Here is a 57,671-nt window from a genome sequence, read left to right as displayed (position 1 = left end):
GAATTGTTCTTGGAAAATTTTGAATTCCCTACCGTCATATTGATTGAGTCCGTCCTGTGTGGCAAACCAAAGAAATCCGGTAGTGTCTTGGGCTATGCTAACCACACTGTTTTGGGAAAGACCATCGTTTACTGTAAGATCGTTAAATGAGAACCTATCTTGAATTATTGATGAATTTTGTGCATTACCCGATATATAATTCCCAATATAGAGAATCATGATTATTATCTTAAAAGGGACAGACAGGACATGATATTTATGGTCGCAAATAATATGCAATGCTCTTAACGATTAAGGTTTAGTCTTTACAATATACTCTTTTTTTGGACTTGCAACAAAAAACTGAACAATTAGTTGAATGACTATGTTGCTAGTTTGAGGTTATACATATCTAATTCAAATTCTCTTATAGTTCTATTCCCTAAAAAGGAATGTCATCTTTTATTGTTGTACCAAGTTTCTATACATCCAAAGATGGATAACTCCGTTTCAGATCTCAATTTATAATTGTGCCTATAAACCCATTCTACCTTTAATGATTTAAAGAAGGATTCTGCAATAGCATAATCCCAGCAATTACCTTTTACTCATTACATTTTATTTTTAATTAAGGTATTCGTGATGTGCTTCGAAGTTCTACTCATTGATTGGTTTACTAAACCATTGTAACTTTTAATTAAAGAGGTAAACTTATGGCTGGCATATTGTATGCCTCGATCGGAATGAAAAATTAAAGGCTGGGTTAAGGTTGTTTTCTTTATAGCCATATACCAAGCTTTAATAATAGTATCCTCTGTGCTCAGATTGTCACTTAGAGCCTATCCAACAACTTTGCGGTTAAACAAATCAATAATGACAGTAAGGTATAACCAGCCATATTTGGTTTTTATATAGGTAATATCACTTACCCAAACTTGATTCTGCCTGCTTACTTCAAAATTTTGGTTTAATAAATTAGTTGTTATTGGGTAATTATGCTTATTATCGGTGGTTGCTTTAAACTTACGTTTTCGTTTTGCAAACAAATAATTAGCACTCATAATACGAGCCACTCTAGGCTTTGATATTTTATAACCTAATGACTCCAGCTCTGTTTTTATTCTAGGTGAACCATAGCTTTGAAAACTATCTTTAAATATAGATTTAATAAGCGTAGTTATTTTTTGATTTTCTAACCATAATTTACTTGGTCCTGATTGTAACCAATGGTAGGTAATAACCGCTTTTGCTTACTTTTAATATTTGACACATCGTCTCGATAGGAAATCTCATAAGAGGTTGTTTTATAAACCTGTATTTTTCTTGTCGCTCGCAGAGAATATGCTGATTGCCTTTTTTAAGATGTCACGTTCTAACTCGGCTTCTTTTAAATCCTTTTTTAATCGAGCTATCTCTTTTTCTTCATCGGTCATTTTAGGATTACCACGGCCTGGAAAACTGTTCTTACCGTAATCTTTTAATTCTCAACGCCAACGGTAAAATACTGATGGAAATATGTCCAAGTCTTCACATACTTGTTTTACATTGCCTTTGGCATAACTAACTCGACTGCTTTTTGTTTAAATTCTAAAGTGTAATGTTTAGATTTTCTTCTCATAATTGCTAAGATAAAAACTAACTAACATATTCTCTCATCTTTATGTCCAGTCTAATATAGGAAGTCCAATCTTAAAATAATCTTTTTCAAAAGACAGATGATTAAGTTACTACAAGAGCTATTCCGAATATAGTAGTTGTCTATATAAATTTGTAGAGTAAAGTTAATTAAGGGTTATTGTACTAGAAATTATTTATAAATACAAATGCTAAACATCGCAATACTTACAATTATGAATAAAATTTTTAAAAAAACAATTCTTTGATTTATAGTATTTATTTGTTTTAAATAGTTGTTGAGCTTAATTTCTATTAAATTGTTTGAATATGCGCTATTTTTTAATTCCAAATTTCCAATTTACTTTGATTATTATTTTATAAATATAATTTGGGGTTTTCTAGGGGGTAATTTTCAGGTATTTAATCATTAAACTTTTTTGGGAACTTCATTTTTTGATCCATCTCTTTTTTTAAGTCCATTGCTTTAATGTATAGCGACATTTTACTTCGAATAAAATATAGAATGGCAATAATTATTGCTGCAATAGGTATAGTATAAATAAATTCTACAGTATCAACATACTGTATGCTATCATTAATAACCGCAATTAACTGAAATAAGTATACTGAAATTGGAATTAAAATTGCATGAACCCACCAATGCTTATTTGTAATGAACCAGATAAAAAGTAGTAGTAATGGTACAAATTTTGAAAAAAAGTAGTAGATGTAGTTTTGAGCCTTTACATAATGCCCTCCCTTAATTACACCTATAATTGTATTCCAGTCTTCAGGTTGATAAGGGTCATCTGGAAATAATACAGGGACAGATTGGTAAAAGTATAATAAGTAAGGTGTAATAACGATTAAAAATATTATAATGCTTCCAATAAATAGCGATGATCTTTTATTATTTTTAAACATGCCTTGTATAACTAATTTTGCCTAACAAATATAGTTAAATTATTAAAATCACAAAATGAAAAACACAAAAACCACAATAATGTGATACTATTGTGGTATTTTAGATGTTAAATCTAAATATTTAAATAAAGACTAGCCTCTTGTTGGTAAAAACATTTGACCAGACTTTTTAATAGCTTGGCTGTCTGAAGTTGAACTTAAAACAATTGTTGCAAAAAATCCTGCTACAAGTAGCAATCCGAAAATTAATTTTAATTTTTTCATTTTTAGTAAGAATTAAATGATTAGTAAGAACATCAAATATAACTAAAAACTTATGTATAAACAAAGGAATTCCTGCATTATTTTTGTAGTTTTTAAAAAATAACGAGGTTGAATAGTATTAAATTTCTATAATTTACAAGGCTTTAGCTTGATTTTATAAAAATTAAAATATTCTTAAAATTTTTAATAAAATTTCTATTTTGGAGATGTTTAAAAGCTCAAAAATCAATTTTTAATAGATAAAATTGGGTGATTTTATCTTAAAAACGATTGAATTACAAATCCTCTCCGTAAAAATTTGCAATATATAGGGACGCTCTTATAGAGCAAATGTAAAAAATAATATTGATATTTGCAAGTAAAATATTAAAAATAATACCATTTATTGATGAAATCACGTATTTTATATGATAAAATATGTTTTTTGTTAAATTTAGTTATTGGAATATATTGTAGCTTTTTTTCCTCTTGAGAATCCTATTAGGCAAATTCCAAATTCTTTTGCAAAATCAACTGCTAAGCTTGAGCAGGCTGAAACTGCAATTACGAAAGGAATTTTTGCAATAAATGCTTTTGAGATAATTTCGTACGAAACTCTACCACTTACTAACATACAATTTACTTTATCTAATGTTTTATTTTGTAATAGTTCTCCTATAACTTTGTCAACAGCATTATGTCGGCCAATATCTTCTTTAATACTTAAAATTTGATAGTTGCTATTAAATAAGGCAGCTGCATGTGATCCACCAGATATTTCGAAAGTGTCTTGTTGTTCTTTCATTTTAGAAAACATGTTTTCTATTCGGTTAAAATCAAAATCAAAATTATTATTTAGCTTAATTCCATTGACCGAGATATCATCTAATTTTTGTTTGCCACAAATCCCACATGAAGATACAGATAGTAGTGTTCTTTTATTTAAGTAACCTTTTCCTAACTTGGTTTTAGGAATAATTGTATTAATTATAGAAAAGCCATTTTCTCTCTTTTCAATCAATTCAAAATTTACGTTGTCTTTTTCTTTATAAATATCTTCAGCATATAATAATCCACGTATTAATTCTATATCATCACCAGGAGTTCTCATAACTACTGTATAGGGCTCGCTATTGATATTTATTTGAAGAGCTGCTTCAACAACAAGTGCATCTTTTACTTTTTTTAGTGTTCCTTTTTTTATTTGTAAACCTTCGTAGGTTAGTGTTTGCATAAATTAATAATTAAAGACGTTCAAAATCAACCGCTACAACTTTGTACTCTGGAGTTAAAGTTTCTTTATCTCCAACACTTCCTGTAATAATATTAATAAATACCTCAGGTTGATGAAAAGTAGTTCTTAAAACCCCTCTTTTTACGTTTTTAGAATATTTAATAGGAATAACAACGCTTCCTCTGTCAGAAATTACTCTAACGGTTTCATTATCATTGATTCCTTTGCTTATAGCATCTTTAGGGTGAACTTCTAATACATCTTCGGAAAGGATTGTTTGGTTATCAGTTCTTCTAGTCATGGTTCCAGAATTGTAATGTTCTAATTCTCTTCCTGTTGTTAAAATAAAAGGATATTTTTTGCCATGTGAAACAATCTCTGGAGATTCTTCGAAATCAAATGAATGAAAAGTTCCTATTCCTTTTTTAAAATTCCCATTAATATGTAACATAGGTGTATCGGTACCATCTTCAAGAATTGGCCATTGTAAGCCATTTTCTCCCAAGCGTTCCCAAGTTAGACCTTTCATAAAAGGAATAACATCAGCAATTTCTTTAATTACATCTTTAGCATCATAAGTTAAGCCTGTTGGCTGTTGATACCCTAAACGACTCATAAGGTCTATAATAATTTGTCCATCAGGTTTTGTATTTCCAATAGGTTCAATTACTTTATTAACACGTTGTATTCTTCTTTCTCCGTTGGTAAATGTTCCATTTTTTTCAAAATAAGAGGAAGCAGGTAATACTACATCTGCCATTTCGGAAGTAGCGGTCATAAATAATTCTTGGACAACAATTAATTCTAAATTTTCAAAGGCTTTAATACTATGGTTTGTGTTTGGGTCTGTCATTATGGTGTCTTCACCCATAATATATAAGGCTTTTAATTTTCCATTTATTGCAGCATTTAACATTTGAGGTATTTTTAAACCTTCATGTTCGGGCATTTTATCAACTCCATATTTTTCTGCATAATATTGTTGAATTTTAGGATCGTTAATATCTAAATACCCAGCACCTTGGTGAGGTTGTACCCCCATATCAGCAGCACCTTGTACATTATTTTGTCCTCGTAAAGGATTTAATCCAACTCCTTTTCTACCAATATTTCCAGTCATCATTGCTAAATTGGAAAGAAGCATTACAGTTTTACTTCCTTGAAAGTGTTCGGTAACCCCTAAACCGTGAAATTCCATAGCTCTTTCAGCTTTTGCGTAAGCTATTGCGGCTTTTTGTGCTAATTCTTTTGAAACACCTGTTAGTTTTTCTAACTCATTAATGTCTAAATTATCAACATGTTCTTTAAATTCTTCATATTTTTCAGTGTACGAATTGATAAAATGATGATTTACCAAGTCTTCTTTAATGATAAAATAGGCAAGCATATTTAAAATTGCAACATTGGTACCAGGTCTTATTTGCAAATGATAATCAGCTAATTCAGCCAAAGATGTTTTAATAGGGTCAACTACTATTGAAGTGACCCCTTTCATAAAAGCTTGTTTTATTTTGGCTCCAGTTACAGGATGTCCTTTTACAGGGTTGGCTCCAAACAAGAAAATAGCATCGGTTTGTTTTAAATCTTCAATGGAATTTGTTGCGGCACCTGTACCAAATGATTGCTGCATACCAAATGCTGTTGGTGCATGGCATACTCTAGCACAACCATCTATATTGTTTGTTCCAATAGCTACACGAATCATTTTTTGCATTAAATAGTTTTCTTCATTTGTGGCTCTAGATGAAGAAAATCCGCCTATTGCATCTGCTCCGTAGTTGTTTTTAATTTCTTTTAATTTTTTAGCAATAAAATCATAAGCTTCATCCCAAGTAACAACTTCAAATTTTCCGTTTTTTTTAATCATAGGCTCTTTTAACCTATCAGGATGATTGTAAAATTGAAACGCAAAGCGACCTTTTAAGCAGGTATGACCTTCGTTGACTTCGGCAGTTTCTGGAGCTTGAATTCCTTTAATTTCTCCATTAATTACTGAAACATCTAACTGACAACCAACTCCACAATACGTACATGTTGTTCTTACAGTTTTATCGGCTTTTAATGTTTTGGTTTCAAATTTATCAGTTAAAGCTTCTGTTGGGCAAGTTTGTACGCAAGCACCACAAGAAACACAAGCAGATAAATTAAAAGTAGTATCAAATCCTTTAATAATGTTAGTTGCAAAACCTCTGCCAGACATTCCTAAAATCATTTCTCCTTGAATTTCTTCACAGGCTCTTACACAACGAAAACAATTGATGCATTGAGATAAATCAGATTTTATATACGGATGCTCTCTGTCTGGTTGTATGTTTAAATGGTTTTTACCTTGTGGATATCGAACATTAGGAATGCCAATTTGTGCAATTGTTTTTTGGAACGGAGTAGCACTTTTGTTATCAGAAGGAAAAACTTTGTCTGAAGGGTAATCTGTTAACACAAGTTCAACAATATTTTTACGTAATTTTTGAATGCGTTCTGTGTGAGGATAAATGTACAATCCTTCAGAAATAGGAGTGTGGCAAGAAGCCATAGTTTTGGTTACACCATCTTTTTCACGAGCTACTTCAACCGAACAAACTCTACAAGAACCAAAATTTTCCAAGCGATTATCCTGACACATCGTAGGAATTGCATTTTTATCTTGTTCAATTCTTCTAATGAACTCTAAAATAGTTTCACCTTGGTTAAATTCATATGCAATATTATTGATATAAGCTGTCATAGTTGTTTATTTTGAAGTGAAATATTGGGATAATTCTTCAGAAAAATATTGAAGTGCATTTTTAACAGGTAAAGGAACTCCACCGCCTAATGCACATAAAGAACCAATTTCTAAGGTTTCTAATAAATCATCAAATAATTGACGGTTTATTCGATAGTTTTCGTTTTGAGCTTTTTGAAGCATTTCCATTCCTCTAAATGAACCAATTCTACAAGGGTAACATTTGCCACAAGATTCATCAGCAGTAAACTCCATTAAGTGCTCTAAAAATTTTATCATTGGAAATTCTGATGGAATAGAAACTACACTAGCATGCCCCAGTAAGAAGCCTTTTGTATTAAAACTCTCAAAATCGAGTGTTAATTCTCCTATTTTGTTCATTGGAACAATTCCGCCAAGTGGACCGCCAATTTGAAAAGCTTTAATAGTTTCTTTGAATCCATTTCCAAATTCATAAAAAATGGTATGCAAATCAGTCCCCATTTCAATTTCATACATTCCAGGGGTATTAAAAAAACTATCTAATGAAACTAATTTAGTGCCTGCTGATTGTTTAGTGCCAAGTTTTGAGTAACTGTCCCCTCCATTTTCTAAAATCCAATGAATATTTGCAAATGTTTCAACATTGCTTAAAACGGTTGGCTTGCCATATAAACCATATTGAGCAGGATATGGAGGGCGTACCCTAACTTCAGGTCTTAAGCCTTCAATGGAATTTAACAATGCAGTTTCTTCTCCACAAACGTAAGAACCTTGTCCTCTAATTATTTTAAATTTAAAATTGGTAATTAATTTTTTTTCGTTTAGTTCTTCAATTGCATATTGGATATTTCTAATAGAATCTGGATATTCACCTCTAATATATAAAACACCAGTATTAGCTCCTACAGTAAGTCCAGATACATACATTCCAAACAAAACTTTGTGAGGTTGATGCTCCATTAAATACATGTCTGAATACGCTCCAGGATCGCCTTCATCAGCATTACAAACAATATATTTTTGGTTGTTATCTTCTTTAATAACTGCATCTAATTTAAACCAAAAAGGGAAACCAGCTCCTCCGCGTCCTCTTAAATTTGAAATTTTTAATTCTTGAATAACTTGTTTAGGATTGTTTTTATACTTTTTTACTAAAGCATAAAATTTAACAATATCTTCAACTTTTGAAGTTAAAATAGGGGCGGTGTTACAATTAATATGGTAGTTGTTTGCTTGGTGATTGTTGTTAGAAATAATAGCTGATAACTCTTGTTTATTAGAAGTAGTATAGGTTTTGCCCTTATACATAAATGCACTGTTGGTATGGCAACGCCCAACACAAGCCGCATGTCCAATTTCTTCTTTTTTAAAATGTTGTTCAATATTTTTTTGAAGACCTACTTGTGTTTTTGCAACCATACAAGCTGTTCCACTGCAAACATGTATTTTTTTATTTCGGTTTTCTTCTTTTGTAAAATCGTAAAAAGAAGAAGTTCCAAAAATTACAGAGTCATCAACCATAAATCGTTTTGCTAATGCTTGAAACTCTTCTTTTGAAGCATCTCTATGCGATAAATCTGCAATATTTTCGAATAAATTATCATCCAATCCTTTTCTTGATGATAAAGAGCGTATATTTTTATTTGCCATTTTAATGTATCTAATAGGCTAAAAATACTAAAAAAAAATTGATGTATGCAAAAACTATTGTTACACAGTATTTTACTTTGAAAATTGGGTTTTTTCCAAAAGTTAAATGATATTTTGTAAAAGGTAAAATTACTTAACAATCCTTAAAAATGATTATACTTTAAAAGCCTATTTACAAGGTGTATAGAAATGTGTTATTAAAATAATTAAAGGACTTCTATTTTCTTACAGATCAATACAATTTTATGGTTATTTATATCAGTGGTGAAAAATAGATATTGATTACCACCGTCTTTTAACCCAGTTTTTTTTCTGATTTGAGCTACTGTTTCAGGAAAATTACGTGTTGTTATGTTTGCTTTTTTTGAAGGAATTAAATGTTTTAGTTGTTTTTTATTATAAGAAATACAATGCAAAATTTCGAAGCTTCTTCCTGGAAAATCAATTAGTGAATTGGAAGTGTATAGGTGAGAATGTTCGTGTAACTTATCAACTTTTAAAAATTCTGAAATTTGGTGAAATGCACCGGCTTTTAAAATAGCTGTATTGGGTTCGAACAAGTATTTTTTAGGTTCTGAAAAAGTAGATTGAGCTTCTTTTTTATAGCTAAAATTAAATTGTTGAACATTATTTTTATTAAAATTTAAGGTTTGTGTGTTTATAGTTTGATTGTAGTTTTTTTCTAATACAAATAATAATTCTTTTACTTCGTTATTAACTGCAATTATATGTATTTCTTTTACAAAAATTAATTCATTTATTGCACTTGAAATATCTAAAATTGGAGAAACTTTTAGTAAAATATGATCAGCTTTTTTAAATAAAAAAGTTAAGTTATCAGGTATATTTGGCAAGCAATCTTTTAATAAAAATACTTTACCTTTAGTATCATTTCTTCGTGAGGGATCTGCATATATCCAATCGAAATTATTAGTTGAATTTTTTAGAAATTCAATGCCATTACCTATATGAGTATAAATGTTTTGAGTGTTGAGTGATTGAAGGTTTTGAGAAACAATTTGAGATAATTCACTATTTATTTCATAATGGATTATATTTTTAATTTTTTTTGAAAAATAATAAGCATCTACACCAAATCCTCCTGTAATATCAATTAAAGAATTTCCTGAAACTAATTTAGCTTTATAGGCTGCTGTTATTTCAGAAGAGGTTTGTTCAATATTTAATTTATTGGGATAATAGATGTTAGGTGAATTAAACCAAGTTGGTAATTTTTTTTGGCAGCGTTTTTTTGCTTCTATTTGCTCAGCAATTTCTTGTATGGAAATAGTTTTAAACGGACTCCCTTTTAAAATTAATGAAGTTAGGTTAGTTTCTAGATTTTTATTGATAAAATCTTGAACCTCTATATTTAAAATATCAATATTCAATTTACTGATTACTTAATTCTACAAGTTTTGTAATTGTTTTCCAGTTTCGTGTTGTAGCGTCAACTTTTAATTTGTGTTCAAATAAATTATTGGTAAGTTTGGTTTTACCAAAACCACTTGGGCAATTCAAATAAATTTTTTTATCATCCAAAATAAACTCATCTTTTGAGTTTGCAGCTAGTTCTTTAATTGGAGCTAAATTATTAATAGTCGTTTTTTGACTTAGCATGGTAACGCACAACTTTGAAATGTCAATTTCAGTATTATTTTTTATAAAGGGATTGGATTTAAAAATACGTTCTAATTCATTTTTTGATATCACCAAAACTTTAACCTCATAATCAAACTTTTTTCTAATGGCATCAATTACAGTTTGTTCTATTTTTGATGTTGTTGTTTCACTTACATTAAAAATTACATTACCACTTTGAATATAGGTTGTAACTTTAGTAAATCCGCAATCGATAAATAATTGTTTAAGCTCAACCATTTTTATAAGGTTTTTACCCGAAACATTTATACCACGTAAAAAAGCAATATAGGTTTTCATAAATTACAAATCTTTTGTTAACGATTTTACTATTTTGTTTTCGGCTAAAAATGCTTTTAAAATTACTTTTATAGCTGTATATGTTGGAATTGCTACAATCATTCCTGTAACTCCAAATAATATTCCAGCAATCATAATTACCAAAAATATTTCAAGTGGATGAGATTTCACACTGTTTGAAAATATTAAAGGTTGACTTAAAAAATTATCAATTAGTTGCGCAATAATATAGCCAATCATTACATAAATTGTGGTGGGTAAAATTTCAGTTTGAAAATCTTGCCCTAAATTACTGCTCATAGTTAAAAATAGCATAATAATACCACCAATTAAAGGACCTATATAAGGAATAAGATTTAACAAAGCACATAAAAATGCGATGACAATAGTGTTTTCAATTCCAAAGATTGCTAATGTAATGCTATAAATAATAAACAAAATAGTGATTTGAACAACCAACCCTATAAAATAACGAGATAGTAAATGATTGATGGTTTTAAGAGATTTTCGTAATTTATTTTCACTTTTGTCATTCACTAAAACATACATAGAATTTTCCATAATATGGGTGTCTTTCATTAAGAAAAAAGTAATAAAAATTACAGAAAACAATCCAATACTTAAATTTCCTAAAGTACCAATTACCGAGTTTAGTAAGTTGGGTATTGCAGTCATATTTTGAAATAAATCAGCATGTTTTAATTCATCTAAAATATCTACTCCCTTTGCTAAAAAATAATCATTTATTTGAATTAGTAAATTTTGAATGTTAGATTGAAGTTGTTCAATGTTTAATAAAGATAAATTTTGACCCTGTTCAATAATTAAAGGAATAAACATGCTTATTAAACCTGAAAAAATTCCAATAAAAATTAACATTGTTGAAATGACTGCCAAGGTGTTGGGAAATTTTAATCTGAGTTTTAAAAAACGAATTATAGGGCTTCCAATTAATGAAATAACTGCTGCAATTGCAATGTAAACGATTATTGATTGAATTTTATATAAGAAATATAAAAGGATAAAAATACCAGTTAATATTGCAATGGCTTTAATGATTCCATTTGAAATAGTATTTGAATTCATTAGTTGTAATTTTAATAGTTAATACCCCGCTGCACTATCATCTCCTCTCGGATCTGCACCTCCTTCTAATTTTCCGTTTGGAAGTACTAAAATAGCATCTACTTTTCCAATTACCAACGATTCTCTCTCTAAAAGTTGATATCCTAAACTTTTTAATTCGTTTTTTGTTGAATTTTCAAAACCATTTGGCTCCATCCTAATGTTATCTGGTAACCATTGATGGTGAAAACGAGCTTTGTTCACAGATTCTTGCATTCCCATATTAAAATCGGTGATATTTAAAATATTTTGTAGAACTGAGGTAATGATAGTTGATCCTCCTGGGCTGCCAACCACCATTTTTAGATTTCCGTTTTCAGCTACAATGGTAGGAGTCATGGAACTTAACATTCTTTTTTCTGGAGCTATTGAATTTGCTTCAGAGCCAACCAAGCCATAAGAGTTTGGAACTCCTGGCTTAACACTAAAATCATCCATTTCATTATTTAAAAAGAAACCGGCTCCTTTAACATATACCTTAGAGCCATAACTTGTATTTAAAGTAGTTGTTACTGCCACAGCATTGCCAAATTTATCAACAATAGAATAGTGTGTTGTTTCATCACTTTCATACCCATTTAATTTACCATAGGAAATATCACTAGACTTGCTTGCTTTTTCCCAAGAAAAATTATTCATTCTGTGCTGGATATAATTTGAATTAATTAAGCTATCTATACTTACAGAAATAAAGTCTGGATCTCCCAAATAATGAGCTCTATCTGCATAAGCTCTTCTTTCAGCTTCTGTTAAAAGTTGTATGTATTTGGTTGAATTGTGTTGAAATTCTTTTATGTTATAAGGTTCAATAGCTTTTAATATTTGAGCTAAACAAATTCCGCCGCTTGACGGTAGAGTCATAGATGTAATTTCAAATGTTCGATAGCTAAATGTAATAGGTGTTCTCCATTTTGCTTCATAAGAAGCTAAATCTTGTAAAGAAATAATTCCACCCATTTCTTGAAGATAATTAACTGTTAAATGTGCGGTTTCTCCTTTGTAAAATTCATCCTTCCCTTTAGTTTTAATTCTTTCTAAAGTTTTGGCTAATTCAATAAATTTTAAGGTATCACCAGCTTTCCAAAGAGTGTCTAAATGTATTTTGAAATTGTTAGCTTTTTGAAATTTGTTGCGATTAGCGTTTAAAGATTTTGCCTGTTTTTTGGTGACTATAACTCCTTTTTTAGCTAACTCAATTGATGGTTGAATAAGTGTAGCCATTGGTAGTGATCCAAATTTTTTATGAGCCTCAAAAATACCCGCTATGGTGCCAGGAATACCAACAGCCATAGCACCAAGCGTACTTTTATTTTTTATAACATTGCCATTTTCATCCAAATACATATTTTTTGACGCCAAAATAGGGGCTTTTTCTCTATAATCTAAAGCACCAGTTTCGCCATTATGAAGCCTGTAAACCATAAATCCACCTCCTCCAATATTACCTGCAACTGGGTAAGACACTGCTAAAGCTAGTTCTGTTGCTACCATAGCATCAAAAGCATTGCCTCCTTTTTTTAAAATGGAAACCCCAATTTTTGAAGCTTCTTCTCTAGCGCTAACTACCATAGCGCTATCTGCAAGTAATCCTATAGTTTTGTTTTGTTGAGTTGTATTTGTTGAATTGTTTTTACATTGAATTAGTAAAAAGGGTAGGAGTAAAATTAAAATATAGTTTTTCATTTTGTTAATAAAAAAGTAGTTTTTTGATTGGTAAAGGCTATTAAATCTTCAAAAAAAGCTGTAAAATCCTCTTCAAGCTCCTGATAATTAATTTTTAAATCTTCAATAGCTAAATCCATTTGTGATACACCTTTGGTACGTTTATTCATTCCTTTTAAAATTTTTTCAATACCTTCAATTGAAGCATAGCTTACCAACCAATTATAGTTTATCATAAAAGGAACTAAGTATTGAATTTTTTCAGGAAATGTTTCTATGTTTTTTTCTAAAAATTGATATATGTTTTCTGCGTATAGTTCTAAAGGAATTTCTGAATAGTTGTTCCAGTTTTTTGCTAAAAAATGATCATACAAAATATCTATAATCACTCCATCATAATGTCTATAACGTTCATTTAAACGATGCATACTTCTTTTAACAATTTTATGCGTATCGGTATAATTATCAATTTCTCTATGTAGTAGAATTCCTACTTTAATTTCTTTAGGGTACATTTTATATTTTTTGCCTTTTACAGCATCGGCTATAAAATTTCCGATTAAAATATTAGTATTGTTTTTTGAGAGGTAGAGATGAGCTAAAAAGTTCATAAAGTAATTTTAAACAATGATACAAAAAAAATCCGCTTTTAGCGGATTTTCACTTGGTATATTTTAGTTGGATTTTAGCTGTTTAACATAACTGGCATTACTAACATAGTAACAAACTCACCTTCATCTACACCGTCAATTGGAGTTAAAATACCTGCTCTGTTTGGTAAAGACATTTCTATTAAAACTTCGTTAGAGTTTAAATTGCTTAGCATTTCGGTTAAAAAACGTGAATTAAAACCTATTTGCATATCATCACCTTGGTAATCACATACCAAACGTTCTTCAGCTTTGTTCGAATAATCGATATCTTCAGCAGAAATGTTAAGTTCTGTTCCTGCCATTTTTAAACGAATTTGGTGTGTAGTTTTGCTAGAAAAAATAGAAACACGTTTTACAGAGTTTAAAAAAGTTCCTCTATCTACGGTTAATTTGTTTGGATTTTCTTTTGGAATTACTGCTTCATAATTTGGATATTTTCCATCTATTAACCTACAAACTAACACTACATTATCAAATGTAAATTTGGCATTAGCATCATTGTATTCAATAGTTACATCGCTTTCATTTCCGCTTAAAATTCCCTTTAATAAATTTAAAGGTTTTTTAGGCATAATAAATTCCGCTGTATCATTAGAAGTAACATCAGTTCTAGAATATTTTACCAATTTATGAGCATCAGTTGCAACAAAAGTTAAGCTTTCAGAACTGAATTGAAAAAATACCCCACTCATAACTGGTCTTAAATCGTCATTACCAGCTGCAAAGATAGTTTTTGAAATTGCAGTAGCTAAAACTTCACCAGGAACTATTGTACTACTTGGAGATTCTATAGAAACTGCTTTAGGAAATTCGTTTCCATCAAAATAAGCCATGTCATATTTTCCATAACTTGAACTAATTTCAACAGTGTTGTTTTCTTCTGTTTTAAAAGTTAAAGGCTGATTTGGAAATGTTTTTAAGGTATCTAGTAAAAGACGCGCAGAAATAGCTACAGATCCTTCAGAGTCAGATTCAACTTCAATGGTTGTACTCATAGTTGTTTCTAAATCCGAGGCAGAAATTTTTAATTCGTTTTCATTTAATTCGAACAAAAAATTATCTAAAATTGGTAAGGTATTGCTGCTGTTTATAACGCCTCCTAATACTTGAAGCTGTTTTAATAATTGGCTACTTGATACTATAAATTTCATTTACAATTAGTTTATATAGAATAATTCACAAATATATTCTAAAAATGTTGTTTTAAAAAAGTTATTTATTAACAGTTTAAATTCAATTTTTAACAGTTAAATTTAACATTTATAGTGTTTTATAAATGGTTTTTTAAAAATAGTTATAATTATGTTAATATACTGCTAATAAAATGAGATACTTTGAATTAAATTTTATATTTGTTATCACTACTAAAATAATCAAACACTTTTATGAATAAAATAGTTTTTTCTCTATTTCTAACTTTTTTCTATTCAACTTTTATTTTTGCACAGACTCCTAAAAAATTAACTTCTGGAGAAATTTATGAAGGTATTCAAAAATTAAATTTTTTGGGAAGTGTATTATACGTTGCAGCACATCCTGATGATGAAAATACACGGTTGATTTCTTATTTTGCTAATGATGTAAAAGCTCGAACAGCTTATTTAAGTTTAACAAGAGGTGATGGAGGACAAAATTTAATTGGTCCAGAATTACGTGAATTGTTAGGAGTTATTAGAACTCAAGAATTATTAGCCGCTAGAGGCATTGATGGAGGAGAACAGTTTTTTACTCGTGCCAACGATTTTGGTTATTCCAAACACCCAAATGAAACTTTACAAATTTGGAATAAAGAAGAAGTGTTAAATGATGTTGTAGCAATTATTCGAAAATTTAAACCCGATGTTATTGTAAATAGATTCAATCACAGAACACCGGGAACTACACATGGACATCATACTTCCTCAGCAGTTTTAAGTGTTGAAGCTTTTGATTTGGCAGCTGATAAAAGCTACAAAACACATTTAAAAAATGATAAATTGTGGAAACCTCAAAGGCTATTTTTTAACACATCTTGGTGGTTTTATGGAAGTCAAGAAAATTTTGAAAAAGCTGATAAAACAAACTTGTTAAAGTTAAATATTGGTACATATTACGTTAATAAGGGTTTGTCTAACAGTGAAATAGCATCTTTAAGTAGAAGTCAGCATCAATCACAAGGTTTTGGAAGTACTGGAACTCGTGGAAGTCAAATAGAATATTTAGAATTTTTAAAAGGCGAATTTCCTAAAGCTAACAATGTTTTTGATGGAATAGATACTTCTTGGAATAGAGTTGAAGGTGGAAAAGCTATTGGAAACCTATTACAAAAAGTTGCGGACGAATATAATTTTAATAATCCTGCTGAAAGTATTCCTAATTTATTGGAAGCTTATAAATTGATTCAAAATTTAAAAGATACGCATTGGAAACCTATAAAAACAAAAGAAATTAAAACTATTATAGCAGCTTGTGCAGGATTGTATTTAGAAGTGGTAGCAAAACAATCAACCACAGCCAGAGGGAGTAAAGTGCCAATAAGTATTGAAGCTATTAATAGAAGCAATTTTGAAATAAGTTTAAAATCGGTTATAACATCAAATCAAACTCCAATTGTAAATTCGGTTGTTTTAGAAAACAATAAAAGCTATCAAAAAGATTCAGAAATTGTTATTCCATCTAAAGAAAACTTTACTTCACCTTATTGGCTTCTTAAAAATGGAAGTTTAGGAATGTATCAAGTATCAAATAAAGAATACATAGGACTTCCTGAAACTCCATATTCATTAAATCTACAATTTAATGTTGATTTTAAAGAGGTGGTTATCCCTTTTTACAAAACGATTATATATAAATACAATGATCCTGTAAAAGGTGAAGTATATAGACCCTTTGAAGTATTGCCAAAAATTTCAGCTTCTTTTAATGAAAAAGTATTCATATTTGCTGAAGATACATCTCAAAAAGTAAAAGTTAAAGTAAAGTCTAATGGCACCCATTTGAATGGAAAACTTTCTTTGAGTATTCCTAAAAATTGGAAAGTTTTTCCTGAATTTCAATATTTCAATGCTCTTCAAAAGAATGAAGAAAAAACTTTTGAGTTTGAAATTACTCCACCTAAAAATCATTCTGAAGGTTTAATTTCACCATTTATTGAAATAGGAAATCAATCATTTTCCAATCAATTGGTAGAAATAGAATATAATCATATACCATATCAGTCTATTACAATGCCTTCAGAAGCAAAAGTTGTAAGGCTAAACATTCAAAAAAAAGGGCAACTAATAGGATATATCCAAGGAGCTGGAGATGTTATTCCAACAAGTTTAAGACAAATAGGGTATACTGTAGTGGAATTAAAAGATGATGATATTACATCTGAAAAATTAGTAAATTTTGATGCAGTTGTGTTAGGGATTCGAGCATACAATACAAATGACAGAGCTAAATTTTACCAAAAAAAATTATATAATTATGTAAAAAATGGAGGGACACTTATAACCCAATATAATACTAATTTTAGGTTAAAAGTTGATAGTGTTGCACCATATCCACTTCAATTATCAAGAGATAGAGTTACCGATGAAAATGCGAAGGTTACCATTTTAAATCCAAATCACGAGATCTTAAACTATCCTAACAAAATTTATTCAAGTGATTTTGATGGCTGGACTCAAGAGAGAGGATTGTATTTTCCTAACGAATGGGATTCAAATTTTGAAGCCATTTTAAGTATGAATGATGCAAATGAAACCCCTAAAAATGGAAGTTTACTCATAGCTAAATATGGTGAAGGTAATTTTATCTATACAGGATTGAGTTTTTTTAGAGAATTACCAGCGGGTGTTTCTGGAGCATATAAACTGTTTGCTAATATGCTTTCAGTAGGTAAAAACAAAATAGAACAATCCTTGAAAAATTAATTATGGAAACTCCAAAATACAGTTGGAAAAAAGAATATACAGTTGTTTTAATTGCTAATGTAGTTTATATAGTACTGTTTTATATTTTAATGAAAATACTTACATAAATTATGCAGCAATTAGATTGGATTATACTTATTGGAACGCTTTTATTTATTGTTTCTTATGGGGCATATAAAACCAAAGGAAGTAAAAATGTAACCGATTATATAAAGGGTGGAAGTGAGGCTAAATGGTGGACCATAGGTTTATCTGTAATGGCTACACAAGCTAGTGCTATCACATTTTTGTCAACTCCAGGACAAGCTTTTCATAGTGGAATGGGATTTGTTCAGTTTTATTTTGGATTGCCCATTGCTATGGTTATTATTTGTTTAGTCTTTATCCCAATTTATCATAAATTAAAAGTATTTACAGCTTATGAATATTTAGAAACTAGGTTCGATTTAAAAACTCGTAGTTTGGCAGCCATTTTATTTTTAATTCAGCGTGGTTTGGCTGCTGGAATTACAATTTTTGCACCAGCAATTATTTTATCAGCTGTTCTAGGGTGGAATTTAACTACTTTAAATATTATTATTGGCGTTTTGGTAATAATTTATACTGTAACAGGAGGAACTAAAGCTGTAAGTGTTACGCAAAAACAACAAATGGCTGTAATTTTTGGAGGTATGTTTGTTGCATTTTATTTAATAGTAAGTTATTTACCTGCAGATATTTCATTTTCTAAAGCATTAAAAATAGCAGGAGCAAGTGGCAAAATGAATGTGTTAGATTTTTCATTTAATTTTGAAAATAGATACACTTTTTGGAGTGGAATTATTGGAGGAACGTTTTTAGCATTGTCTTATTTTGGAACCGATCAAAGTCAAGTTCAAAGATATTTGTCGGGTAAATCTGTAAAAGAAATGCAAATGGGGCTTGTTTTCAATGGCTTATTAAAAGTACCTATGCAATTTTTTATTTTATTGGTAGGTGTTATGGTTTTTGTTTTTTATCAGTTTAATGCATCTCCTTTAAATTTTAATCCAGCTGCAAACGAAGCGGTTCAAAACTCTGTTTATGCAGAAGAGTACAAACAGTTAGAAATTAAACACTTAGAAATTGAAGAGCTAAAATCCAAGACTAATTTAAATTATGGAAGTAATCTTGATAATGAAGAATTAGTAGCTGATATTCAAAAGTTAAATGTTTTAGAGAATGAAAATAGAACAAAAGCAAAAGAAATTATAAAAAAGGCGGATGATTCAGTTGAAACCAATGATAAAGACTATGTGTTTATTCATTTTATACTAAATAATTTGCCAAGAGGTTTAATAGGTTTGTTATTGGCTGTGATTTTATCTGCAGCTATGTCAAGTACTGCTTCAGAACTAAATGCATTGGCAAGCACTACAGCAATGGATTTATATAAAAGAAATATAACTGTTGACAAAACAGACCAGCATTTTGTGAAAGCCTCTAAATGGTTTACACTTGGATGGGGACTAATTGCAATTTTAGTAGCTTGTTTTGCCAATTTATTTGATAATTTAATTCAATTAGTAAATATTATTGGATCTATATTTTATGGAAATGTGTTAGGAATTTTTCTAATAGCATTTTTCATAAAATTTGTTAAAAGTAATGCTGTATTTTTAGCAGCAGTAATAACACAAGCTATAGTAATTGTTGGGTGGTATTTAGATTGGATGCCTTATTTGTGGCTAAATTTATTTGGTTGTGCATTAGTGATGGGAATAGCTATAGTATTACAAATGTTCTTTGTTTCTAAAAAATAAAAAAGACTGTTAATTTTATTTTAACAGTCTTTTAAAAAATATAATTATTGAATGTAACTATTCAATAGGAATTACAATTTTAACTTTAGCCCAAGAAACAACTATTCCTCTATTATCAATACTATAATTCAATATTTCAGTGGAGTTATCTTCATATTTAGGAGAAATATTTAATCGAAGTATGTCTTTTTCTTTATTATAACCATTGGCACCCCAAGCATCATTTTTTTTGTTTAAAATAATTACCCAATCTTCATTCTTTTTTGGAATAATAAAAAAGCCATATTTTCCTGCAGGAATTGTTTTAGCTCCAATTTTTACATTTTTATCAAATGAAATGGTGGTGTTTTCATTAGCTCCAGCTCTCCATACTTTGTCGTATTTTACAAGCTCCCCCCAAATAGTTCTATCTCTAACACTTGGTGCTCCATAATCTATTGCTATTACTACATCACCAATGTTTCCATTGGCTTGTTTTCTTGGACTTTTTTGTGCAAAAGTTAGTGTAGTAATAAGTGCAAATAAAATTGTGATTTTTAATTTATTCATCATTATTTCATCCATTTAGCAATTGATTCTTTATTCATTTTTACATAATCAGCATTATTGGCTTTTTGAGCTCCAGCTAAAGATTTTTTTGCAGTTTCTATAGCTCCTTTAACATCTCCTAAATCAGCTTGAATTAGACTCATTCTTCGTAAATACCAAAAAGGAGGGTTTTCACCTTGAGTAGCTTTTTGCATCCAAGCTAAGGCTTGCTTTAAATCTTTACCTTCTGTATGATAATAAGTGGCAGCCTGAAAATAATCGTTTCCTGATGGACCAGCCATAACGTTTTCAATACTTTTTGAAGCAATGGCATCGGTAGGAACATCAAATTTTACTCCAACGTATACATTTTCCCATAGTATTCCTAAAACTGCTGAGCTAGAAGTTAAATCGTCAAAAGTTATTGTAAAAGATTCTATTTTCACCGGCATTTCATATACTTCAACAGAAGTTTTAGCAGCTACCTTTGTGTCATCCCATTTTTGAGGTGTACCCCAATTGTTTGCATCGCTGTAAAAAATTACCTCCCAAGAAGTTTGATTTGGAATGGTGTAAATTGCATAAGTTCCTTTCTTCAATTCTTGACCATCGATAGTAACATTATCACTAAAAGTAATTTTTGTATTGGCATTGGCACCTGTTCTCCATACTTTTCCAAAAGGTACAAGGTCACCAAAAATTGTTCTACCTCGCATTGCAGGTCGAGAATATTCTAAGGTAACATTTGTTAATCCAACAACTTGTTCAATTGTTGAAGCAGGACTAGGTTGAGGTGTTTTAATTTGGGCATTTGTTGTTGATATTACTCCAACAAAAAGCAGTAAAATTGATAATTTTTTTAGCATAATAGTAATATTTAAGTTTAGTAACAAATATAACATTAAATAATGCTACAATTTTTCCTAATAGAATTTTAACAAATTTTTAAGAAGTTAAATGGTTGATTTATTGGTATTTCCTTTTTCTAAAATAGTTGAAAATAAGTCCACCCAAACTCAATAAAAATAAGGGAAATAAAATGTTAATGAGCTGCCATTTTTTAGCTTCTTTGTAAGCTTTTTGTTTATTTAGAAAATCAATGGTAATTTTTTTAGATCGGATATTTAATAAACCGGTATCATCTAATAAATAATTCACGATATTTAATAAAAAATCTTTATTTCCGTACTGTTGATTCGTCCATTTGTCAACACCTAATTCTAAGGGCTGGCCATTAGCAATATCATTAGCAATAATATCACCATCAGAAATAACAACCATTTTGTTTAAATTACTTTTTTCTATTGAGTTGTTTAAATTAAATGGTTTCACTCTTTGGTAATAGGCTGAAATAAATTCACCTTCTAAAAGCACTGCTAAAGTTTTATTTCCATAAGTAAATTTTGATGGATCTTCTTTTTGAGTGATAGATTTTAATGAAACTATTGAAGGTGTTCCAACTTTTGCCGAAAGTGCTGAACTTTGTAGTAGTACGGTTTTTTTTATATGATTTTTTAAGGTGTCTATTTCATTAGGGAATTTTAAATTTACAGCCTCAATATTGATATTAATAGGGTGATTGTTTGTTGAAATTACTAATGGGTAATATTTCCAGGGAAATGAATTGAATTGAGTTTTATTTCCAATTTTTCCTGTAGCCAGTGTAATTTGCGAGCTATATAAATCGGTAATAATAGTAGGATTTATTCTAATGCCATAATTAAAAAAGAAATCGGTTAACCCTAAATCTCTTGGGTAAGCTAAAGTTTCACCAGTTTGCATAAGACTGTCTAATTCAGCTTGAACATTATCAATCATCCAGAGTGTTTTACCACCATTCATTATAAATTGGTCTAGCGTATATTTTTCTTGTTCTGTAAATTTTTCAGTCGGTTTGACAATAATTGCTAAATCATAATTAGCAAGTTGATGTACTGTTTTTTGAGGTTGAGTAGCTACTGAATCTAATGTAAAAGGTGCTAAATAATAATATTCTCCAATTTTTTTTAAAAAGTCGGCAATGTAAATATCATCAAGTTCTCCATTGCCCTTTAATACAGCTATTTTTTTAGATTTTTTTGTGGTTACTTTATGAATAGCATTTGTAAAAGCAAACTCTAAGTTTTGGATGGAACTTTCTAATTGTTCATTTTGGGTATTTGAAAAAATATCTTTAAGCAAAGAAACTTGTTCGGTTTTGTTTTTATAGCTAACTTCAGCAAAAGGGAACAATACAATTTCAGAAAGTTTACCATTTTCTTGTACTTGTAAACTACTTGGTTGCATTCCTTTATCAATAAGCTCTTGACCAATTTCAGAAGGATTTATAAAACGAAATTGTATTTTTTTGTTGAGTGCTTTTAATTCTTCTAAATGCAATCTAGTTTCAGTTTGAAGGCGTTTAAATTCAGCTGGAAAATCACCTTCTAAATAAACTTTTATACTAACTACCTCGTGTATATTTTCGATAATTTTTTTTGAAGTTTCTGAAATGGTATATCTGCCATCTTCAGTTAAATCAAAGCGTTGATAAACTTTTGAACTTAGAAAGTTGATTAATAATAACCCAACAACTAAATAACTTATTTTAGAGTAGTTATTTTTCATGCTGAATCTTAAAATTAGTAATCACTAAAAACAGAAAAGTGATGCTTGCAAAATAGATTAAATTTCTAGTGTCAATCACTCCTTTACTGATGCTTTTAAAATGCTCGTTCATACCAAATTGTTGAAGTGTATAGTCTAAGTTTCCTAATAAGTTATAATTAGCAAATGCTTCAAAACCATAATAAAAAAGAAAAGAAATACTTACTGCAATGATAAATGAAACGATTTGATTTTTTGAAATTGCAGAAGAAAAAACACCAATAGCAGTGTAGGCACTTGCTAAAAAGAGTAATCCTAAAAATGATCCAATAGTTGCTCCAAACTCAATGTTTCCAATCGGTTCGCCTAAGTTATAAATGCTATACACATAAATTATAGTTGGTAAAATTGCTAAAAATACTAAAATTAATGAACCAAAGTATTTACCGAAAAGAATTTGCCAGTTTGTTAAGGGTTTGGTTTTTAAAATTTCAATTGTACCGCTGTTGATTTCATCAGAAAAACTACGCATAGTAATTGCTGGAATTAGAAAAATGAAAATCCAAGGAGCTAAAAAAAAGTAGGCATTTAAATCTGCAAAACCCGCTTGTAAAATGTTAAAATCACCATCAAAAAACCATAAAAACAATCCATTTATAAGTAAATAAATTCCAATTACTAAGTAACCAATTGGAGATGAAAAAAATGAAATAAGTTCTTTTTTTATGATGGTTCTCATAAATAAACGACTTTTTTAATTAAGTTAAACATTCAATACTATCAACGCTCCAAGCTTCAGGTTTGTTGTTGAACAATATTTTTGTTTTTGACCAAACGGTTTTAAATAGTTCAGAGTTTCTATACGTTTCTAAATGTGTTTCTGTTTCCCAATAGCTATAAGTGAAAAATATGGTTGGGTTATTTTTGTCTCTCAATAATTCTAATCTGTTACAACCCTTAAAATTTCTTATTTTTTCTTTATTTGCATTAAAATTTTCAAGAAATGTATCAATTTCAGAAGTTTTAAAAGTCATTTTAACAATTCGTATTAACATAATTTATCAACTAAATTTTACAGTAATTACGTCTCTATAATTTAAACCTAAAAGAGATGATGCACCTCCTACAGTATTTAAATTACTTCTAAACATAGCAATTTCTAAATAATTTGCAGTATTAAAAATGGCCAATCTTGTGCCGTCTTTTTGACGTTGTTCTTTGGAAACCGAAAAATCTATAATATCAGAATATTTAGTATTAATTTTTTTAAAGGAATATTTATTAGCAATTACTTCAAAATCACGTCCTTTTCCAATTTCTTGAAATAGTTTTTTTGAAATATTACTAATTGAATTTCCATAATTATCTACATAAATGATATTTCCAGAAATAGTACTACTATCTGATGATACACTTGGTTGTAATTCTACCAATTGTTTAAAATTTAGGATTGTTTTACCAATAACCTCTAACGTTCCTCCTCGAGCAATATGGCAGGCCACTTTAACAAAAACATCTAAAACAGGAAAACTTGTTTCAATTCTATCATGAATATTTATTTCAACAATTTTTTCGGGCTTAATTTCAGAAGCTAACAGTGATATTACCCCATTATCTGGACAAATAAAATAATGATTGTCTAAAATTAGTGCAATATGTTTGTTCTCTTCATTTAATTCAGAATCTACACCAATAATATGAATGCTGCCTTCAGGAAAACTCTTATAAGCATTTTTTAAAATATAAGCAGTTTCGGTAATATTAAAAGGAGAAATATGGTGCGAAATATCAACAATCCTTGCATTTGGTAACTCACTATAAATAGTTCCTTTCACCGCTCCAACAAAGTGGTCTTTAGTTCCAAAATCAGTAGTTAAAGTAATTATTGACATATAAGATTTTCACGAATTTTTTAGGTGTGTAACTTTTGTAAATCCTTAATAACATGTTTAAAACTTATTTACAAAGAGTTAAAATTTGTTATTCTATATTCCTTACATTTGTTATGCAAACTTAATCAAATATTCTTTTAATTTGCATACAAATTTTTAATTAAACTTAACATTTTAGCCATTTGAACGAACGTATAATTGAATTGACAGAGATAAACCCTAACGATCTATTTGGGACTCAGAATTCTAATGTAGAAATTTTACGTAAATATTATCCGAAACTTAAAATTGTTGCTCGTGGTACATATTTAAAAGCCTATGGAGAACCAGATATTTTAGACGACTTTGAGAAAAGATTAACAATGTTAATCAATTATTTTAATCGTTATAATAAATTAGATGAAAATAGTATTGAACGAATATTAACATCTAACGGAAAAGAACAAAAAAGTTCAGCAAAAGCCGATGGAGTTTTAGTTCATGGAGTTAGTGGAAGGCTAATAAAAGCACAAACAGTGAACCAGCGAAAAATGGTTGAAAAAATGGAGAAAAACGACATGCTTTTTGCCATTGGTCCAGCTGGTACAGGAAAAACATATACAGCAGTAGCTTTAGCTGTTAAGGCTTTAAAAGAAAAAGAAGTTAGAAGAATTATATTGACGAGACCAGCTGTAGAATCTGGAGAAAATTTAGGATTTTTACCAGGCGATTTAAAAGAAAAATTAGATCCATATATGCAACCATTATATGATGCTTTAAGAGATATGATTCCTTTTGAACGTTTAGATTCATATATTGAAAAAGGAATCATACAAATAGCTCCTTTGGCATTTATGCGTGGAAGAACTTTAGATAATGCATTTGTAATTTTAGATGAAGCGCAAAATACCACCCATAACCAAATGAAAATGTTTTTAACACGTATGGGTAAAAATGCTAAATTTATTATTACAGGTGATCCAGGCCAAATAGATTTACCTAAACGACAAGTGTCGGGGATAAAAGAAGCCATTTTAACCTTAAAAGAGGTAAAAGGTATTGCCTTTGTATATTTAGATGATAAAGATGTAATTAGACATAGATTAGTAAAAGAAATAATTTCAGCATATAAAAGTATTGAAGTAGGAAATGAGTAATACAATAAACAACACAGCATTTAATTTCCCAAAGCAAAAATCATATTACAAAGGAAAAGTTAGGGAAGTGTATAATATTAATGATGAATTATTGGTAATGATAGCTTCTGATAGGTTATCTGCTTTCGATGTGGTTATGCCAAAACAAATACCATTTAAAGGTCAAATTTTAAATCAAATAGCTTCCAAAATGATGCAAGCTACGGAAGATATAGTTCCTAATTGGATTTTAGATATTCCAGATCCAAACGTGGCTGTAGGACTTTTATGTGAACCTTTTAAAGTAGAAATGGTGATTCGTGGTTATTTATCAGGTCATGCTGCACGTGAATATAAAGCAGGAAAAAGAATGTTATGTGGTGTTTCTATGCCAGAAGGTATGAAAGAAAATGACCAGTTTCCAACCCCAATTATAACACCAGCTACTAAAGCTGAAGATGGGGAACATGACGAAGATATTTCTAAAGATGAAATCATAGCAAAAGGGATTGTTTCTAAAGATGATTATGAAGTTTTAGAAAAATATACAAGAGCTTTATTTAAAAGAGGAACCGAAATTGCAGCTAAACGTGGTTTAATTTTGGTAGATACTAAATATGAATTTGGAAAGACTAAAGATGGAAAAATTTTGTTAATTGACGAAATTCACACACCTGATTCTTCACGTTATTTTTATGCAGAAGGTTATAAAGAAAGACAGGCTAAAGGTGAAGCTCAAAAACAATTATCAAAAGAATTTGTTCGTCAGTGGTTAATAGCTAATGATTTTCAAGGATTAGAAGGGCAAACAGTTCCTGAAATGAGTGATGAAAAAATTAATGAAATTTCAGAGCGTTATATCGAATTGTACGAAAATATCACGGGAGAAACCTTTATTAAATCTGATGTAAGTAGTATAATTGAACGTATTGAGGCTAATGTTCTTAACTTTTTAGATAAACAGTAACTATTATAATTATTGATATTTAAAATAACTATTTATACTTGTATAGTTGATAGGAGTATTGTGATGCTCTAGATAGTTTATTAAAGTTTCAGCAGTAGTATAGGGTAATAAAGTGGGTGTTTGAGTGAAATAAGTATCGTATACAGCTGGTATATAGTCGTTTACACCAATAGTTAGTATGGTGTTATCATCTATGGTTTGATTGTTCTGATCCTTAATAATTATGGTATTATTTTCTTGTGTTATTGAAGAAACACCTGAATAATAGATAGATGCTTTACTACCTTTTAAAAAATTTTTAATTTCAGCAACACTCATCGTGTAAGTTACGCTTCCATTATTAAATGGATCAATGCTGTAGATTTCACGCTTTAATATATTTCCTTCATCTAAATCGTTTCTAATACCTCCAGTATTTTGAAATGTAATATCTACGTTCATTTCATTTCTTAAAGCATCAGTATAAAAACTTCCCACACTAGCTCTATTATGATATACTTCTGAAAAACCTATAACATCATCTAAATTTGCCGTATCATTATATGTTTCTATTAAAGTTTGAATTGAGTTGTCTTTGTTTTGATAAGTGTTTAAATTTATAAGTGTATAATCTAAACTTTCAACTTTTTTATTTTTCACTTTTAAGCTTATTTTTCCTAAATAATTTAAGTATGAGCCTGCTTGAAAAATAGGGATGTTATTTATAGAAGTATTCACTTTTGAATGAGAGTGTCCTCCTATAATTAAGTCAAAATAAGGATAATTATTAGCGATATTTATATCTGAAGATTCTCCTAAATGCGTAAGTGCTATATATAGATCTGAATTTTCACTTTGTTTTACTTGGGCAAAGTTATTAATAACATTTTGATATTTTTCAAAAGTTAAATTTTTAACTCTCCATGGATGTGTAGAGGGAATAACATCATTTTCTTTTCCATTGGTTTCTACAAGTCCTAAAAAAGTAATTTTAAGATTATTAATTGTAATAGTTTTAAACTCATCAGGTTCAGGTATGTTTGTGTTATTCATAGCTACATTGGCACAAACCCAATTAAATTGAGATTGATTTAACCTATCTTTTAAAATATCTTCACCATAATCAAATTCATGATTACCAATTACAGAGATGTTGAATCCAACTTTATTCATTAAATCTATCATTGGAAATCCTTTTTCAATGTGATTGTCTACTACAGGGTTTCCAGAAAATATATCGCCACTGCAAACTAGTATTACATTGGTTTTTTCTTTTTCTTGGTCAACAATATGTTTAATTTTAGAAAAATTAGCTATTTGACCGTGTGGGTCATTAATGTGGAAAATAGTTAATTCTTTTAGTTCATTTTGAGGAATTGAATTGGTGGAAGTATCATCTTTAGAACAGGAAATTAGAATTAAAAAAACAATTGTTGTTAAAATATATTTATATAAATTTCTCATCGTAAAGTTCATTTATAGATTTATAATCTATCGCTAATTTCAACTTAAAATAAAATTAAGGTTTTATAACCAATCTATAAGTAATTTTATTTGAAAAAAATTATATAAGGGATGGTTGATTTTTTAATTTTAAGAATAAAGAGTCTAATTCTTTAGCTGTCAAACTACTATTAAGCCATTGTAAAGCAACTTCATAAGTTGAAAAAACTTCAACAGATTGATTGATTCCTTGTTGTTTCATTTTATAGATAGTTACAGGTACAGTTTGATCAGGTGTTTTTGTGATAATGGCTAGATTTTTGTTACCAAAAACCTTAGGATTTTGTTTTAATGAGCTCGCATATTCTTTAATTTCTTCAGGTTTAATTTTAAACTCAACATTTTTAAAATTTATGATATAATTATAATTAGGAGAGTATAATGTATCATTTAGCAATAGTGCTTTAAATTTTTTATAGGATTCCATATCCAAAACACCAGTATGATGTTCTATAATTAAATGGTAAGTAGGTAATACTTTGTAGTGGCTTTTTAACATTAAAATTTTTAGTTGGGCTTACTACAACAATGATACAAAAAAAAGCCTTAATTTTTAAAAATTAAGGCTTTGTGAAATGTTAAAAAATGTTAAAATTTTATTTTTTCTTTCTTTGTTGTGCTTGTTGTTCTTGGGCTTGTTTCATAGCTTCATTCAGTCTTTTTCTAAACTTGCCTTCTTTTTTAGGTTTCTTTTTGTTTTCCTGAATTTGAGCATGAATTTTTTCTTCATCAATTATGTAATGTTTAATTACTAACATAATTGCAATAGTTAATAAGTTAGAAACAAAATAATATAAACTTAAACTACTGGCATACATATTAAAGAATACCAACATCATAATAGGTGAAAAATACATCATCATTTTCATCATTTTCTGCATATCAGGCATTCCTTCTTGTGTAGGTTGTTGCATATTCATTTGTTGACTTTGACTCATTCTCATATAAAAGAATATAGCAACGGAAGCTAAAATTGGAAATAAACTAATGTGTGAACCATACATTGGAATATGAAATGGTAATTTATAAATAGAATCATAAGCAGATAAATCATCGGCCCATAAAAATCCTTTTTGACGTAAATCTATATTTGATGGGAAAAACCTAAATAACGCAAAGAAAACTGGCATTTGTAATAAGGCAGGAATACAACCCGCTAAAGGACTAACACCTGCTTTACTTTGAACCGCCATAGTTTCTTGTTGACGTTTCATAGCGTTTTCTTTTCCAGGTAAACGCTTATTAATTTCTTCCATTTCTGGTTTTAGTACTTTCATTTTTGCACTAGACAAGTATGATTTATATACCAAAGGAGACATTAAAATTCTAACTACAATTGTTAGTAAAATAATAATTAACCCATAGTTTCCTATAAAACCTTGTAAAAAGTTAAATACTGGTATAAAAATTAAACGATTGATATAACCAAAAATACCCCAACCTAGATTTACAACTTCTTTAATGTTTCTATCGTATTTTTTTAAAATTTGATAATCATTAGGACCAACATACCAATTCATGTTGTAGTTTAGTTCACCTCCTTGCAATGTTAAAGGGGCTTTTAAATAAAATGCTTTGGTAAATGTGGTATCTATTTCCTCGTCTTTTGTCAATGTTTTTGATGCTAAATTTGCTTTTTCAAAAGCTTGATCAGAAATTAATATTGTTGAGAAAAAATGTTGTTTAAAGGCTACCCAATTTACATTGTTTTCTTCTGCATCATCTTCACCTCCTATAGATAAGTAATCGATATCTTCATCTTCTTTCTCATAATACATCTCAGTTTGTTGATTTTCATAACGAATACTCTTTTCATGGCGGTAACCTTGTAAATTCCAATCTAAAACAATTTCTTGAGAGTTGTTTATGGCATTGCTTAATCCTTGTGAGCGTATGGTAAAATCAACCATATATTCACCTGGCTTCATTTCATAACGATACTCTAAGTATTTATCTTCAGCAACTTTCAACTTCATTGAAAGTACATCTGCTTCACCATTTTTACTAATTGTTGGTTCAAAAAATAAATCTTGTGTATTAAGTGTTCTGTTGTCTGCAGTACCAAAATTTATATTAAAAGAAGCGTTTTTATCTTTAATCATATATAATGGTAAAGAATCGTAAGTAACATACTTCTTTATCAAAGCTTCTTTAATCTGACCTCCTTTGTTAGCGATAACTAATTTAAGCAGTTCATTTTCAATAACAGTTTCTCCATCTTTAGCCGATGGAAGTGCTGCTGAATAAGCAAAAGCACCTAATTGACTTTGAGCTTTAACTAGTGATAGTGAGTCGGTAGCTTGAACTGTAATTTCATTAACATTGTTTAGAGTTGCTTCGTTTTGTTGTGAAGCTTCTTCTTGGACTTGTTCTGTTTTTGCTTTTTGTTCCGCTTCTAATTCTTCAGCTGTAGGTTGATTGCTGTACATCCACCATATCATAATTGCTCCTAATAAAACAAATCCTATAAGTGAATTGATATCAAATTTTTTTTCTTCCATGAGAGTTTTAAAATGTCATTTTGTCATACGCTAATTGAAAACAAATCAAAAAGCCCAACAAATGTACTAAAAGTAACGTTATTATATGTTATTTATTAATGATTCTCTAAGAGTTCAAAGAGTGTTCCAAAGTTGCTTTTACAAAATCTACAAATAATGGGTGTGGATTTAACACAGTACTTTTATATTCTGGATGGTATTGCACGCCTATAAACCAAGGATGTGTTGGAATTTCAACAACTTCAACCAAGTTTGTTTTAGGGTTTTTACCGGTAGCAATCATACCTGCTTTTTCAATTTGTTCTAGATAATCATTATTAAACTCATATCTATGTCTATGACGTTCACTTATTAATGAGTTTTTATAAATGTTATAAACCTTGCTATCTTCTTTTAATTTACAATCCCAAGCTCCTAATCGCATAGTACCACCATAATCTGTAATACTTTTTTGTTCTTCCATTAAATCGATTACAGGATACTTGGTTTCGTTGCTCATTTCAGTAGAATTAGCATTTTCAAAACCTAATACATTTCTTGAAAACTCAATAACTGCCATTTGCATTCCTAAGCAAATTCCTAAAAAAGGAATGTAGTGTTCTCGAGCATATTTAACAGCTTCAATTTTACCTTCAATTCCACGTTCTCCAAACCCTGGGGCAACTAATATTCCGTTTAAGTTTTTTAATTTATTAGGAACATTTTCAACGGTTAATTCTTCAGAATGAATCCAATTAATATTTACATTAACTTCATTAACTGCTCCTGCATGTATAAATGCTTCTGTTATTGATTTGTAGGCATCATGCAACTCTACATATTTACCTATTAAACCAACTTGAACAGTGTTTTTTGGGTTTTTAAATTTATTTAAAAAGTTGTTCCAAGCTTTTAAGTCGGGAAGCTTATCGTTTGCTAAATGAAGTTTTTTAAGTACTACACTATCCAACCCTTCTTTAAACATTAAATTAGGAACATCATAAATGGTTTCTGCATCAATAGATTCAATAACATCTTCTTCTTTTACATTACAAAATAATGCTAATTTATTTTTTATAGGCTCGGCAATTTCATGTTCAGTTCTGCAAACTAAAATGTCTGGACTTACACCACTTTGCATTAACATTTTTACTGAATGTTGTGTAGGCTTAGTTTTTAATTCGCCGGCAGCTGCTAAGTATGGAACCAAAGTTAAATGAATAACAATTGCATTTTCTTTTCCTAATTCCCAAAGAAGTTGACGAACAGATTCTACATAAGGTAAAGATTCAATATCACCAACGGTTCCACCTATTTCAGTAATAACAATGTCAAATTCTCCAGTATTTCCTAAAATTTGAATTCGGTTTTTAATTTCATCAGTAATATGAGGAATTACTTGTACTGTTTTTCCTAAAAATTCGCCTTTACGCTCTTTTTCAATAACGGACTGATAAATTCTTCCAGTAGTAACATTATTGGCTTGAGAAGTAGGGATGTTTAAATAACGTTCATAATGTCCCAAGTCTAAATCTGTTTCAGCTCCATCATCGGTTACATAGCATTCACCATGTTCATATGGGTTTAAAGTTCCTGGGTCAATATTAATGTATGGATCTAGTTTTTGGATGGTAACAGAGTAGCCTCTTTCCTGTAAAAGTTTTGCTAAAGAAGCTGCAATTATCCCTTTTCCAAGCGATGAAGTAACGCCTCCTGTTACAAAAACATATTTAGTTTTTTTCATTGTTATTAGGTTTGGGCAAAAGTACTAAAGCTATTTTAGTTTACAAAAACAAAACCCTTTAAAAATATAATTTTTAAAGGGTTTTGTTAGAATAAGTACCAATTAGTTTTTAGTAACTCGGCTAAATGAGTAGTGTTATTTTTTAGTTGGAGTCTCTGGAGAAATAAATTTATAAACCAATCCGGCTAAAATGGCTCCTATAATAGGTGCTACCCAAAACAGCCATAATTGGCTTAAAGCCCAATCTCCTACAAAAAGAGCTTGACTTGTGCTTCGCGCTGGATTTACAGAGGTATTAGTGATAGGAATACTAATTAAATGAATAAGTGTTAATCCTAAACCAATAGCCAAACCTGCTAAATATTTTGGTGCTTTAGAGTGTGTAGTTCCCAAAATAATGATTAAAAACATAAATGTCATTACAATTTCTGTTACAAGAGCAGCTTTAAAGTCATAACCTCCAGGAGAATGCTCTCCATAACCATTTGCTGCAAACCCTCCAATATCAAAGCCTTCTTTTCCAGATAAAATTAAATAAATAATGGCTGCACCTAAAATTCCTCCCAATACTTGAGCAATAATGTAGGGTAATACTTCTTTTTTATTAAAACGACCACCAACCCATAAGCCAACTGAAACAGCAGGGTTTAAATGACAACCAGAAATATGGCCGATAGCGTATGCCATGGTAACAACCGTTAAACCAAAAGCTAGAGCCACTCCCATAAAACCAATTCCTAAATCAGGAAAGGCAGCTGCAAATACAGCGCTACCACATCCGCCCAATACTAACCAAGCGGTTCCAATAAATTCTGCTACTAATTTTTTCATATAATAAAGTTTAAAGTTAAAGGGCTAGTGTATCAAATATAAAATTTTTTATTTAAAATAATTATAAAGCTAATTATTAAATGAATTTGTTTAATTTTAGTAATTAGCTATTTTTTGAATGATTTATTTTGATGATTTTATTTAAAAAAGAGGTTTTAAAATTATTTTTTATACTAATTTTGTGGAGTTTTTAAAAGTAAACTAGGTTCTAAGAATTTCAATTTTTTTAGATTTTCGATTAAAATTAATTTTTTTAAAATTCTATTTGTTAGAAACAAAACTAATTGTATATTTGCCCACGCTTTTAGCGAGCGAATTTCGCAAGGCAATTAACAACAAAAGAAACACGATTTTTAAAGATATTTGTAATGAGTAAAAGAACTTATCAGCCGTCAAAAAGAAAGAGAAGAAATAAACACGGATTTAGAGAGCGTATGGCTAGTGCAACAGGTAGAAAAGTGTTAGCTAGAAGAAGAGCTAAAGGTAGAAAAAGATTAAGTGTTTCTTCTGATCCGAGACCAAAGAAATAATGAAACAATAGTTTTATATATAAGGTGTTACTTTTTATTAGTAACACCTTTTTTTATATCCTTTTGATAAGTTTTTAAAACTATTTTATTATAAAAAACGAAATTTATAGATATTTACACATTCATATTTTATTTTAACAAATGCCAAAAAATACTAACATAAAATCAATTTTAATTATAGGTTCTGGGCCTATTATTATTGGTCAGGCTTGTGAGTTTGATTATTCTGGTTCTCAAGCAATTAGATCGTTAAAAGAAGAAGGAATTGAGGTGACTTTAATCAACTCTAATCCTGCAACTATTATGACAGACCCTTCTTTAGCCGATAATGTTTACTTAAAACCATTAACTACAAAGTCGATTATTGAGATTTTACAAATGCATCCTAATATTGATGCTGTTTTACCTACCATGGGAGGACAAACAGCATTAAATTTATGTATTGAAGCTGATGATAAGGGAATTTGGGAAGATTTTAATGTAGAACTTATTGGAGTTGATATTGATGCAATTAACATTACTGAAGATAGAGAACAATTTAGAAAATTAATGATTGAAATTGGTGTTGGACAAGCCCCATCAACAACAGCAACATCATTTTTAAAAGGTAAAGAAATAGCACAAGAATATGGTTTCCCATTAGTTATTCGTCCTTCATTTACATTGGGAGGTTATGGAGCTTCAATTGTTTATGATAAAAATGATTTTGATGAATTATTAAGTAGAGGTTTAGAAGCTTCTCCAATTCACGAAGTTATTATAGATAAAGCATTGTTAGGTTGGAAAGAATACGAATTAGAGTTGTTACGTGATAGTAACGACAATGTTGTAATTATTTGTACTATTGAAAATATGGATCCTATGGGAATCCATACAGGAGACTCTATTACCGTAGCTCCAGCGATGACTTTAAGTGATACAACTTTTCAGAAAATGCGTGATATGGCAATTCATATGATGCGTTCAATTGGAGATTTTGCGGGAGGTTGTAATGTTCAATTTGCTGTTAGTCCAGATGAAAAAGAAGATATTATTGCCATAGAAATTAACCCACGTGTTTCTCGTTCTTCTGCATTAGCTTCAAAAGCCACAGGATATCCAATTGCAAAAATTGCAGCTAAATTAGCTATAGGTTATAACTTAGATGAGTTAAACAATCAAATTACTAAAACAACTTCTGCATTATTTGAACCAACATTAGATTATGTAATAGTAAAAATACCTCGTTGGAATTTCGATAAATTTGAAGGTTCAAATAGAACTTTAGGGTTGCAAATGAAATCTGTTGGAGAGGTAATGGGTATTGGTCGTTCTTTCCAAGAAGCGCTTCATAAGGCAACGCAGTCGCTAGAAATTAAAAGAAATGGATTAGGAGCAGATGGTAAAGGTGAAAAAAATTACGATCTAATAATTGAAAAATTGAAGAACCCTAGTTGGGATAGAGTGTTTGTAATTTATGATGCTATTCAAATGGGAATACCTTTGAGTAGGATTCATGAAATTACAAAAATTGATATGTGGTTTTTAAAGCAATATGAAGAATTACTTGCTTTGGAAAACGAAATTTCGAGTAAAACTTTAGAGTCTTTATCATATGAATTACTTCTTGAAGCAAAACAAAAAGGATTTGCAGACAGGCAAATAGCACATATGTTGGGTTGTTTAGAGAGTGAAGTAAAAGCTAAACGTACCGAATTAGATATAAATAGGGTTTATAAATTAGTTGATACCTGTGCTGCAGAGTTCGGAGCTCAAACACCGTATTATTATTCTACTTTTGAAAATAAAATGATAACTTCTAATGGAAGCTATGCAGATAATGAAAGTGTTGTAACTACGAACAAAAAAATTATAGTTTTAGGTTCTGGTCCAAATAGAATAGGTCAAGGGATTGAGTTTGATTATTGTTGTGTTCATGGAGTATTGGCTGCAAAAGAGGCTGGTTATGAAACAATTATGATTAATTGTAATCCAGAAACGGTTTCAACAGATTTCGATACCGCAGATAAATTATATTTCGAACCTGTTTTTTGGGAGCACATATACGATATTATTGAACACGAAAAACCAGAAGGTGTAATTGTACAGCTAGGAGGACAAACAGCTTTAAAATTAGCAGAGAAATTAGCGAAATGGGGAGTTAAAATTATTGGAACAAGTTTTGAAGCTTTAGACTTAGCAGAAGATAGAAAGCGATTTTCTGAATTATTAGTTGAGTTAGATATTCCTTTTCCAAAATATGGAACTGCAACTACTGCAGATGAAGCATCAGCAATAGCCGATGATTTAGATTTTCCAATTTTAGTACGTCCATCATATGTTTTAGGTGGGCAAGGAATGAAAATTGTAATAAATAAAGAAGAATTAGAAAAACATGTAGTAGATTTACTACGTAAAATTCCTAATAACGTTTTATTATTAGACCATTACCTAGATGGAGCAATAGAAGCTGAAGCAGATGCTATTTGTGATGGTGAAGATGTTTATATTATTGGAATAATGGAACATATTGAGCCTTGTGGTGTGCACTCAGGAGATTCAAATGCAACGCTACCACCTTTTAATTTAGGTGAATTTGTAATGCAGCAAATTAAAGACCATACTAAAAAAATAGCACTTGCGCTTAAAACAAAAGGATTAATAAATATACAGTTTGCGGTAAAAGATGATACAGTATTTATTATCGAAGCAAATCCGAGAGCATCTCGTACTGTTCCATTTATTGCAAAAGCATATCAAGAACCTTATGTAAATTATGCAACAAAGGTAATGTTAGGAGATAAAAAAGTGAAAGACTTTAATTTTAATCCGCAATTAGAAGGATTTGCAATTAAGCAACCAGTTTTCTCTTTCAACAAGTTCCCGAATGTAGATAAAAAATTAGGGCCAGAGATGAAATCAACAGGTGAAAGTATTTTATTTATTGATAGTTTAAAGGATGATCAGTTTTACGAGTTGTACTCCAGAAGAAAGATGTATTTAAGTAAGTAAATTTTAGTAAATTATTAAACAAAAAGTGCTTCATTATGGAGCACTTTTTGTTTAATTAAAAAATTATAGTACTTTTGTTCAATTAAAAATATTTAACATTGAACAACATAAAGACTGAATTTACGATTAAAGACTTGGAAAATTTTTCAGGGATTAAAGCACATACAATTAGAATTTGGGAAAAACGGTATAATATATTGCAGCCAAATAGAACAGAATCTAATATTCGCTATTATGATATTAGTAACTTACAAAAGTTATTAAACGTTTCCTTATTAAATGCTAATGGATTAAAAATTTCAAAAATAGCAGAATTACCCGAATCAAAATTAAATGCGTCGGTTAGAGAATTGGTAACAAAGAACGGAGTTGACAGCCAGGCTTCGAATTCTTTAAAGCTTTCTATGTTAAATTTTGATGAAAACTTATTTAATGTTACTTATAATAATTTAATAGCTCAATCATCTTTAAGAGATGTTTTTAAAAATATTTTTATTCCGTTTTTAAATGAAATTGGACTTTTGTGGCAAGTAAATTCTATTACGCCTGCCCACGAACATTTTATTACTAACCTTATTAAGCAAAAAATTAGTATTAATATTGAACGCTTGCAACTGTCATCTCCAACTAATTTCGATAAGGTTTTTGTGTTGTATTTACCTTTAAATGAAATACATGAGTTAGGGTTGTTGTATTTACATTTTGAATTATTGCTACATGGTTACCAATCTATTTATTTAGGACAAAGTGTTCCCGTTGCCAATTTAAATGATGTACAAAAGGTTTACAACAATATTTGTTTCATTAGCTATTTAACTGTTGAGCCATCAAGATTATCTGTTTTGGAATATATAGATGTAGTAAATAATTCTGTATTAAATAATAACGAAAATGAAATTTGGTTGTTAGGAAAAAAAGTTTCTGAGATGAATGAAAAATTAGACCTTCCAAACGTAAAAATGTTCGATTCTATCGAAAACTTGTTAAAAGAATTATAAAAAATATTGAACAAAGTTGCATTTGTTTAATAAAATCGTATATTTGTTAAACAAATGAAGAATATAGCAATAATAGGTTCAGGATTTTCATCACTTGCATCAGCTTGTCACTTAGCAAAAGCTGGTTATAATGTGACTATTTTAGAAAAGAACTCCACGTTAGGAGGAAGAGCCAGAAAGTATGAGAAAGAAGGATTCAAGTTCGATATGGGACCAACGTGGTATTGGATGCCAGATGTATTTGAAAAGTTTTTTAAAGATTTTAATAAAAAGCCTTCAGATTATTATGAATTAGAGCGATTGTCTCCAGCATATCAAGTTTATTTTGGCAAGGAAGATTCCATTACAATTCCGGGCACATTAAACGAAATTTACGAAGTATTTGAGAAAGAAGAGCCAGGAAGTTCAAAGCATTTAAAATCATTCTTAGATTCAGCTAAATTTAATTACGAGGTTGCAATTAATGATTTGGTGTATAAGCCGGGAGAATCAATTTCAGAATTAATCAATTTTACGACACTTTCAAAAGCGAATCAGTTTTTTACATCGATTAGTTCAACAGTTCGCAAAAGAATTAAGAATCATAAACTTCAACAGATTTTAGAATTTCCAGTGTTGTTTTTAGGTGCTAAACCATCAAACACTCCAAGTTTTTATAATTTTATGAATTATGCAGATTTTGGTCTTGGTACGTGGCACCCAAAAGGAGGAATGTATGAAGTTGTTAATGGTTTTGTAAACTTGGCTAAAGAATTAGGTGTTGGGATTTTAACGAATCAAAATGTTGAAAAAATTGTAGTCGAGAATGGAGTTGTAAAAGGTGTTAATTCAAATTCAAAATTTATACAATCAGATATAGTTATAAGCGGTGCAGATTACCACCATTCGGAAACTTTATTAGATAAAGAAAACAGAATGTACAAGGAAAAGTACTGGGAGAAAAAAACTTTTGCACCTTCAGCTTTACTATTTTATGTAGGATTCAATAAAAAAATAAAAAATGTAGAACATCATACCTTGTTTTTCGATACGAGTTTTGACGTTCATGCTAAAGATATATACGATACGCCAAAATGGCCAAAGGAGCCGCTTTTTTATGCAAGTTTTTCAAGTATAACCGATAATAGTTTTGCCCCTATTTCAAAGGAAGCGGCGACTTTTTTAATTCCTTTAGCGCCTGGATTAACAGATATTCCTGAAGTTCGAGAAGAATATTTCAAAAAAATTATGAATAGATTAGAAAAGTTAACTGGTCAAAGTTTAAAAGATGAAGTGGTATTTAAAGAGTCGTATTGTGTAAATGATTTTGTGAAAGATTACAATTCTTATAAAGGTAATGCTTATGGTTTGGCAAACACATTATTTCAAACTGCTTTTTTAAGACCTAAAATTAGAAGTAACAAAGTAAAGAATCTATATTTTACTGGTCAATTAACAGTTCCGGGACCAGGTGTGCCTCCAGCAATCATTTCCGGAAAAATAGTTTCAGATCTAGTTATAAAAAACTCAAAATAAAAAATCAACTAAAAAAATCAATTTAATGAAACAGCTATTCGACGAAACCTCATTTAAATGTAGCAAAATTGTTACCAGAAAATACAGCACTTCATTCTCATTAGCGGTGTATATGTTGTCTCCTAAAATTAGAGAAGCCATTTACAGTATTTATGCTTTTGTTCGTTTTGCTGATGAAATTGTAGATTCTTTCCATAACCATGAAAAAGAAATACTATTAAACGAGTTTGAAGCTGATTATTATAAAGCTCATAAGAACAATATTAGCTTAAATCCTGTTTTAAATGCTTTTCAACATACGGTTAAAAAATACAATATTACAGACGATTTAATTCAATCGTTTTTAAAAAGTATGAAAGCAGATTTAAACAAAGAAACCTACAATACTGTTGAAGAATATAACGAGTATATTTATGGCTCTGCCGATGTTGTTGGTTTAATGTGTTTAAAAGTTTTTGTAAAAGGTGATGATAAAAAATATGATGAATTAAAATATTCTGCAATGAAATTGGGTTCTGCTTTTCAGAAAGTTAATTTTTTACGTGATTTAAAAGATGATTATGAATTGTTAAATCGTTCATATTTTCCAGGTGTTAATTTAAAAGAATTAAATGCCAATGAAAAAGCTCAGATTATTGCAGATATTGAGGCTGATTTCAACGATGCTTTAATTGGAATAAAAAACCTTCCAATGGAAGCAAAATTTGGTGTGTATACAGCCTATGTATATTATAAAAGATTGTTGAATAAATTGAGTAAAACACCATCAACTGAAATTTTAAACACACGTATTAGAGTTTCTAATCCTTTAAAAATAAGTTTATTAGCAAAATCTTTTGTAGTTTATAAACTTAATTTATTATAATGAAAATTTTTACAATAATAGTAGTATCGTTTTTAACTTTAAATTTTCAAACACCGCTTGAGAGCGCAAGGCAAGATTTTCCGAATATAATGTCTTTAGAGCAAGCAAAAGAACACATAAGTTTATTAGAGAGTGATGATTCTCCGGAAGCAATAGGCTATACTGCGGCAATGATTTTAATGAAGTCGCGCTATGTAAAAGGGCCTTTTGCTAAATTGAAGTATTTTAAACAAGGAAAAAAATTATTGGATCAAGATATTGTTGAAAACCCAACAAGTATCGAGATTAGGTATATACGCTTTTTAATGCAAAAGCAAATACCTGATTTTTTGGGTTATAATAAAAATATTGAAGAAGATTTTAATATAATTTTTAATAAAATAGTAACTTCAAACTTAAACAACAATTTTAAAATTAAAATATTAAATACTATGTTGTTGGTAGACGATTTAAGTGAAGTTAGAAAAAATAAAATTCATCAAATACTAGATAAATTATGATATTTGCCTTAATTACAATAGCTACTTTTTTACTGATGGAATGTGTTACTTGGCTAACACATAAGTACGTTATGCACGGTTTTTTGTGGTATTTTCACGAAGATCACCACCAACCAAGATATCAAAACTGGTTTGAACGAAACGATGTTTTTTTCGTGATTTTTGCAATTCCAAGTATAGCTTTATTTTACTTTGGTGTTGAAGGAGGTTTAAACTATTTATTTTTTATTGGTTTGGGAATTATGTTGTACGGAATGGCCTATTTTTTAGTACACGATGTTTTAATTCACAAGCGTTTTAAATGGTTCAATAAAACAAATAATAAGTATTTAATTGGCTTGCGTAAAGCACATAAAGTACATCACAAACATTTAGGAAAAGAAGAAGGTGAATGTTTTGGTATGTTATTCGTTCCTTTTAAGTACTTTAAAATATGACCGCTTTATACTTTATTATAAATGTAGCTTCGCTGTCAATCCCATTTTTGTATAGTTTTGAAAAAAAAATGCGATTCATACAGTATTGGAAATCAGTATTATTAGCTATTTCTATTGTTGCTATACCATTTTTAATTTGGGATGTCTGGTTTACAAATATGGGGGTTTGGGGATTTAATCCAGCATATTTATTGGGTCCAACTATTGTAAATTTACCTTTTGAAGAGGTACTTTTCTTTTTCTTTATTCCGTATGCAAGTATTTTTACGCATTACGCTTTGTTGTATTTCTTTATAAATTTAGCATTGCCAAAAAAGCTTACAAAATTAATTACCATTGGTTTGTTAATTGTGGCAATTGTAATTGTGTTTTTTAATTACGATAAGTGGTATACGCTTATAAATTTTTCCGTTTTTGCAGCGCTTTTAATCTATGCGTTGGTAACTAAAGACACTATTTTAAAATCGTTTTATCTAACTTTTCTTGTGGTTTTAATTCCGTTTTTTATAGTAAACGGACTGTTAACAGGAAGTTTTATTGAAGATCAAGTTGTTTGGTATAACAATGCTGAAAATTTAGGAATTAGAATGGGAACTGTTCCGGTTGAAGATGCTTTTTATGCCTTTAGTATGTTGTATGGCGCAACGGTATTGATTGAAAAATTTAAGCCAATTTTTAATAAAAACTAAATGACAAACAAACAAGAAATTGCTATTTTTTGGTTTCGAAGAGATTTAAGATTACACGATAATACAGCCTTGTTCTATGCGTTAAACTCAAAATATCCAGTACTTCCAATTTTTATTTTTGATGAAGCCATTTTAAATGAATTGCCAAAAAACGATGCTCGCGTAAATTTTATTCACGATACGTTGAGTAACATAAATACAGATTTAACTAAAAATAATTCTTCATTTTACATTCAAAAAGGTGAAGTAATTACTGTTTGGAAAGAGCTTTTAAATAAGTTCAACATAAAAAAAGTATATTTTAATAAAGATTATGAGCCTTATGCAATTAAAAGAGATACTGAAATAACCAATTTATGTGCTGAAAACAATGTTGAAGTGCACCAATATAAAGATCAGGTTATTTTTGAAGCTGGTGAAGTTTTAAAAGCTGACGGAAAACCTTATACAGTGTACACGCCTTTTAAAAATAAATGGTGGAATTTATTCAATTCGCAAGAACTAAAATTACTTCCTTCAGAAAATTATAAAGAAAACTTTTTAAAATCTAGCTTTAATTTCCCTTCTTTAAGCGACATTGGTTTTACCAAAAGCACAATAAAAGTAAGGCCAATAAATAAAAATGCAATTTTAGATTATCAAAACTTTAGAGATCTTCCAACGGTTGCCACTTCTAATAATTCTGTGTATTTAAGGTTTGGATTAATAAGTACGCGTAAATTATTTAAATATGCGCAAACTAAAAACGAAACCTATTGCAACGAGCTTATCTGGAGAGAATTTTTTATGCAAATTTTGTATCACTTTCCAAATGTGGTGAATGAAAATTTTAAACCGAAATATAATTTTATTCCTTGGCGAAATAACGAGGAAGAATTTAAATTGTGGTGCGAAGGAAAAACAGGTTATCCAATTGTTGATGCAGGAATGCGCGAATTAAACCAAACTGGTTATATGCACAACCGAGTTAGAATGATTGTTGCAAGTTTTTTAAACAAACATTTGTTAATAGATTGGCGTTGGGGAGAAGCTTATTTTGCTGAAAAGTTAATGGATTACGATTTAGCGGTAAACAACGGAAACTGGCAATGGGTTGCTGGAACAGGTTGCGATTCGGCTCCTTATTTTAGAGTTTTTAATCCAACAACGCAGCAACAAAAATTTGATCCAGATTTAAAATACGTTAAAAAATGGAACCCAAATTATAAAAATATTCCTGAAATTGTTGAACATAAATTTGCGCGTTTACGTTATCTAGAGGTTGTTAAAAAATCTTTAGTACAATAAGTTAACGTGGATTTACTAATCTTGAAATCATTCCATTAAAAACAAACCAATGGAATGGAGTAACTGCATACCAATACAAGCGACCTGCAATTCCTTGCGGTCTAAAAGTTGCAGTTTGGTAAAGTACATTATCTTCAATTTTAAATTCCAACCAAGCCTCTCCAGGCAGTTTCATTTCGGCATACAATAATAATTTTTTTGCTTCTTTATTGGCATAAATTACACGCCAAAAATCTAACGAATCGCCATTATTTAGTTCTGTTGGATGCGTACGTCCGCGTCTTAAACCAATGCCGCCAAAAAGCAAATCTAAATAACCGCGTAATTTCCATAGAAAAGTACCATAATACCAACCGTTTTTGCCTCCAATAGACCAAATTTTTTCTAATGTATATTTTTCATTTTTTATGGTACGTTTTTTCTTATCTGTAAAACAACCGTACGTTGGAACATTAATATGTTTGTGTAAATCGCTTTCTAAAGCACTACTTATAAAAGAATCTTTCCAACTAGAGACAATGCTATTTTGTTCAATTTTTACAAAAGCATTTTCTACAGCTTCTCGATATGAAATTGGTCTTACTTTTAATAATTGGTAGATGTTGCTGGGTTTTCCAATAATTTCTATACCCATACTGTTTACCAATGACGCTGCTAATTTATATGAAGTTGAAGTAACAAAATATAACCAATACGAGGATAATTTTGGAGTCATTAACGGAACAGTAATAATGCGTCTTTTTAAACCTCTTATTTTGGCAAATTGTAAAAGCATTTGCTTATACGTCAATATTTCAGGTCCAAAAATATCGAATGATTTATTGTACAATTCTTTTTTACCAATAGCTCTTTGCAAAAATGCCAAAACATCTCTAATAGCAATTGGTTGAGTTTTGGTATTCAACCATTTTGGAGTTACCATAAATGGTAATTTTTCAACCAAATCTCTAATAATTTCAAAAGAAGAACTACCAGATCCAACAATAATTCCTGCTTTAAAAGTGGTTAAAGCATAATTATTAGAAGCCAATCTGTTTTCAACATTTTTACGAGACAATAAATGTTTAGATAATTTAGTGTCGTTTGTAATTCCGCTTAAATAAATTACTTGTTTTGTGGTAGTTGTTTCAATGTAATTTTTAAAATTTTGAGCGCAATTTTCTTCCAAAGTATGAAACTCGGTTGAGGAATTTGACATAGAATGAATTAAGTAATAAGCAGCTTCAATATCTTTGGGAATATTATTAAAAGTATCTGATTTTAAAAAATCGACTTCTACAATTTGTATATTTTTATCATTTACAAAATGTTTAGGCGCTCTATTTTTATCACGCACAGTGCAAACAATAGTATGACCATCGTTTAATAACAAAGGAATTAAACGTTTTCCAATATAACCGGTTGCTCCTGTAACTAGAATTTTCATTTTTTATTAAGTTGAAGATTAAAATCTCATAATTATATTATTTTTTTCATTCCTGCGAAAGCAGGAATACAAGTGTTACGAAAATAGATTCCTGACTTCGCAGGAATGACAGCTACTTTACATTATCCATTGTTGGTGTTTTTAATCAATAATTAATGTATATTCTAAAAGGTAACTACTTTTTAGGTCTTTGGTATTCAAAGCGCTCTTTTAAAGTAGGAACTGCATAACCGTTTAATCCGTTTATGGTTGCAATATTTCCTTCAGATAAATTTACAAAACCATCTTCTTTTAATAGTTTTTCTTCAATATACAACTCTTAAATTTCTCCTACAACAAGTTTTGTGTTATTCGATTTTATATCATATTCTTCAATATATTTCATTCCAATTTGAATAGGACAATCTTTTACAAACGGCGCAATAAAATTATTTTTATAATCGGTTTCTAAATTGGTAACATCGAACTCTGAAATTTCGCGTTTGTATTTTGCTGAAGTATGATGCGCATCTTCTAAAATTTCCTGATGAATGTGATTTATAGTATAAAAACCAGTTTCTATAATATTTTGGTAAGTATTTCTGGGTACAGTTGTAGGTCTTAAAATAAAGCCAAGTAGCGGCGGCGCAGAGCCTAAATGTATTACCGAACTAAAAACAGCAACATTTGTAGTGTTATTTATAGATTTTGTTGCAATTAAGTTGGCCGATTTGTAACCAGTGCAACTGTTAATAAGGTTTATTTTATACAAATGCGCTAATTGATGTATTTCATCAATATTAAAATGCTTCATTATAAATTATTAAAATTGTTGATGTGAACTTCAGTTGCTTTTAAATCGAACATTAAATTATACAATCCAAAAAATGTTCTGTTTATGTAAATAAAATGCTTTGAGCCTCTGTTACCATTCATTTTTTTAAGTTCAGTGCTTTTAGAATAACGCTCACCCAATTCAGCAATTTGTTTAAAGAAGTGTGGATCGGAAAAATCGAATACTTCTTGATGAAAAGGTTGCGTAAACAAACTTAACATATCGTGAAACATTGCAGTAAAAAAGGCTAATTCTTCAGGAGAATCATCAGCTCTTAAAATCTCTAATTCAAATAATTTTTGTTTAAAAATTTCAGGATTGTTTATGTTCTCCTTTTTAGCCAATTCAAAATAGGGAACGTAAAAATCATTAGGAATGGTTTTTATACAGCCAAAATCTAAGGCAATTAAATCAGCGTTTTTTGATATTAAAAAATTTCCAGGATGTGGATCTGCGTGTACTTTTTTTAATTTATGAATTTGATACATATAAAAATCCCACAAAGCTTGTCCTAGTTTATTTGCTTTTTCTTCATCGGTATTGTAAGCAGTAAATTCAGATAAATGTTCACCGTGCATCCAATCCATAGTAATAATTCTTTCCGAAGAATATTCTTCATAATATTTTGGAAAATATAAGTTTGGAATGTGTTTGCACGCTTCTGAAATTTCTTTACTTTGCTGAATTTCAATTAAATAGTTGGTTTCTTCAATTAGTTTATCTTCAACTTCTTTAAAATATTTATCAGAATCTTTTCCTTTAATATTAAACATACTAATGGCAATAGGTTTTACCATAGTTAAATCGCTAGAAATACTGTTTGCAATACCAGGATATTGAATTTTAACAGCTAACTGTTTGCCATCTTTTTCAGCTTTGTGTACTTGCCCAATGCTTGCTGCATTTACTGAATTAGCATTAAAGGTGTCAAATATCTCGTTTGGAGCTTTTCCAAAATATTTTTTAAATGTTTTTACAACTAGTGGTGCAGATAATGGTGGTACAGAAAATTGCGACAGAGAAAATTTCTCTACATAGGCTTGTGGTAAAACGCTTTTTTCCATACTCAACATTTGAGCAACTTTTAAAGCGCTACCTTTTAACTTTTTCAATCCGTCGTATATATCTTCAGCATTATTTTTGTTGAGTTTTGCTTTAGCTTCGTCTTCTGTACTAACTAATTTATCTCCATAATACTTTAAATAATTTACACCAACTTTTGCGCCAGTTTGCATTAGTTTGGTCGCTCTTTGTATTTTAGAAACTGGAATTGTATCTATAGTTTTTAGCATAATAATTTAGTTAATGTTCATTTTTTCTTTGTATAAAAACTTCCCAAAATCTATAATGCTTTTTAAAGGAGTTGAGTCAATTAAATCAAAGCTAGTGTTTACAGATTTTTCAATAAAAATGTCTGTTTTTTCAAAATTGGCAGAGCTATCATCTAACCAAAACTTTATGGTAATTAACAGTTGAAGCCAAGCAGTTTCTTTAATGCTTTTTTGTTGAATTTGAACAATGTTTTTTTGTTTTAAATCTATGGTTTCAATTCCAAGCGCATCTATATAATTTGTAAAGCTTGTTTTTAAGCTAGATAGTGCTTCTAATTTTTTTAAATCTAACTTTTTTGAATCTAAAGTTGCTACAACATAACTTCTGTTAGCAGTTAAGTTTTCAAAAAATGTATAATAGAAGCTTAAAAGTTTGTTGCGAGCATCAAATGTTTCGTAATCGTTACTTTTTGCTAATGCAGCAATGGTGTTTTCGAAAAAGGCATTGAAAATTGATTTCTCAACAGCTTCAAACGATCCAAAGAATTTGTAAAAAATAGCTTCTTCAAATTTGTTTTGTTTTGCAAATGCATAAACCGATGAGGGTTTCGAGTTGTTCTCTAAAACATAATCTATATAGAAACTTATAATGTCTGTTGAATTTAATTGTTTTGTGCGTCCCATAATTTTATATATTGTCTAATAAATATTTATACAAATTAAACAAAAATAATCAATTAAAAAAAATGGTTACTATGTTAAAAGTTTATTAATGTATAGAGAAAATAAATAATCAATAGTTAAATGTTAAAATAAAATGTTTAACTTTGTGTAAAATAAAATAAACATAATGAATTTTAAGGTAGCAATATCAAGAAGAGAACATTTTAATTCGGCTCACAGGTTGCACAATGCTAATTGGACAGATGAAATGAATTTAAAAGTATTTGGTAAATGTAACAATCCAAATTATCACGGGCATAATTACGAATTAGAAGTAAAAGTAATTGGCACAGTTAATGAAGATACAGGTTATGTTATAGATACCAAACAGTTGTCGGATTTAATAAAGGAGCACGTATTAAATAAATTCGACCATAAAAACTTGAATTTAGATGTTGCTGAATTTAAAGATTTAAATCCTACTGCAGAAAATATTGCAATTGTTACCTATAACATATTAAGACCTTTAATAGAGGAAAACTACGAACTAAAAATTAAGCTTTATGAAACACCAAGAAACTTTGTTGAATATCCCTACTAACGGATCAAGATTAAACGGTTTTACTTTTGATGAAATTGGAGACGATCATTTATATACAGGAATTGAAACACCTTTAAAAGAAACTGCTTTTGATATTTCTGACGAAGAAAAAAAAGAAAAGATAGCCGATTTATTTTCGCAAATAATGGATGTTATGGGGTTAGACTTAACCGACGATTCTTTAAAAGGAACACCTAAAAGAGTGGCGAAAATGTATATTGAAGAAATATTTTCAGGATTAAACCCTGAAAATAAACCCAAAATTGCATTGTTTGATAATAAATACAAGTACAACCAAATGTTGGTTGAAAAAAACATTCAATTTTATTCTAATTGTGAGCATCACTTTGTACCCATTTTTGGAAAAGTACACGTAGCTTATGTTTCTTCAGGAAAAGTAATTGGATTGTCGAAAATTAATAGAATTGTGCAATATTTTGCTAACAGACCACAAGTGCAAGAGCGTTTAACAAACCAAATTGCTTTAGAACTTTCTGAAATTTTAGACACCAAAGATATTGCAGTTATAGTTGATGCAAAGCATTTATGTGTAGCTTCAAGAGGAATTAAAGACGATTCTTCAGCTACGGTTACTAGCTATTATGGAGGCGTATTTAATACACCAGAAAAAATTGTTGAACTTCAAAATTATTTAAAATTATAAATTATGGAATTGGTAGAGAAAGCGTTAGAATTTGAACAGCGTAAAATTTCATTAAAATCTACAAACGATAGAATTATAGCTTCAAAAGAAGTAAAAGCATTAATATTAGGTATTAATGAGATTTATAAAAAAACGAAAAACCCTGAATTAATGGATATTATGAAGCGCTTAACAGTAATTAAACAAAAAATTGAAAAACGCTTAAAATTACGCATTACAATTTAAAAATAAAGTATGAAAACAGTTGTTATAATTGGAGGAAGTAAAGGAATAGGAGCGGCCATTTCAAATTCGTTGCTTGAAACTCATAAAATAATAAATGTAAGTAGATCGCAACCAGAATTAATGCATCAAAATTTAACGCATTATGCGTGTGATGTTTTAGCTGATGAATTGCCCGAAATTGAAAAAGTAGATTCGTTAATTTATTGCCCTGGAAGTATAAATTTAAAACCATTTGAACGTTTAAAAATAGAAGATTTTAAAAACGATTTTGACATTAATTTTATTGGTGCAGTAAAAGCGATTCAAAAATATATTCCAAAATTAAAAGAAGCCGATAAAGCAAGTATTTTAATGTTTAGTACAGTTGCCTCAAAATTAGGTATGCCATTTCATACAAGTGTTGCAAGTGTAAAATCTGCTATCGAAGGTTTGGTAATATCATTAGCTGCAGAATATGCTCCAAAAATTAGAATAAATGCAATTGCGCCAACGGTTACGGATACAACATTAGCTTCTAAATTATTACGAAACGACCGACAAAAAGAACAAATGATAGAAAGGCATCCGTTAAAAAAATATTTAAGTCCTGAAGAAGTTGCTGAAATGGCTTCATTTTTAATTTCAGAAAAATCAGCATCAATGTCTGGTCAAATATTTGAAATGGATTGCGGAATCACTACATTTAAAAATTAATCATAAATAAAATAGATAAATGAAAATAGTAGGTTTAATAACAAGTATCATACTTTCAGTATTTTTTATAAACGAAACAAATTTAAACAACACAGCAATGAGCACACAACCTTCATTATATGATATTTCAATAAATAGCATTACAGGTGAACCAATTAATTTAAGCGATTTTAAAGGCAAAAAAATATTGTTTGTAAACACTGCATCGGAATGTGGGTTTACAGGGCAGTATGAAGGTTTAGAAAAAATACACCAAACGTATAAAGATAAATTGGTGGTAATCGGGCTTCCTTGCAATCAGTTTGGTGGGCAAGAACCAGGAACGCTTACAGAAATTCAAACATTTTGCAAACAAAATTATGGAGTTACATTTTTAATGACCGAAAAAATTGATGTTAAAGGAAAGAATCAACATCCTTTATATGCTTGGTTAACAAAAAAAGAATTAAATGGTGTAAAAAGTTCTTCGGTAAAATGGAATTTTCAAAAGTATTTAATTGATGAAAATGGAAAATATATCGATTTCTATTATTCACTTACAAAACCAATGAGCAGTAAAATCACAAAGCAACTATAATGAAACAATTAATGTGGTTAGTATTATTTTTAATCATAAATTTTGCAGCACTAGGTATTGGTAGTTGGTTAATGAATAATGGTCCATCTTCTGGTTGGTATTTAACCTTAAATAAAGCTCCTTGGACACCACCAGGATGGGTTTTTGGTGCGGCTTGGACAACCATAATGATCTGTTTTTCAATATACTTATCGTATTTGGCGAATATTAAACAAACAAACTTATTTTGGACACTTTTTATAATACAATTTGTACTAAACGTATCTTGGAACTTTATATTTTTTAACCAGCACGCTATAGGTATTGCCTTAATAGTAATTATTTTATTAACCGTATTAGTGGGTTATTATCTATTCAGTTTTTTAGCCGATATGAAGTTAAAATCCTTGTTAATAGCACCTTATTTTATATGGTTGCTAATTGCAACTAGTTTAAATGCTTATACATATATAAAGAATTAATTCAATGAAATTTTCATCAAAAGGAATTGTTTATCGGTTATCATCAAAGCAAAAGTTACCAATTACGGTAGATGAAGCTTGGGATTTTTTATCGAGTCCTAAAAACTTAAAAACCATAACACCAGATTATATGAGTTTTGATATACTTTCTGGTGCAGACAAACCAATGTTTGCTGGACAAATAATACAATATATTGTAACTCCTGTTTTAGGAATTAAAACAAATTGGGTAACGGAAATAACACACGTAATAGATAAACAGTATTTTGTAGATGAACAGCGATTTGGACCTTACGCACTTTGGCATCATAAACACTTTATAAAAGAAATTGATGGAGGAGTTGAAATGGAAGATATTATAGATTATAAAGTTCCGTTTGGGTTTTTAGGAAGATTGGTTCATTCAATTTTAGTAAAACCAAAACTAACCGAAATATTTAATTACAGAACCAAAAAGTTAATTGATCTATTCGGAGAATACAAAAATTAAACAATGCTAATTTTAAAATACATAGTACTAATGTCAATAACACTTCAAACTAACTATACCATTGTAAAATTTTCAAAAAACACCAGTCTTACAAGTTGGACAATTGTTAATGATGTGGTAATGGGTGGAAAATCTACAAGTACAATTAGTAAAAATTCTGAAGGAAATGCTGTTTTTAAAGGCGAAGTTTCTTTAGAAAACAATGGTGGGTTTTCATTATTAAGGCATCGTTTTGATAAAATAGATATTTCCCAATTTAATAAAATTAAAATCCGTTTAAAAGGCGATGGGAAAAAATATCAATTCAGAATAAAACCATCCAGATTTAATCAATACTCGTATGTTAATTATATTCAAACCAATGGAGATTGGCAGACAATTGAAATTAATTTATCAGATTTTTCTCCTGTTTTTAGAGGTAGAAAATTAGACTTACCAAATTTTTCAGGAAATGAATTAGAAGAAATTGGTTTTTTAATAGGAAATAAAAAAAATGAATCATTTAAATTAATCATCGATTCTATTACTTTAGAATGAAAACAAGACCAGTAATACCTAATGCTTTAATACTTGATAAAACAAAGGATATTGAAAAGTTTCAGAATGAATCTCTGCGTCCAATCATTAAGTCTTTAAATGATTTAATAGTTGTTTATTTTCAGAATTATGCCAAATCAAAAAAAATAGAATTCATAAACCTAACAGAAGACCAAAAAAATAAGTTTATTGCAACCGCTTTTTTAAAAGACCAAAATTTAAAGAGCGAGGTTAAAGGGTTTGTAATTGGTCAGTTTTCTGTAGCAGAATTCAATTTTTATAAAATTTTTTCTAAAGAAATAAATAAAAGAATCTTAGGCATCGTAAAACAACGTATTTTAAAAGCATTTTAATTCCCATTTTCAGAAGTAGATTTATCACTTTATCTTTAGGAATTTAGCTGCAAAATTCTTTTTATTTAATTTAAACGTTTAAATATAAAAGTATGTTTAAATTTTAGTTAATTATTTGAAAAACAATTTAAAATACGATTAAAAACTATTGCTGTCCTTTTGTCATTTTTGTTACAAAATGTTTCTACTACTAGATTTAAAAAAAGATAAGTAATTGAAAATAAATAAATTAAAAATTTTATTTTGAATTGCTCTAATTAGCAAATCACCTTTTTTAGCTGATATATATCATTATAACTCTTACATTATTACTATAATTTTACTATATCAAAAAAAGAATAGTAGAATTATTTAGTTTGTTAAGCAATCCCATTACCAACTGCTTTTCAAATTATTATGTGTAAATATAAAGTAAAATGAGACGAGAAAATTCAAAATTAATTTGTGATGCGAATGAGGCAGTTGCTAGAATTGCTCACAAAACAAACGAAGTTTGTGCAATTTATCCAATTACTCCAGCATCACCTATGGGTGAGCATGTGGATGTATATAGTGCTAAAAATCAAAAAAATATTTGGGGCGATGTCCCTAGAATTGTAGAGATGCAAAGTGAAGGTGGTGCAGCAGGTGCTGTTCATGGTTCATTACAAGGAGGCGCTTTAACAACAACATTTACCGCTTCACAAGGATTGTTGTTGATGTTACCTAATATGTATAAAATGGCTGGAGAATTGTTACCTACAGTTATTCATGTAGCAGCAAGAACAATAGCAACACATGCATTATCAATTTTTGGAGACCATTCTGATGTTATGGCGGCAAGAGCAACAGGTTTTTCAATGTTGTTTGCAGGTTCTGTGCAAGAAGCTCATGATTTTGCATTAATTTCTCAGGTAGCTACCTTAAAAAGTAGAGTTCCATTTTTAAATATATTTGATGGATTTAGAACTTCACATGAAATATCTAAAATTGACGCTATTCCTGATGAAGTTATTAAAGCGATGATGCCAGAAGATGAGGTGATGAAACTTAAAAAACGTTCTTTAGATTCTGACAACCCAGTAATAAGAGGTACTTCACAAAACCCAGACGTGTTTTTCCAAGCTCGTGAGGCTGCCAATAATTATTATCAAAATGTACCTGAAATTGTACAAAACACAATGGATGAATTCTATAAACAAACAGGTAGAAAATATAGTTTGTTTTATTATATAGGTCATCCTGAAGCTGAAAAAGTAATTGTAATTATGGGATCAGGTGAAGGAGCTGTTAGAGAAACTATAGAAACTTTAGCTGAGCAAGGAGAAAAAGTAGGTGCTTTATTTGTGCGTTTATTCCGTCCATTCTCCATTCATCATTTCTTAGAGCAACTACCAAAAACTGTTAAAAAAGTAGCGGTTTTAGACAGAACTAAAGAGCCAGGAAGTATAGGTGAACCTTTATATTTAGATGTGGTAAGTGCGTATGTTGAGATGGGAGACTATATGCCAACCATAATTGGAGGACGTTACGGACTTTCATCAAAAGAGTTTACACCTGCTATGGTTAAAGGTATTTTAGATGAGTTGGATAATAATTCTCCAAAAAATCACTTTACTATCGGTATCAATGATGATGTTAGTAATACTAGTTTAGCTTATAATTCTGAATTTAAAACAAAAAAATCAACATTTAACTGTATGTTTTATGGTTTAGGTTCTGATGGTACTGTTGGAGCTAATAAAAATTCAATTAAAATTATTGGAGAAACCACCGATAATTATGTACAAGGATATTTTGTATATGACTCTAAAAAAGCAGGTGCACAAACGGTTTCTCATTTACGTTTTGGACCTGAACCAATTTATTCTTCTTACTTAATTAACAAAGCTAATTTTATAGCTTGTCATCAATTTAACTTTATTTTTAAATACGATGTTTTAGAACATATTAAAGAAGGAGGTACATTTTTATTAAATACCCCATTTTCAAAATATAAAGTTTGGACAGAGCTTCCAAGCATAGTTCAAAAAAGAATTATTGAAAATAATATTGATTTTTATGTAGTTGACGCAACTAAAGTAGCTCAAGAAGCAAATTTAGGAAAACGTACAAATACCATATTACAAACATGTTTCTTTGCAATTTCAGGAGTATTACCAAAAGATGAAGCAATTAAAAAAATTAAAGATGCTATTGTAAAATCCTACTCTCACAAAGGCGACAATATTGTTGAAATGAACTTTAATGCAGTTGATAAATCTTTAGAAAATCTTCAAAAAGTTGAATATCCAAGACATACCACTAATCATGATGGCTTAAAACCAATGATGACAGAAAATGCAGATGACTTTGTAAAAGAAATTTTAGGAACTATTTTAGCAGGTAAAGGAGATTCATTACCAGTAAGTGCTTTTTCAATTGATGGTACGTTCCCAACAGGAACTACACAATACGAGAAACGTGGCATTGCAGATTTTGTTCCTGTTTGGGATGATGCTGATTTATGTACACAATGTAACAAATGTGTTAGTATTTGTCCTCATGCAGCTATTAGAGCAAAAGTTGTTTCTAACGATTTATTAATTGATGCTCCAGAAACATTAAAAAGTGTACCAGCTAAAGGAAGACCATTTACTAGCGAAACAGAAAGTTATATCTTACAAGTTTCACCTCAAGACTGTACAGGTTGTGATTTATGTGTTGCTGTTTGTCCAGCTGAAAGTAAAGAAGTACCTAATACTTTTGCAATTAACCTAACTGATGTGCGTAAAGTAGAAGAGGTGGAAAATGCAAATTGGAATTACTTTATTAATTTACCAGATTATGACAGAACAGAGCTAAAAACTTCTACTTTAAAAGGTTCTCAATTCTTAGAACCATTATTCGAATTTTCTGGTGCTTGTTCTGGATGTGGTGAAACGCCTTACATTAAACTAGTTACACAATTATATGGCGATAGTATAACTATTGCAAATGCAACTGGTTGTTCTTCTATTTATGGTGGTAATTTACCAACAACACCTTATAAAACAAATAAAGATGGTAGAGGACCAGCTTGGGCAAACTCTTTATTTGAAGACAATGCAGAATTTGGTTTAGGTATTCGTTTAGCTTTAACTAAAAAACAAGAAATAGTTGTTGATTTATTAAAATCTTTAGAAAGTAAAATTGGTAGCACTTTGGTGAATGATATTATTACAAACCCAGAAGATACTGAAGCTCTAAAAGCTAAAAAAATAAATCAAATAGATGAACTAAATGAAATACTAGACACTATTGATAGTTATGAAGCTAAAAAACTAAGAAACCTCTCTGAATACTTGCGTAAAAAAGGTGTTTGGATATTTGGTGGAGATGGTTGGGCTTATGACATCGGTTTCGGTGGATTAGATCACGTTCTAGCTTCTGGTGAAGATGTTAATATTTTAGTGATGGATACCGAGGTATATTCTAATACTGGAGGACAAGCTTCTAAAGCTACTCCATTAGGTGCAAGTGCTAAGTTTGCAATGAATGGAAAACTAAGCAATAAGAAAAGTTTAGCATTACAAGCAGTATCTTATGGAAATGTGTATGTAGCTCAAATAGCAATTGGTGCTAAAGACAATCAAACTTTAAAGGCAATTGAAGAAGCAGCAGCTTATCCAGGACCGTCTATTATTATTGCTTATTCTCATTGTGGGGAACACGGATATGATTTAAAAGACGGTGCAAAACATCAGGAAAAAGCAGTTGAAACAGGTTATTGGCCATTATTTAGATTCAATCCTTTAGCAGAAAAAGGAAAGAAATTTAAATTAGACTCCAAAGCTCCTTCAGCTCCATTAGAAGAGTTTATGTATGAAGAAGCTAGATTTACCAGAGTTGTAAAAGACAATGCAGATTTAGCAAAAGAGTTACTTAATCAAGCTCAAGAACAAGTTGATGTTCAATGGGAAAGATTAGAGCTTTACAAAAATTTATAATAACTATTTTAAAAAGTGCTGGGTTAAAAACACCTAGCACTTTTTTTATCACTCTTTAAAAACTATTGATATGAAATCACGATCAGAAGCTTTTTTTAAAGAAGCATCAAAAAAATTAGAACTTGCAAAAGAAGAATTGTTTAAACCGTCTGAAGATATTGTTAGTTACTCCATTTGCAAAAACTCTCAATTCGCAATTGAAAACTATTTAAAAGGTTTTTTGACAATGAATGATGTAAAAATTGAGAAAAATGAAACTATTGCTACATTATATGGCAAATGTATTGCGGTAGATAAAAATTTTAAATCAATAGAAATGAGTGCTATTGGTTGTAAAAACCATCAAATAGACTCTCGTTATTGTTCTGAAATTAATTCAGTAAGTGCTTGTTACGATACTGCAGATATTATTGATACCTATTTAAAAAAGAATAAAATACTGTAAATACAAATTTTAATTTCAAAAATAAAAACTTACTGTACATTTGTAAAAAATAGTTTAAAATGAATTATATTTTATTTGATGGTACAGTTCATAAATCTTTATTGCCTTTAACCTACACAAGACCGGTAGCGGAACTAAGAATAGGAATTCTTACCATTCGTGAAAAATGGGAAAAGTATTTAGGGTTTACAACTACAACAATTACAGAAGAGTATTTGGAAGAAAAATTTCCTATGGTAGAAATGGAGCATAATATAATGATAAATGCTTCTTTTTTACCCAATAAAACTTTGGTTGAATTAATTAAAAATTTAAAGGAAAACGAGGCTATTTTTAAAAATGATGAAGTAATAGCCTTTTTTACTTCAGATACACAAGAAGAAGTTAATTTTGATACTTACAAGCAAATTGAATTTGACTTCGAAATCATTCAAATTAAAAATACTTGTGATTTATTTACCTACAATAGCATTGCGTTAAAAAATGATTTTGAACTAATCACTGAAGGAAGAGTATCTCAACCAATACCTGAAGGTGTTCAATACCTTAATAAAGAAAATATTTTTATAGAAGAAGGAGCAGAAGTTTTATTGTCTACTGTTTTAAATGCTAGTAAAGGACCAATTTATATTGGTAAAAATACACTGGTAATGGAGGGTAGTTTAATAAGAGGACCTTTTGCTATGGGAGAGCATTCTGTTTTAAAAATGGGGACTAAAGTTTATGGAGCAACTACACTTGGACCAAAATGTAAAATAGGAGGGGAAGTTAATAATTCAATATTATTTGGATATTCAAGTAAAGGTCATGAAGGATATTTAGGAAATTCTGTAATTGGTGAATGGTGTAATTTAGGAGCAGATACCAATAATTCAAATTTAAAAAATAACTATTCTGAAGTTAGGTTATGGAATTATGAAACTGAAAATTTTGCTAAAACAGGATTGCAATTTTGTGGTTTAATTATGGGAGATCATTCAAAATGCGCTATAAATACCATGTTTAATACAGGTACAGTAATTGGAGTTAGTACTAATATTTATGGAAGTAATTTTCCAAGAAATTTTATTCCATCTTTTAGTTGGGGAGGAGCGGCAGGATTTACGGTGTACCATATAAACAAAGCAAAAGAAACGGCCAATCTTGTAATGCAACGTAAAAATGAAGAATTTGATACTGTTGAACAGCGTATTTTAGAACAGGTGTTTGAACTCTCAAAAAAATACAGAAACTTTTAAATAAAAAAAGCTCATTGATTTCAATGAGCTTTTTTCTTAGCTTTTAAGTTTTTCTTTTTTAAACTTATCAAATTTAGATTCTGTATTTTTAGGCCAACCGTTATTACTTGTATCTACATCAGCAGTTTGTTCATCAGGGTCAATAGTAATTTTGGTAATGGCTTTACTAGATGGAAATACTTTGGTAACTTCCTTATCATTTAGTCTCCAAATTTGAGCAGGATATTGTTTGCGTTCTTTGGTTCCATCTTCATATTCAAACTCTACAATAATTGGCATTACTAAATCACCTGGTTTTTCAAATTTTAATTCGTAAAAGTATTTAGGAGCCTTTAATGTGGCTTTTTCTTCAGTAGAAAAATTGTTTTCAATATAGTCGTTAAGTACACTATAATCTTCCGCTTTTTTTCCTTT

General features: G+C 29.6%; 53 protein-coding genes and 2 pseudogenes (1 of these 55 running past the window's edge). 25 read left to right on the top strand and 30 right to left on the bottom strand.

All coding sequences use genetic code 11. The features are described from left to right. The 13 genes and pseudogenes from ACFQZW_RS12785 to dnaN all read right to left on the bottom strand — a co-directional run. Positions 1 to 219, bottom strand: the beginning of a protein-coding gene (locus ACFQZW_RS12785) for a two-component regulator propeller domain-containing protein (protein WP_386783476.1). The gene continues 4,239 nt to the left of window position 1, outside the view; 219 of the gene's 4,458 nt are visible here — the first part of the coding sequence; its start codon is at positions 217 to 219; the stop codon falls past the left edge of the window. A gap of 143 nt (positions 220 to 362) precedes the next feature. Then, positions 363 to 1,597, bottom strand: a pseudogene (locus ACFQZW_RS12780) (IS3 family transposase). Between the two features lie 419 nt (positions 1,598 to 2,016). After that, positions 2,017 to 2,520, bottom strand: coding sequence for a hypothetical protein (locus ACFQZW_RS12775; RefSeq protein WP_298264093.1), 504 nt, complete (start codon positions 2,518 to 2,520; stop codon positions 2,017 to 2,019). Positions 2,521 to 2,652: 132 nt separating this feature from the next. Continuing rightward, entirely contained in the window at positions 2,653 to 2,784 is a 132-nt protein-coding gene (locus ACFQZW_RS12770; protein WP_298264094.1) for a hypothetical protein, read from the bottom strand. Between the two features lie 433 nt (positions 2,785 to 3,217). Next, entirely contained in the window at positions 3,218 to 3,997 is a 780-nt protein-coding gene (gene fdhD, locus ACFQZW_RS12765; RefSeq protein ID WP_298264095.1) for a formate dehydrogenase accessory sulfurtransferase FdhD, read from the bottom strand. 10 nt (positions 3,998 to 4,007) lie between these two features. After that, complete coding sequence (gene fdhF, locus ACFQZW_RS12760) at positions 4,008 to 6,722, bottom strand: formate dehydrogenase subunit alpha (RefSeq protein WP_372801846.1); 2,715 nt, start codon at positions 6,720 to 6,722, stop codon at positions 4,008 to 4,010. Positions 6,723 to 6,728: 6 nt separating this feature from the next. Continuing rightward, positions 6,729 to 8,354, bottom strand: coding sequence for an NADH-ubiquinone oxidoreductase-F iron-sulfur binding region domain-containing protein (locus ACFQZW_RS12755; RefSeq protein WP_386783472.1), 1,626 nt, complete (start codon positions 8,352 to 8,354; stop codon positions 6,729 to 6,731). Between the two features lie 206 nt (positions 8,355 to 8,560). Then, entirely contained in the window at positions 8,561 to 9,745 is a 1,185-nt protein-coding gene (locus ACFQZW_RS12750) for a THUMP-like domain-containing protein (RefSeq protein WP_386783470.1), read from the bottom strand. 1 nt (position 9,746) lies between these two features. Further along, positions 9,747 to 10,295 carry a DUF1697 domain-containing protein gene (locus ACFQZW_RS12745; RefSeq protein ID WP_298264101.1) on the bottom strand — a complete coding sequence of 183 codons (549 nt, stop codon included), beginning with the start codon at positions 10,293 to 10,295 and terminating at the stop codon, positions 9,747 to 9,749. A 3-nt stretch (positions 10,296 to 10,298) separates the two neighbouring features. Continuing rightward, complete coding sequence (locus tag ACFQZW_RS12740) at positions 10,299 to 11,381, bottom strand: AI-2E family transporter (protein ID WP_298264102.1); 1,083 nt, start codon at positions 11,379 to 11,381, stop codon at positions 10,299 to 10,301. An 18-nt stretch (positions 11,382 to 11,399) separates the two neighbouring features. Then, positions 11,400 to 13,103, bottom strand: coding sequence for a gamma-glutamyltransferase (gene ggt, locus ACFQZW_RS12735; protein ID WP_372801854.1), 1,704 nt, complete (start codon positions 13,101 to 13,103; stop codon positions 11,400 to 11,402). After that, positions 13,100 to 13,693 (bottom strand): acyl carrier protein phosphodiesterase, encoded by a 594-nt coding sequence (locus ACFQZW_RS12730; RefSeq protein WP_298264105.1) that lies wholly within the window; start codon positions 13,691 to 13,693, stop codon positions 13,100 to 13,102. Before ACFQZW_RS12730 ends, ggt begins: the two co-directional genes overlap by 4 nt. 74 nt (positions 13,694 to 13,767) lie before the next feature. Next, positions 13,768 to 14,886, bottom strand: coding sequence for a DNA polymerase III subunit beta (dnaN, locus tag ACFQZW_RS12725; protein WP_298264106.1), 1,119 nt, complete (start codon positions 14,884 to 14,886; stop codon positions 13,768 to 13,770). Positions 14,887 to 15,120: 234 nt separating this feature from the next. Here dnaN and ACFQZW_RS12720 point away from each other — a divergent pair, with 234 nt between their 5' ends. Beyond that, a complete protein-coding gene (locus tag ACFQZW_RS12720; RefSeq protein ID WP_386783466.1) occupies positions 15,121 to 17,634 on the top strand; it encodes a PIG-L family deacetylase in 2,514 nt (837 codons plus the stop codon). Positions 17,635 to 17,744: 110 nt separating this feature from the next. Next, the gene (locus ACFQZW_RS12715; RefSeq protein ID WP_298264109.1) at positions 17,745 to 19,415 is read left to right on the top strand and encodes a sodium:solute symporter; all 1,671 of its coding nucleotides are present in this window, start codon (positions 17,745 to 17,747) and stop codon (positions 19,413 to 19,415) included. 57 nt (positions 19,416 to 19,472) lie between these two features. Here ACFQZW_RS12715 and ACFQZW_RS12710 read toward each other — a convergent pair whose 3' ends face one another. The 6 genes from ACFQZW_RS12710 to ACFQZW_RS12685 form a co-directional block, all read right to left on the bottom strand. Next, a complete protein-coding gene (locus ACFQZW_RS12710; RefSeq protein WP_298288043.1) occupies positions 19,473 to 19,967 on the bottom strand; it encodes a DUF2911 domain-containing protein in 495 nt (164 codons plus the stop codon). Then, complete coding sequence (locus ACFQZW_RS12705; protein WP_298288041.1) at positions 19,967 to 20,809, bottom strand: DUF2911 domain-containing protein; 843 nt, start codon at positions 20,807 to 20,809, stop codon at positions 19,967 to 19,969. The genes ACFQZW_RS12710 and ACFQZW_RS12705 overlap by 1 nt, the downstream gene beginning before the upstream one ends. Positions 20,810 to 20,909: 100 nt before the next feature. Then, positions 20,910 to 22,550 carry a gliding motility-associated ABC transporter substrate-binding protein GldG gene (gene gldG / locus ACFQZW_RS12700; protein WP_386783462.1) on the bottom strand — a complete coding sequence of 547 codons (1,641 nt, stop codon included), beginning with the start codon at positions 22,548 to 22,550 and terminating at the stop codon, positions 20,910 to 20,912. Continuing rightward, a complete protein-coding gene (gldF, locus tag ACFQZW_RS12695; RefSeq protein WP_386783460.1) occupies positions 22,540 to 23,268 on the bottom strand; it encodes a gliding motility-associated ABC transporter permease subunit GldF in 729 nt (242 codons plus the stop codon). Before gldF ends, gldG begins: the two co-directional genes overlap by 11 nt. A gap of 19 nt (positions 23,269 to 23,287) precedes the next feature. Further along, positions 23,288 to 23,584, bottom strand: a complete 297-nt coding sequence (locus ACFQZW_RS12690; RefSeq protein WP_298264118.1) for a putative quinol monooxygenase — start codon at positions 23,582 to 23,584, stop codon at positions 23,288 to 23,290. 6 nt (positions 23,585 to 23,590) lie between these two features. Further along, positions 23,591 to 24,421, bottom strand: a complete 831-nt coding sequence (locus tag ACFQZW_RS12685) for an SAM hydrolase/SAM-dependent halogenase family protein (RefSeq protein WP_298288029.1) — start codon at positions 24,419 to 24,421, stop codon at positions 23,591 to 23,593. A gap of 182 nt (positions 24,422 to 24,603) precedes the next feature. On the opposite strand from ACFQZW_RS12685, the gene ACFQZW_RS12680 reads away from it, so the two are divergent. Next, a complete protein-coding gene (locus ACFQZW_RS12680) occupies positions 24,604 to 25,557 on the top strand; it encodes a PhoH family protein (protein ID WP_298264121.1) in 954 nt (317 codons plus the stop codon). Beyond that, positions 25,550 to 26,503, top strand: a complete 954-nt coding sequence (locus ACFQZW_RS12675; RefSeq protein WP_386783456.1) for a phosphoribosylaminoimidazolesuccinocarboxamide synthase — start codon at positions 25,550 to 25,552, stop codon at positions 26,501 to 26,503. The genes ACFQZW_RS12680 and ACFQZW_RS12675 overlap by 8 nt, the downstream gene beginning before the upstream one ends. A gap of 9 nt (positions 26,504 to 26,512) precedes the next feature. Here ACFQZW_RS12675 and ACFQZW_RS12670 read toward each other — a convergent pair whose 3' ends face one another. The 5 genes from ACFQZW_RS12670 to aqpZ all read right to left on the bottom strand — a co-directional run bounded on the left by ACFQZW_RS12670 (position 26,513) and on the right by aqpZ (position 33,040). After that, positions 26,513 to 27,946, bottom strand: coding sequence for a bifunctional metallophosphatase/5'-nucleotidase (locus ACFQZW_RS12670; RefSeq protein ID WP_386783454.1), 1,434 nt, complete (start codon positions 27,944 to 27,946; stop codon positions 26,513 to 26,515). Between the two features lie 100 nt (positions 27,947 to 28,046). Next, the gene (locus ACFQZW_RS12665) at positions 28,047 to 28,484 is read right to left on the bottom strand and encodes a hypothetical protein (protein WP_386783452.1); all 438 of its coding nucleotides are present in this window, start codon (positions 28,482 to 28,484) and stop codon (positions 28,047 to 28,049) included. Between the two features lie 97 nt (positions 28,485 to 28,581). After that, a complete protein-coding gene (gene yidC / locus ACFQZW_RS12660; protein WP_386783450.1) occupies positions 28,582 to 30,486 on the bottom strand; it encodes a membrane protein insertase YidC in 1,905 nt (634 codons plus the stop codon). A gap of 106 nt (positions 30,487 to 30,592) precedes the next feature. After that, positions 30,593 to 32,209: a CTP synthase gene (locus ACFQZW_RS12655; RefSeq protein ID WP_298264128.1), complete on the bottom strand. Its 1,617-nt coding sequence runs from the start codon at positions 32,207 to 32,209 to the stop codon at positions 30,593 to 30,595. A 135-nt stretch (positions 32,210 to 32,344) separates the two neighbouring features. Then, the gene (gene aqpZ / locus ACFQZW_RS12650) at positions 32,345 to 33,040 is read right to left on the bottom strand and encodes an aquaporin Z (RefSeq protein ID WP_298264129.1); all 696 of its coding nucleotides are present in this window, start codon (positions 33,038 to 33,040) and stop codon (positions 32,345 to 32,347) included. A gap of 368 nt (positions 33,041 to 33,408) precedes the next feature. Between aqpZ and rpmH the strand changes: the two genes are divergently transcribed. The 9 genes from rpmH to ACFQZW_RS12605 all read left to right on the top strand — a co-directional run bounded on the left by rpmH (position 33,409) and on the right by ACFQZW_RS12605 (position 42,852). Beyond that, positions 33,409 to 33,570 carry a 50S ribosomal protein L34 gene (gene rpmH, locus ACFQZW_RS12645; RefSeq protein WP_298264130.1) on the top strand — a complete coding sequence of 54 codons (162 nt, stop codon included), beginning with the start codon at positions 33,409 to 33,411 and terminating at the stop codon, positions 33,568 to 33,570. A gap of 141 nt (positions 33,571 to 33,711) precedes the next feature. Then, the gene (carB, locus tag ACFQZW_RS12640) at positions 33,712 to 36,561 is read left to right on the top strand and encodes a carbamoyl-phosphate synthase large subunit (protein ID WP_298264132.1); all 2,850 of its coding nucleotides are present in this window, start codon (positions 33,712 to 33,714) and stop codon (positions 36,559 to 36,561) included. A gap of 98 nt (positions 36,562 to 36,659) precedes the next feature. Beyond that, entirely contained in the window at positions 36,660 to 37,559 is a 900-nt protein-coding gene (locus ACFQZW_RS12635) for a MerR family transcriptional regulator (RefSeq protein WP_298264134.1), read from the top strand. A gap of 54 nt (positions 37,560 to 37,613) precedes the next feature. Beyond that, entirely contained in the window at positions 37,614 to 39,074 is a 1,461-nt protein-coding gene (locus tag ACFQZW_RS12630; protein WP_386783445.1) for a phytoene desaturase family protein, read from the top strand. A 25-nt stretch (positions 39,075 to 39,099) separates the two neighbouring features. After that, complete coding sequence (locus ACFQZW_RS12625) at positions 39,100 to 39,939, top strand: phytoene/squalene synthase family protein (protein WP_298264137.1); 840 nt, start codon at positions 39,100 to 39,102, stop codon at positions 39,937 to 39,939. Continuing rightward, complete coding sequence (locus ACFQZW_RS12620; protein WP_298264139.1) at positions 39,939 to 40,439, top strand: hypothetical protein; 501 nt, start codon at positions 39,939 to 39,941, stop codon at positions 40,437 to 40,439. Before ACFQZW_RS12625 ends, ACFQZW_RS12620 begins: the two co-directional genes overlap by 1 nt. Continuing rightward, a complete protein-coding gene (locus tag ACFQZW_RS12615) occupies positions 40,436 to 40,876 on the top strand; it encodes a sterol desaturase family protein (RefSeq protein ID WP_298264141.1) in 441 nt (146 codons plus the stop codon). Before ACFQZW_RS12620 ends, ACFQZW_RS12615 begins: the two co-directional genes overlap by 4 nt. Next, positions 40,873 to 41,565, top strand: coding sequence for a lycopene cyclase domain-containing protein (locus ACFQZW_RS12610; protein ID WP_298264143.1), 693 nt, complete (start codon positions 40,873 to 40,875; stop codon positions 41,563 to 41,565). Before ACFQZW_RS12615 ends, ACFQZW_RS12610 begins: the two co-directional genes overlap by 4 nt. After that, positions 41,566 to 42,852, top strand: a complete 1,287-nt coding sequence (locus ACFQZW_RS12605; protein WP_386783440.1) for a cryptochrome/photolyase family protein — start codon at positions 41,566 to 41,568, stop codon at positions 42,850 to 42,852. 1 nt (position 42,853) lies between these two features. Here the strand turns inward: ACFQZW_RS12605 and ACFQZW_RS12600 are convergent, their stop codons facing one another. The 5 genes from ACFQZW_RS12600 to ACFQZW_RS12580 all read right to left on the bottom strand — a co-directional run bounded on the left by ACFQZW_RS12600 (position 42,854) and on the right by ACFQZW_RS12580 (position 47,047). Beyond that, the gene (locus ACFQZW_RS12600; protein WP_298264146.1) at positions 42,854 to 44,278 is read right to left on the bottom strand and encodes an SDR family oxidoreductase; all 1,425 of its coding nucleotides are present in this window, start codon (positions 44,276 to 44,278) and stop codon (positions 42,854 to 42,856) included. A gap of 175 nt (positions 44,279 to 44,453) precedes the next feature. Next, positions 44,454 to 44,594 (bottom strand): hypothetical protein, encoded by a 141-nt coding sequence (locus ACFQZW_RS12595; RefSeq protein WP_367181334.1) that lies wholly within the window; start codon positions 44,592 to 44,594, stop codon positions 44,454 to 44,456. A 3-nt stretch (positions 44,595 to 44,597) separates the two neighbouring features. Then, positions 44,598 to 45,071 carry a flavin reductase family protein gene (locus tag ACFQZW_RS12590; protein WP_367181335.1) on the bottom strand — a complete coding sequence of 158 codons (474 nt, stop codon included), beginning with the start codon at positions 45,069 to 45,071 and terminating at the stop codon, positions 44,598 to 44,600. Continuing rightward, entirely contained in the window at positions 45,071 to 46,384 is a 1,314-nt protein-coding gene (locus tag ACFQZW_RS12585; protein WP_298264147.1) for an ABC1 kinase family protein, read from the bottom strand. The genes ACFQZW_RS12590 and ACFQZW_RS12585 overlap by 1 nt, the downstream gene beginning before the upstream one ends. A 6-nt stretch (positions 46,385 to 46,390) precedes the next feature. Further along, a complete protein-coding gene (locus ACFQZW_RS12580; RefSeq protein WP_298264148.1) occupies positions 46,391 to 47,047 on the bottom strand; it encodes a TetR family transcriptional regulator C-terminal domain-containing protein in 657 nt (218 codons plus the stop codon). Positions 47,048 to 47,213: 166 nt separating this feature from the next. Here ACFQZW_RS12580 and ACFQZW_RS12575 point away from each other — a divergent pair, with 166 nt between their 5' ends. The 12 genes from ACFQZW_RS12575 (at position 47,214) to ACFQZW_RS12520 (ending at position 57,257) form a co-directional block, all read left to right on the top strand. Further along, the gene (locus ACFQZW_RS12575; RefSeq protein ID WP_298264150.1) at positions 47,214 to 47,627 is read left to right on the top strand and encodes a 6-pyruvoyl trahydropterin synthase family protein; all 414 of its coding nucleotides are present in this window, start codon (positions 47,214 to 47,216) and stop codon (positions 47,625 to 47,627) included. Further along, entirely contained in the window at positions 47,590 to 48,291 is a 702-nt protein-coding gene (gene folE / locus ACFQZW_RS12570; protein WP_298264151.1) for a GTP cyclohydrolase I FolE, read from the top strand. Before ACFQZW_RS12575 ends, folE begins: the two co-directional genes overlap by 38 nt. Positions 48,292 to 48,294: 3 nt before the next feature. Further along, positions 48,295 to 48,516 carry a hypothetical protein gene (locus tag ACFQZW_RS12565; RefSeq protein ID WP_298264152.1) on the top strand — a complete coding sequence of 74 codons (222 nt, stop codon included), beginning with the start codon at positions 48,295 to 48,297 and terminating at the stop codon, positions 48,514 to 48,516. Positions 48,517 to 48,525: 9 nt separating this feature from the next. Next, on the top strand, positions 48,526 to 49,209 hold the full coding sequence (locus ACFQZW_RS12560) for an SDR family NAD(P)-dependent oxidoreductase (RefSeq protein WP_298264153.1): 684 nt from the start codon (positions 48,526 to 48,528) through the stop codon (positions 49,207 to 49,209). A gap of 97 nt (positions 49,210 to 49,306) precedes the next feature. After that, a complete protein-coding gene (locus tag ACFQZW_RS12555) occupies positions 49,307 to 49,786 on the top strand; it encodes a glutathione peroxidase (RefSeq protein ID WP_298264229.1) in 480 nt (159 codons plus the stop codon). Further along, entirely contained in the window at positions 49,786 to 50,247 is a 462-nt protein-coding gene (locus ACFQZW_RS12550; RefSeq protein ID WP_298264155.1) for a TspO/MBR family protein, read from the top strand. The genes ACFQZW_RS12555 and ACFQZW_RS12550 overlap by 1 nt, the downstream gene beginning before the upstream one ends. 4 nt (positions 50,248 to 50,251) lie before the next feature. Next, entirely contained in the window at positions 50,252 to 50,737 is a 486-nt protein-coding gene (locus tag ACFQZW_RS12545) for an SRPBCC family protein (protein WP_298264156.1), read from the top strand. Positions 50,738 to 50,767: 30 nt separating this feature from the next. Continuing rightward, the gene (locus ACFQZW_RS12540) at positions 50,768 to 51,274 is read left to right on the top strand and encodes a CIA30 family protein (RefSeq protein ID WP_298264158.1); all 507 of its coding nucleotides are present in this window, start codon (positions 50,768 to 50,770) and stop codon (positions 51,272 to 51,274) included. Continuing rightward, positions 51,271 to 51,627 (top strand): glyoxalase, encoded by a 357-nt coding sequence (locus ACFQZW_RS12535; protein ID WP_298264160.1) that lies wholly within the window; start codon positions 51,271 to 51,273, stop codon positions 51,625 to 51,627. The genes ACFQZW_RS12540 and ACFQZW_RS12535 overlap by 4 nt, the downstream gene beginning before the upstream one ends. A gap of 416 nt (positions 51,628 to 52,043) precedes the next feature. Beyond that, positions 52,044 to 55,574 carry a pyruvate:ferredoxin (flavodoxin) oxidoreductase gene (gene nifJ / locus ACFQZW_RS12530; RefSeq protein ID WP_386783432.1) on the top strand — a complete coding sequence of 1,177 codons (3,531 nt, stop codon included), beginning with the start codon at positions 52,044 to 52,046 and terminating at the stop codon, positions 55,572 to 55,574. A 70-nt stretch (positions 55,575 to 55,644) separates the two neighbouring features. Next, positions 55,645 to 56,019, top strand: coding sequence for a HEPN domain-containing protein (locus ACFQZW_RS12525; RefSeq protein WP_298264163.1), 375 nt, complete (start codon positions 55,645 to 55,647; stop codon positions 56,017 to 56,019). A gap of 59 nt (positions 56,020 to 56,078) precedes the next feature. Continuing rightward, positions 56,079 to 57,257 carry a GlmU family protein gene (locus ACFQZW_RS12520; RefSeq protein WP_298287955.1) on the top strand — a complete coding sequence of 393 codons (1,179 nt, stop codon included), beginning with the start codon at positions 56,079 to 56,081 and terminating at the stop codon, positions 57,255 to 57,257. Positions 57,258 to 57,293: 36 nt separating this feature from the next. On the opposite strand, the pseudogene ACFQZW_RS12515 reads toward ACFQZW_RS12520, so the two are convergent. Next, a pseudogene (locus ACFQZW_RS12515) lies at positions 57,294 to 57,671 on the bottom strand (M1 family peptidase); the annotation flags it as partial.

The organism is Lutibacter aestuarii (genome assembly GCF_042676885.1).
Classification (GTDB): Bacteria; Bacteroidota; Bacteroidia; order Flavobacteriales; family Flavobacteriaceae; genus Lutibacter; species Lutibacter aestuarii.
The sequence above is the reverse complement of the archived record's forward strand: the minus strand, read 5'-3'. Positions and strand labels throughout refer to the sequence as shown.

Bases quoted from the DNA above. Each gene is read 5' to 3' on its own strand.
- ACFQZW_RS12775 (WP_298264093.1), bottom strand. From the start codon at position 2,520: ATGTTTAAAAATAATAAAAGATCATCGCTATTTATTGGAAGCATTATA.
- ACFQZW_RS12770 (WP_298264094.1), bottom strand. From the start codon at position 2,784: ATGAAAAAATTAAAATTAATTTTCGGATTGCTACTTGTAGCAGGATTT.
- fdhD (WP_298264095.1), bottom strand. From the start codon at position 3,997: ATGCAAACACTAACCTACGAAGGTTTACAAATAAAAAAAGGAACACTA.
- fdhF (WP_372801846.1), bottom strand. From the start codon at position 6,722: ATGACAGCTTATATCAATAATATTGCATATGAATTTAACCAAGGTGAA.
- ACFQZW_RS12755 (WP_386783472.1), bottom strand. From the start codon at position 8,354: ATGGCAAATAAAAATATACGCTCTTTATCATCAAGAAAAGGATTGGAT.
- ACFQZW_RS12745 (WP_298264101.1), bottom strand. From the start codon at position 10,295: ATGAAAACCTATATTGCTTTTTTACGTGGTATAAATGTTTCGGGTAAA.
- ACFQZW_RS12740 (WP_298264102.1), bottom strand. From the start codon at position 11,381: ATGAATTCAAATACTATTTCAAATGGAATCATTAAAGCCATTGCAATA.
- ggt (WP_372801854.1), bottom strand. From the start codon at position 13,103: ATGAAAAACTATATTTTAATTTTACTCCTACCCTTTTTACTAATTCAA.
- ACFQZW_RS12730 (WP_298264105.1), bottom strand. From the start codon at position 13,693: ATGAACTTTTTAGCTCATCTCTACCTCTCAAAAAACAATACTAATATT.
- dnaN (WP_298264106.1), bottom strand. From the start codon at position 14,886: ATGAAATTTATAGTATCAAGTAGCCAATTATTAAAACAGCTTCAAGTA.
- ACFQZW_RS12720 (WP_386783466.1), top strand. From the start codon at position 15,121: ATGAATAAAATAGTTTTTTCTCTATTTCTAACTTTTTTCTATTCAACT.
- ACFQZW_RS12715 (WP_298264109.1), top strand. From the start codon at position 17,745: ATGCAGCAATTAGATTGGATTATACTTATTGGAACGCTTTTATTTATT.
- ACFQZW_RS12710 (WP_298288043.1), bottom strand. From the start codon at position 19,967: ATGATGAATAAATTAAAAATCACAATTTTATTTGCACTTATTACTACA.
- ACFQZW_RS12705 (WP_298288041.1), bottom strand. From the start codon at position 20,809: ATGCTAAAAAAATTATCAATTTTACTGCTTTTTGTTGGAGTAATATCA.
- gldG (WP_386783462.1), bottom strand. From the start codon at position 22,550: ATGAAAAATAACTACTCTAAAATAAGTTATTTAGTTGTTGGGTTATTA.
- gldF (WP_386783460.1), bottom strand. From the start codon at position 23,268: ATGAGAACCATCATAAAAAAAGAACTTATTTCATTTTTTTCATCTCCA.
- ACFQZW_RS12690 (WP_298264118.1), bottom strand. From the start codon at position 23,584: ATGTTAATACGAATTGTTAAAATGACTTTTAAAACTTCTGAAATTGAT.
- ACFQZW_RS12685 (WP_298288029.1), bottom strand. From the start codon at position 24,421: ATGTCAATAATTACTTTAACTACTGATTTTGGAACTAAAGACCACTTT.
- ACFQZW_RS12675 (WP_386783456.1), top strand. From the start codon at position 25,550: ATGAGTAATACAATAAACAACACAGCATTTAATTTCCCAAAGCAAAAA.
- ACFQZW_RS12670 (WP_386783454.1), bottom strand. From the start codon at position 27,946: ATGAGAAATTTATATAAATATATTTTAACAACAATTGTTTTTTTAATT.
- ACFQZW_RS12665 (WP_386783452.1), bottom strand. From the start codon at position 28,484: ATGTTAAAAAGCCACTACAAAGTATTACCTACTTACCATTTAATTATA.
- yidC (WP_386783450.1), bottom strand. From the start codon at position 30,486: ATGGAAGAAAAAAAATTTGATATCAATTCACTTATAGGATTTGTTTTA.
- ACFQZW_RS12655 (WP_298264128.1), bottom strand. From the start codon at position 32,209: ATGAAAAAAACTAAATATGTTTTTGTAACAGGAGGCGTTACTTCATCG.
- aqpZ (WP_298264129.1), bottom strand. From the start codon at position 33,040: ATGAAAAAATTAGTAGCAGAATTTATTGGAACCGCTTGGTTAGTATTG.
- rpmH (WP_298264130.1), top strand. From the start codon at position 33,409: ATGAGTAAAAGAACTTATCAGCCGTCAAAAAGAAAGAGAAGAAATAAA.
- carB (WP_298264132.1), top strand. From the start codon at position 33,712: ATGCCAAAAAATACTAACATAAAATCAATTTTAATTATAGGTTCTGGG.
- ACFQZW_RS12630 (WP_386783445.1), top strand. From the start codon at position 37,614: ATGAAGAATATAGCAATAATAGGTTCAGGATTTTCATCACTTGCATCA.
- ACFQZW_RS12625 (WP_298264137.1), top strand. From the start codon at position 39,100: ATGAAACAGCTATTCGACGAAACCTCATTTAAATGTAGCAAAATTGTT.
- ACFQZW_RS12620 (WP_298264139.1), top strand. From the start codon at position 39,939: ATGAAAATTTTTACAATAATAGTAGTATCGTTTTTAACTTTAAATTTT.
- ACFQZW_RS12615 (WP_298264141.1), top strand. From the start codon at position 40,436: ATGATATTTGCCTTAATTACAATAGCTACTTTTTTACTGATGGAATGT.
- ACFQZW_RS12610 (WP_298264143.1), top strand. From the start codon at position 40,873: ATGACCGCTTTATACTTTATTATAAATGTAGCTTCGCTGTCAATCCCA.
- ACFQZW_RS12605 (WP_386783440.1), top strand. From the start codon at position 41,566: ATGACAAACAAACAAGAAATTGCTATTTTTTGGTTTCGAAGAGATTTA.
- ACFQZW_RS12600 (WP_298264146.1), bottom strand. From the start codon at position 44,278: ATGAAAATTCTAGTTACAGGAGCAACCGGTTATATTGGAAAACGTTTA.
- ACFQZW_RS12590 (WP_367181335.1), bottom strand. From the start codon at position 45,071: ATGAAGCATTTTAATATTGATGAAATACATCAATTAGCGCATTTGTAT.
- ACFQZW_RS12585 (WP_298264147.1), bottom strand. From the start codon at position 46,384: ATGCTAAAAACTATAGATACAATTCCAGTTTCTAAAATACAAAGAGCG.
- ACFQZW_RS12580 (WP_298264148.1), bottom strand. From the start codon at position 47,047: ATGGGACGCACAAAACAATTAAATTCAACAGACATTATAAGTTTCTAT.
- ACFQZW_RS12575 (WP_298264150.1), top strand. From the start codon at position 47,214: ATGAATTTTAAGGTAGCAATATCAAGAAGAGAACATTTTAATTCGGCT.
- folE (WP_298264151.1), top strand. From the start codon at position 47,590: ATGAAACACCAAGAAACTTTGTTGAATATCCCTACTAACGGATCAAGA.
- ACFQZW_RS12565 (WP_298264152.1), top strand. From the start codon at position 48,295: ATGGAATTGGTAGAGAAAGCGTTAGAATTTGAACAGCGTAAAATTTCA.
- ACFQZW_RS12560 (WP_298264153.1), top strand. From the start codon at position 48,526: ATGAAAACAGTTGTTATAATTGGAGGAAGTAAAGGAATAGGAGCGGCC.
- ACFQZW_RS12555 (WP_298264229.1), top strand. From the start codon at position 49,307: ATGAGCACACAACCTTCATTATATGATATTTCAATAAATAGCATTACA.
- ACFQZW_RS12550 (WP_298264155.1), top strand. From the start codon at position 49,786: ATGAAACAATTAATGTGGTTAGTATTATTTTTAATCATAAATTTTGCA.
- ACFQZW_RS12545 (WP_298264156.1), top strand. From the start codon at position 50,252: ATGAAATTTTCATCAAAAGGAATTGTTTATCGGTTATCATCAAAGCAA.
- ACFQZW_RS12540 (WP_298264158.1), top strand. From the start codon at position 50,768: ATGTCAATAACACTTCAAACTAACTATACCATTGTAAAATTTTCAAAA.
- ACFQZW_RS12535 (WP_298264160.1), top strand. From the start codon at position 51,271: ATGAAAACAAGACCAGTAATACCTAATGCTTTAATACTTGATAAAACA.
- nifJ (WP_386783432.1), top strand. From the start codon at position 52,044: ATGAGACGAGAAAATTCAAAATTAATTTGTGATGCGAATGAGGCAGTT.
- ACFQZW_RS12525 (WP_298264163.1), top strand. From the start codon at position 55,645: ATGAAATCACGATCAGAAGCTTTTTTTAAAGAAGCATCAAAAAAATTA.
- ACFQZW_RS12520 (WP_298287955.1), top strand. From the start codon at position 56,079: ATGAATTATATTTTATTTGATGGTACAGTTCATAAATCTTTATTGCCT.